Source organism: Pontibacter pamirensis, assembly GCF_010015475.1.
Taxonomy (GTDB): Bacteria; Bacteroidota; Bacteroidia; order Cytophagales; family Hymenobacteraceae; genus Pontibacter; species Pontibacter pamirensis.
The window spans coordinates 1-50,048 of sequence record NZ_SSNI01000043.1; the positions used below are offsets into that span (position 1 = coordinate 1).

The following is a 50,048-nucleotide window of genomic DNA, read 5'->3' on the forward strand; positions in this document are numbered from 1 at the left end:
TGCCGCTAGCGTTCATCCTGAGCCAGGATCAAACTCTCCATTGTAATGAATTACTTCAAACAGCCGAAGCTGTTCATGTGTTCGTCCGACCCCGGCTTCCCTAAAATTACCCCCTTCCCCGTGAGGGAAAGGAGCTGACGCAGCTGATTTCTCAATCACCCGCGCGGTTTACCTTAAATTTTCTGTCTCAATCAATCTCTCAAAGAACGTGTGAAAAGAACATCTTTCTTTTCCTTGTGGCACCATCCGATGCCGGTGTGTTTCTGTAAATTCCGCAGGGCCTGTTGCCCTTGTTTCCGGAAGCGGATGCAAAGGTAAGAACCTTTTCTCTCTTTGCAATGAAAAAGCTGTTTTTATTTTCCTGTCAATCTTTTCCTTCCCTTCCTTCTGAAGCGGGTTGCAAAGGTACGAAACGTTTTGCTGTTTGCAATGCCCGAAGAGAAGTTTTTCTTTTCTTTCTCTCCTTCTTCTTTAGTCCGTGGGGCCTGTGTTAACAACCCCTCTTCCTGACCGCCTCCTGCCGAAACGGGATGCAAAGGTAGGAAGCTTTTCCCGCTTTGCAAGCAGCTGGTGAAGTTTTATTTCTCTGCGCTGCCCTCTCACCCTCTCTCTTTCCCGTCCCTGCCGAACGGGGATGCAAAAGTAGTAATCTTTCCTTTATCCGCAAGCGGCTAGGCTGAAAAACCGCTTGTTTTTCCACGCCAGACTAGTTAAGTTCCTGAGGCTTTGAGGAAAAATTTTATAAATATTTTTGGCTCATTCAACCTGCTGCCTTTGCTTTCTCTAATTTAGGCACTGGAGGATAACACCCTCACAGGCTTTTGAAACATCACTTATCAAGAGATTTCTGTAGGTCTTACCTCTTACCCTACCTCCGCGCCGGAAGATTTCTATACGCCCTTCCGGCCTGTGATGTTACACTTTTTAAATAGAATAAGGCCTAGGCATTGCTGCCTAGGCCTTATTCTATTTTCTATATAAAGCTTTTTCTACGCCTTAAGCTATTACTGCGTCACGCTTTAAAGTGCTTTTTCTATCCGGACCTACGGATACAATAGTAATTGGCACCTGCAAATGTTCTTCCAGGAAAGCCAGGTAATTCTTGAATGGCTCTGGAAGTTCTTCCACAGCATCAATTTTATTCAGATCCACTTTCCACCCAGGAAGCTCCTCGTAAATCGGCTCCAACTTATCTGTATCCAGTGTATGCGGCACCTGATCTGTTACTTCCCCTGATGCCAGCCTATAATGCGTACACACTTTTATCGTCTCAAACTCTGTCAGTACATCTGCTTTCATCATGTTTAGCTGCGTAACGCCATTCAACATGATAGAATACTTCAGGCTTGGCAGGTCTACCCAACCACAACGGCGGGGACGGCCAGTGGTTGACCCAAACTCCCGTCCAGCTTGGCGAATCTCCTCTCCTACCTCATCTAACAGCTCTGTTGGGAAAGGACCACTGCCTACGCGGGTGCAATAGGCTTTGAAGATACCGTATACTTCGCCGATATGCCGTGGCGCTACGCCTAAACCAGTGCAGGCACCTGCCACCAGCGTAGTTGAGGAAGTCACAAAGGGGTAAGTGCCGAAATCAACATCCAGCAAAGCTCCCTGTGCTCCTTCCGCTAAAATTTTCATCCCTTCCCGGATGGCGTTGTTGATCATATACTCAGAATCCACCAGTTGCAGCGTACGCAGGTAATCTACAGCCTCAAAGAAAGCCTGCTCCTGTTCCGCAACTTCAAGCTTCTCCCCATAAAACTCCACAATGCTGCGGTGGCGCTCCACCAGTTTGTTGTAGCACTCCCGGAAATCATCTGAAAGAATATCTCCTACGCGTAAGCCAACACGGCCGATCTTATCCTGATAAGTTGGCCCTATACCTTTTAGGGTAGAACCAATTTTGCCGCTACCCAAAGCTTCTTCTGACACTCTGTCCAGCACTCTATGAGATGGCAGGATAAGGGATGCTTTTTTAGAGATGAACAGGTTTTTCGCTGCGTCTACACCTCTGTCGGTTAGTTTCTGCATTTCGGTGCGGAACACGATAGGATCCAGCACCACCCCATTACCGATGATATTTTGAATATGCGAATGGAAGATACCGGAAGGAATCTGGTGCAGCACGTGCTTTGTACCTTCAAACTCTAATGTATGCCCTGCATTAGGACCGCCCTGGAAACGGGCTACGATGTCATAGGTCGGAGCCAGTACGTCAACGATTTTTCCTTTTCCTTCGTCGCCCCACTGCAGACCTATTAATATATCAACTGCCATTTAAGTATTTAATAAATTGATTCTTTTAAGAATTGCGCCGCAAAGTTATCATTTTCTGCGATAGTGAAAATCGCATTTAGCTTTGTAACAATTAAAAGCTTGCGGATGTGGTCGGATGGCTTGATGAGCACCAACTCCCCGCCACGGTTCCTGAACTTGGTGAGCAGCGAAACCAATACACCCATACCACTACTGTCCATGAAGCGCACATTGGAAAGGTCGATGGCACAGAGCAGCGACACAAGCGGTTTCCCGCCATCTATGTCGTCGATCATCCGCTGCGTATCCGGGCTGGCTATCAGGTCTCCTTCCAGCCTAACAAATAAAATGTCATCTTTGAGCTCTGTCTGATACTTCATGTTGCTTTTCCTCTGTCGCTTTTTTGGCGCGGCAATCGCCGCAGATACCGTATAGGTTAAGGGAATGATGCAAGATATGAAAATTTAGCAGGTCCCCTACCATGGTCTGTATATTATGGATACGCGGATCGCAGAACTCCACCACCTTGTGGCAATCTGTGCAAATCACATGGTCGTGCTGCCGATAGCCGTACGATTTCTCGTACTGTGCCAGGTTACGGCCAAACTGATGCTTGCTCACCAGGTCGTTCTCCACCAGCAGATCCAGGGTATTGTATACGGTGGCGCGGCTAACGCGGTAATTCTTGTTTTTCATGCTGATGTAGAGCGACTCCACATCAAAATGCCCGTCGCGGGAGTAGATTTCTTCTAAGATAGCATAGCGCTCCGGTGTTTTACGCAGGCCTTTGCTTTCTAAATATGCCGTGAAGATTTTTTTTACCTCTTCGAACTTTACTGTATTTAATGCCATATGTATTTTAATAATAGCCTCACTTAATCGAAACGCTCAACGGTGAGCACTCCGTTCACTTTGCCCATGCGCTGCATCAGCATATCAAGGTGGCCGGTATCGTTTACGAAAACCATGATGTTCCCCTCAAAAATACCATCGTTGGAATCGATGGTGATGGAACGCATGTTTACTTTTAAGCTGGTGGAGATAACCTTCGTTAGGTCGTTTACCAGGCCCACCCGGTCTGTTCCCTTGATACGGATACCCGCCAGGAAAGCAAGTTCTTTCTGGTCTGTCCACTTGGCTTTTATAATGCGGTTACCATAGTTAGACATTAGTTCGATGCCCCGCGTACAGTTTGTGCGGTGAATCTCGATGCCCCCGTCTTCAGTCTGGAAGCCAAACACATCGTCGCCCGGTATCGGGTTGCAGCATTTGGCCGCCGTATAATTCTCCATGTTAGCGGTGTTCCCCCCTATCACTAACATGTCGGAGTTTATACCCCTTATTTTCTGCACTTCCTTATCAAAAGACTTCGGCTCCAGCATAGAGGGTCCCTTCTCGGCTGTAGCCGTAAAAATAACCTCCTTAATGCTCTTTATATCTATGAACCCGGTGGCAACTCTGTAATATAAGTCCTGCACCGAGGGCACGTTGAAGTAAGCCTGCAGCTTATTAATGTTACTTTGTGTGTCCGCTATCTCCAGTTGTTCCAGGCGACTCTCCAGCATCACCCTGCCCAGCTCTGACTTGCTTTTGCGCTCCTCACGCAAGGCATCCTTAATCCGGGAACGTGCTTTGGAAGTAACGGCGTACTGTAGCCACTCCTCGTTCGGTTTCTGCTTCTGCGATGTCAGGATCTCTACCTGGTCACCGTTCTTCAGCTTATAACTCAGCGGCACCAGTTTCTGGTTTACCTTAGCACCCAGGCACTGCAAGCCGATGTCCGTGTGAATTTCAAAAGCAAAGTCAAGCGCTGTTGCCTTATCCGGAAGTATAATCAGTTCTCCCTTTGGCGTAAAAACAAACACCTCCTCCACAAACAGGTTCTTGCGGAACTCATCCATGAACTCAAGCGCGTCGGAGTTATTGCCTTCCAGCATATCACGCACCTTGTTTATCCACATCTCAAGGCCAGACTCACCGGAGGAGACACCCTCTGTTTTATACTTCCAGTGGGCGGCATAGCCTCGCTCGGCAATTTCATCCATCCGCTTGGTACGGATCTGCACTTCTACCCATTGTCCCGATCGGCTCATCACCGTGGTATGCAAAGACTCGTAGCCATTTGCCTTCGGCGTATTCACCCAGTCGCGCAGGCGGTCAGGGTTTGGCTGGTAAAAGTCTGTAATGATAGAGTATACCTGCCAACAGGCAGCTTTCTCATTCTCTAAAGGCACATCCAGGATAATACGGATAGCAAAGAGGTCGTAAATCTCATCAAAGGTGATGTTCTGCTTCTTTATTTTCTTCAGGATAGAGTAAATAGACTTCGGCCTGCCCTTGATCATGAACTTGAACCCATACTTGCGCAACTCCTCTTCTATGGGGTGCAAAAAGTCTTTTATAAACTTGTTACGGGCACTGCGCGTCTGCCGGATTTTGTTGGAGATGTCCTTATAGGTATCCGTGTCGGTATACTTGAGGTACAGGTCCTCCAGCTCCATTTTAAAGGTATACAAGCCAAGTCGGTGCGCCAGCGGGGCGTACAGGTACATGCTTTCAGAAGCAATCTTGAGTTGCTTGTGGCGGGGCATGCTGTCGAGGGTGCGCATGTTGTGCAGGCGGTCAGCCAGTTTGATGAGGATTACCCGCACATCGTCGCTCAGGGTAAGCAGCATTTTACGGAAGTTCTCGGCCTGCTGTGAGGTACCATAGTCGAACACACCTGATATTTTGGTGAGCCCCTCTATGATTTTGGCCACACTGGGACCAAACTCCCGCTCCACATCCGAAATCTCCATCTCAGTATCCTCCACCACATCGTGCAGCAGCGCCGCCACAATAGAGGTAGTACCGAGACCGATTTCCTCTACCGCGATCTGTGCCACCGCCAGCGGGTGTAAAATATAAGGTTCCCCGGATTTGCGGCGCATGCCACCATGCGCTTCCAGCGAGGTATTAAATGCTTTCTTTATGATCTTGGCATCGTTGTCCTTCAGGAAAGGCTTGGCATACCGAAGTAATCTTCTATAATGTCTTAAGATCTCCTTGCGTTCTGCTTCTGGATCGTTCATGTTAAAAAGTATGGGAGCAAATAAATTAATACTCTAAAAGAGCACATTTACCTCCTGTATATTATTTATACAATACTATGGCTGCTTTATTTGTTCAAATATAGCTGAATATAAAATGCAATCAATAACCTGCCGCAGTGAAGGCAGGGGATACGTAAGTTAAAAATTTTTAAGAAAATTTTATGTCAGGTATTGCATTTAAAAATTCAGCTAGTAACTTTGCACCACTATTACAAACAAGCACAATCAAGCGGATGTGGCGAAATTGGTAGACGCACTAGACTTAGGATCTAGCGCTGCGAGGCATGGGGGTTCGAGTCCCTCCATCCGCACAAAACTCAAACCCTCAACAGCCATGTTGGGGGTTTGTTTTTAGTAGATATTTCAAAAATTAAAACTTATAAGCCTTGAATATTACATTAAACCAAACCGACAGCACCAACGCACAACTGAAGGTGGTACTGGAAGAGGCCGACTACGCTCCGAAGGTAGACCAGCAGGTAAAAGAATACAGCAAGAAAGCCCAAATTAAGGGCTTCAGACCTGGTAAAGTGCCTGCAGGGCTTGTAAAGAAAATGTATGGCAAGAGCATCCTGGTAGAGCAAATCAACAAGACTTTACAAGAAGAGATCTCTAAATACATCCGTGAAAACGATGTAAAGCTTCTGGGCGAGCCGCTTCCGGAGCCAAGCCAGGATCAGATTGACTGGGATACGCAGAAAGAGTTTGAGTTTACCTATGCAGTAGGCCTGCTTCCTGACTTCAACCTTCCGCTGGATAAGAGCGTAGAGGGTTACACCATTGAAGTGGACGAAAAGACACTTGACGAAGCATATACTAACTTGAAGCGCCAGTTCGGCAAAACAGTTAACCCTGAGACTTCTGAGCAAGGCGATTTTATCTCCGGTGAGTTAAAAGCTGTGGAAGGCGAGTTTCTGTCTAAAACACTTATCCCGACAAACCGTGTGGTAGAAGGACAGGAGCAGTTTGTAGGTGTAAAGGAAGGCGACATAATTCGCTTCGATATCCGCAAGGCTTTCGGCGACGACAACGCGGCACTGGCACACGTAACAGGCCTGAGCAAGGATGACGTGGCGAACCTGAACGGTGAGTTTGAGATTACAGTAGATAAAATCAACCGTACGGAGGAGGCTGAGCTGAACCAGGAACTTTTTGATAAGCTTTTCGGTAAAGACGAAGTAACAACAGAAGAAGAGTATCACGAAAAGATCCGCGAAACCATCAAGGAGAACTACGAGCGTGAGGCCGACAACCTGTTGTATCGCAACATCATCGATTCCCTGACAGATAACGTAGAAGTAGAACTTCCAACAGAGTTCTTCAAGCGTTGGCTATTGGTAACAAACGAAGGCAAACTAACGCAGGAGCAGATAGAAGAGAACTTCGACAAGTACCTGCGTGAGTTGAAGTGGTCGATGATCAAAAATAAGGTGGTAGAGGAGAATGAGTTGAAAGTAAGCAACGAAGAAGTAGTGAACGCTACAAAAGAAAAAATGCTTGCCCAGTTTAATATGCCAGAGATACCTGAAGAGTTGGTGGAGAGCATGAATAAATATGCTAACGAATACCTGCAGCAGGACAACGGCCGTAACTACATTCAGGAGTACGAGCAATTGCTGGCTGAGAAGGTGCTCGCTAAACTTAAAGAGCAGGTAACTGTTGTAGAGAAGACAATTACCGCAGAGGACTTCAAAAACAATTCGTTTGAATAACCGAACGAAAAAACTATATTAGCAAAAAGGTCCTTTTTTTAGAGGACCTTTTTCATTTTTGAATAAACCGTAAACCTAAACAAGATATGTTTAACAAAGACGAGTTCCGGAAATTTGCCGTAAAAGGCCAGGGCATGAGCGGCCTGGGCGTAGACCAATACATCAACCATGTGGAGGGCAGAGCCATGCATACTATCGAAAGCATGACACGCTCCGTGATTGAGGAACGCCCTACAAACTTCCGTGAGATTGACGTATTCTCCCGTCTGATCATGGACCGCATTATTTTCCTCGGCACACAGGTAGATGACTTTATTGCCAACATCATCACAGCGCAGCTGCTTTTCTTAGAGTCGGCAGACGCAAAGAAAGACATCCTGCTGTATATCAACAGCCCGGGTGGTTCGGTGTATGCCGGCTTGGGTATATATGACACCATGCAGTATGTGAACCCGGATGTGGCTACTATCTGCACAGGCCTGGCTGCCTCTATGGGAGCTGTGTTACTGGCAGGCGGTGCCGCCAACAAGCGTTCTGCCCTGCCGCATGCCCGTGTTATGATTCACCAGCCAATGGGTGGTGCCCAAGGCCAGGCTTCTGACATCGAGATTACAGCCCGCGAAATCATGAAGCTGAAGAAAGAGCTTTATGAGATTCTGGCATCCCACTCCGGTAAATCTTACCAGGAAGTGTATGACAACTCTGACCGCGACTACTGGATGAAAGCAGATGAAGCCAAGGAGTATGGATTGATTGACGAAGTATTGGTGCGCAAGAAAGCATAAGTACTATCCCAATTTAAAATTGAACAGAACCCACTTCGGATATCGGAGTGGGTTTTTCTTTTCCTCTCTTGCCCTGTTTTATGCAGACTTTCCTGCACCTTTTCTTATTAAAATCTCATAATATTAAAATATTTATCAACATAAAAATGTGGAAACATATTACACTTAATTAATTAATAAACAGTTATTTATGTAATAATATAAAAATATGCATCTTGAAATCTATGAAGGTATTTTAATGCTTTCGTAACATTTATGAAAAAAAAATTGTGCCCTTATAAATTTTCAATTTTGTACCTTTGCTACAGGCCCTGACATTCAAGGCTGGATTAAAGTGAATCAACTGGTTCTTATGGCAGAAATTACTTGCTCATTTTGCGGCAAAAACAAGAAAGATGTATCGGTGATGATATCTGGTATCAACGCGCACATTTGCGACCGTTGTATCGGACAGGCACAGCAGATCCTGAACGAGGAAAATAAAATACGCGCCAACAGCCGTACTCCAAAGTTCAACCTGATGAAGCCGAAAGAAATGAAGGGATATCTTGACCAGTTTGTTGTAGGGCAGGATGAGGCAAAGAAGGTGATGTCGGTGGCTGTGTACAACCATTACAAGCGCCTGATGCAACCTACCGAGAATCAGGATGTAGTCATTGAGAAATCGAACATCATTATGGTGGGCGAAACAGGCACAGGTAAAACCTACCTGGCGCGTATGATGGCCGGTATCCTGCAGGTGCCTTTCTGCATTGCCGATGCTACCGTACTAACAGAAGCCGGTTATGTGGGCGAAGACGTAGAAAGCATCCTGACGCGCCTGCTGCAGGCTGCTGACTATAATGTAGAGTCTGCCGAGCGTGGCATTGTATATATAGATGAAATTGATAAGATTGCCCGCAAAAGTGATAACCCTTCTATTACACGCGATGTGAGCGGCGAGGGAGTACAGCAGGCACTGCTGAAACTGCTGGAAGGAACCTCTGTCAACGTGCCGCCACAGGGAGGCCGTAAGCACCCGGAGCAGAAAATGATCACCGTCAACACAGAGAACATCCTGTTTATTTGCGGTGGCGCCTTTGTTGGCATCGACAGACTGATTAAAACTCGCCTTAACACCCGCCCTATCGGCTTCTCCAAATCGAAGCAAGATGATGAAGAGGAAAGCGAAAACTTCCTGAAATACCTCACAGCACAGGACCTGAAAAGCTTTGGCCTGATACCAGAGCTCATTGGCCGCCTGCCGGTGCTGACACACCTTGACCCATTAGACAAAGAAACCCTGCGCCTGATACTGATTGAGCCGAAGAACTCTATTGTGAAACAGTACAAGCGCCTGTTCGAGATGGAAGACATCGTGCTTTCTTTTGATGAAAGTGCCCTGGAGTATATCGTAGAAAAAGCGGCAGAGTATAAGCTCGGAGCCCGTGGCTTGCGCTCCATCTGCGAAGGCATCATGACAGATGCCATGTTCGAACTGCCATCAGAAGAAGGCACAAAAGAACTTATGATTACAGGAAAATACGCCCGAGAGAAATTTGAGAAATCGAGCCTGAAACAACTCAAAGTCGCATAAGCCGGAAAGCTAGCAATTGCCTTCAGCGATCGAACACAGTATATAAACGAGAAGAGGTAGCCTGTTATGACTACCTCTTCTCGTTTATATACTGTGTTCGCTACTGTAAAAGCTGGAAAGGCTTAAATACATCATCAAATCTTTGCTCAGAAAAGCGGTTCTGGTCTGTCTGAGCTACCATCCAAAAGGTTGTCATCAACGGAGGAAGCAGTGCCAATCAACAGGACAGCAATCACTATACCGGTAAGCCCTAAGGCAATCATGATAGATTTCATAGTTTTCGTATATGTGGTGGAACATTAGCAACCTATAAAGCTGCCTATATCCTATACGGTTCCCTACTGGTATCAAGTTGTATAAGCTCTTGCTGACTGGTATGTATGAAGTCGTAATTGGGGATGTCTGACATCGGCTTACTTACCCCGGCTGTTGCTCCGCCTGCAGGTACTTTACCATCAGTTGTGCTGCCCGTTCTGCTGTCCTGAAATTACCTATCTTCTGGCGCACCAGGATATACCCCTCTTCCTGTTTTCTGATGAAGTGTTTGTCGAAAAGCACGTTCTTGAGTTCGGCGATGATTTTCTTTGGTGTAAAATCATCCTGAATCAGTTCGGTGACAACAGGCTTGTCTGCAATTAGGTTAACCAGCGAGATGTAGGGCACTTTAATCACCATTTTAGCGATAGAATAAGAAATTGCGCTGGTGCGGTAGCAAACTACCTGCGGCACGCCAAAAAGCGCCGTTTCCAAGGTAGCCGTACCCGATGTTACCAGTGCCGCCTGTGCATGCGCAAGCAAATCATAGGTCTGGTCGTAAATAACCTTAATGTTAGGATCTTTATTGTATTGCTCGTAGTAAGCCTTGGAAAAGTTGGAAACGCCTGCCACTACAAACTGGTAATCCCGGAAAGACGGCAGCACGCTCAGCATGACATGCAACATACCTTCTATTTCCTGTTTGCGGCTACCTGGTAGTATGGCAATGATAGGTTTGTTGTTGTAAAGCCTGTTTCTGGTTCTGAAATCAGGTGTGCGCACATGATCTGTTACGGAGTCATTCACCGGGTTGCCTACATAATCTACTTTATAGTCGAACCGGGCGTAAAAGTCTTCTTCAAAGGGCATGATCACGAACATGCGGTCCACCACTTTTTTGATTTTATGCACGCGGCCCTGGTTCCATGCCCAGATTTTGGGGGATATATAATAATACACCTTCAGTCCCCTTGCCCTGGCAAACTTGGCAATGCGCATGTTAAAGCCCGCGTAGTCCACCAGTATCACCACATCAGGTTGGTAAGCTTTTATGTCAGCTTTGCACTCATTCAGAAAGCCCAGGATCTTAGGCAAACTCTTCAGCACCTCTGCAAAGCCCATAAAAGCCATTTCCTGATAGTGATGCACCAGGTCCATACCAGCCTGCTGCATCATATCGCCGCCCCAGCCTCTTATCTGCGCCTCCGGGTCTTGTTTCCGCAGTTGCTTGATGAGGTTGGATGCGTGTAAGTCACCGGAGCGCTCCCCGGCTATAATGTAATATTTCATGCAGTTTGTTTCTGTTTAGGCTACCGTACAGGTACGGAAGGATAGCAGGCAGGTATGTATCATACCGCCGGCTTCAAACTCTTTTACTCGCCGAAATACTCTACGTAATTGCGCGGGGTTTCGTAAAGCTTCAGGCTGTGTAGCTGTGCATTTTTATCTGAGATATCGAGAATGCGGGGCTCCAGGATTTTCCAGAACTCCACGATCAGGTTCTCTGTGCTGGCAAGCTTATCCTCCATAAAAGCCACATCGAGGTTCAGGTTCTTGTGATCCACCTTTTCGATGATGTGGGTACGGATGAGGGTGCTGAGTTTCTTAAGGTCAATTACAAAGCCTGTGTCCGGATCAGGTTTTCCTTTCACGGTCACGATTAACTCATAGTTATGCCCATGCCAGTTGGTATTTGCACATGGCCCGAAAACCTCCTTGTTCTTCGCCAGCGACCAGTTCGGGTTGTGCAGCTTGTGTGCTGCGTTGAAGTGCTCTAACCTGCTTACGTAAATCATCTAACCTTTAAAATTGTAATTCTTTCTGAGTAGCAAATATACAAAGAAAGGAACACCAAAGAACGAAGTAATGATTCCAATCGGCAAACCTGCAGGCGGATAGAGCAAACGCGACAGCAAATCGCATAGCAGCATGAAGAAGCCACCCACAAAAGCGCAGAAGAGCAGGTTTGAACGGCCGGTGGTTCCCATCAGCCCACGGGTAACATGCGGAATAATCAAACCTACAAAGCCGATAGGTCCGGAGGTAGCCACGGCAAAGCCTGTGACGACGGATACCGTAACTAAAATCACCCACCGCGTGCGCGCTACCTGCACCCCCAGCGCCTGCGCCCGCTCCTCCCCCAGCAACAGAATGTTCAGGTGCTTCTGGTAATTTATGAACAATAGCAAAGCCAGCAGCAGTGCCACGGCGGGATAAGGCAGCATCGCCCAACTGGCGCGCTCAAAACTCCCCATCGACCAGAAAATCACCGTTCTTAATTTACTTTCGGAATCAGACAGAAAAGTAAGCAAACCCACAATGGAAGTCCCCAAGGCACTAATAGCAATACCCGCCAGCAGCAACTGCGACGGAATGAGCTGCCGTTTCCGGTAGCCCAGCATCACCACCACCAGCGTCACCAGAAAAGCACCTGCCAGCGCAAAAATGGGTGGCATATAAATACCTGCCAATGTTATCGGCACAAAACCGAAAAACACGATGATAGCTCCTAAAGACGCTCCGGAGGCAGTCCCTAATAAATAAGGATCGGCCAGGCCGTTGTTCACCATCGCCTGCATCAGGTAACCTGCCAAAGCAAGCGAAGCCCCCACCACCAATGCCAGAAGCAGGCGCGGCAGGCGCAGATGGACCAGCACAAAATGCGTAGTGTCATTGGGATTGTAATGCAGCAAGGCCTCAGTTAAGATACCTAAATCAGACTCAAAGGAACCTACCTGCAGCCCCAGCACCAAAACTACCAGAATCAAAAAGAAGGCAATGAGAAAGTACAGCGCCCTGCTCATGGATATAGAAACCCCTCCAGTTCGCGTATCGATTCAACCACGCGCGGGGACGGCCGGGCCATCAAATTAGTTGTCGGGGCGTAAAGCCGCCTGTTCTGATAGGCATTTGTTTTGCGAAGTTCCGGGTATATGCCGAAGAAGCTCTCCTCCAATTCCTGCGGTGTTCCGCCCAGCACCACATCCGGGTTGCTTTTGAGAATATACTCTCTTGTCAGCGGCTCGTAGGTTTCCTCCACTACATTTTCAGCACCTAAAATGCGCAGTTTATCTGTGATAGCGGTGCTGTGGCCATACACGTAAATCGGGTCGTAACCTGCCAGGCCCAGCACACGCAGGGGCTGTGCCTGGTTCTGATGGCGTGCTCTTATCTGCGCCACTTCCTCCCGCAGCGAATCAGCGAGATGTTCTGCCTGCTCCTCTCTGCCCATCATCTGGCCTATGTCCTCCAGCGCAGTAAAAATATCCTCTACCGTTTCGTAGCGCTGATAATAAACCGGTATGCCCAGTTCCTCCAGCCGTGCCGCCACATCCGGGGGCGTAATGCCCTCCACAGTAAAAATGAGATCCGGCTTCAGGCGCAGCACCTGCTCATAATCCACCGGATAGTTGTTCACGACTGGCTTTGTAAGCGCGGCTGCAGGATAATCATCATTTTGGGTGCGGCCAACAATGGTACTGGTATCGAGCACAGCAAACAGCATCTCCGTCATAGACGTGGCCAGTGCCATGACGCGTTTTGGCTGTCCATTCAGCCTAACCTCACGCCCCAGGTCGTCTTCCAGCACCAGTTGCTTTTGCGTTTCTTGCTCTGGTTGGTTACAGGCTGGCAGCGCCAGTAGCAGGCAAAGGCACAGCAGCCATTCAAATTTATAATGCAAGCTTCCGTTTTGCTTCTGTTTCAAACTCCTGATTTTGATTATGCCGCCTGTATACATCAAGTTGGCTCCATTTATTTTCGTAAATTTAACCGAAATTTCGTTAGAGGTTTAAAAACTGAAATATGATCGTAGTAACCGGCGCCGCAGGCTTTATTGCCAGCTGCCTTGTCAGCAGGCTGAACCAGGCTAATTTTAACCATATCGTAGTGGTAGACAATTTTTCTGTCTCCAAAAAAGAGCGAAACCTCCAGGGCAAAAAGATAAAAGAGTTCGTAGACCGCGACGGCTTTTTTGAATGGCTGGACGAAAACTACGAAGAGGTAGAGTTCATTTTCCACCTGGGTGCCCGCACCGATACAACAGAGTTCAACAAAGATGTGTTTGACCTCCTGAACCTGGACTACTCCAAAAAAGTATGGAATGCCTGCTGCGAATACCAGATTCCGCTGGTGTATGCTTCTTCTGCAGCCACCTACGGAGCCGGCGCCTTGGGTTACGACGACGATGAGTCGATTATTCCTTTGCTGAAGCCACTGAACCCTTACGGCGAATCGAAGAACGACTTTGATATATGGGCCCTGGAGCAAACAGCGAAGCCTTTCTTCTGGGCTGGCCTCAAGTTCTTTAATGTGTATGGTCCGAACGAGTACCACAAAGAAAGAATGGCCTCTGTCATTTACCATGCTTATAATCAGATTAGGGAGAAAGAGAGACTTGCGCTGTTCCGCTCACACAACCCAAATTATGCTGACGGTGAGCAGATGCGGGACTTTATATATGTGAAGGATGTGGTGGATGTATGCCTGTTCCTGATGCACCACCGCAAGAACTCCGGCATCTACAACCTCGGTTCCGGCAAGGCTCGCACGTTTATGTCACTGGCCCTGAACACCTTCGACGCCATGGGCGCAGAGGTAAACATTGATTTCATGGACACGCCGGAAAACATCCGCGATAATTACCAGTACTTCACGGAGGCCAACATGAGCAAACTACGCTCTATTGGGTATGATAAGTCTTTTTATACCCTGGAAGAGGGCGTGAAGGATTACGTGCAGCACTACCTGATTCCTGGAAAGTTTTACTAGAATTAAGAATTATAAATGCTAAATTATAAATGTGCTTTATAATTTAGCTGCTTATACATAAAGCCCACTCGCATTGCGTAAGTGGGCTTAGTTTTTTACTGCGGGTATAGGCTGAACAGCAGAAGATGAAGCCCTTTGCCGCTGCTGATGTTCTCACAAACAGCACAGCACGATAACAGCGGCTAATAGATTATCGGTGAAAACACTAACAATGGCATGAAATGGCGGAATGGCATGATAGCGTAGACGCCGGGGGAAAGCTTGATTAATCTAAAACAGCACTGACACCTGCGTTCTTCCTGTATGTACCGCACCTATACCGTTTGCTTTGCGGCCGTCATAGTTGAGGGAGATGTTGAGGCCATTGCTCAGGCGCTGCTGCAGGTTCAGGGACCAGGTCATGTTGTTGCCGGGACGCAAAGCGTTCAGGATTTCATATCCAACGTAGGAGAATTCATCTCCTAAAAAATTAATGTTCACATACCTGAGGTTACCTGTAAAGGTGCGCTTGCTCACTTGGCTGAGTCTGGTTTCCACACCGAACTCGTGGAATAGCCCCTGCTGCTCTGCCTCCGCTGAGGCCAGCGCATCATCCCGTAGCGCGTACTGGTATTTGCCCGTAATACGCAGCCGCGTGTTAGGTTGGTAAGACAGCTCCGGAGAAGCCTCCCGGCTCTCGATCCTGAAGTTTTTAGAAACAAGAAAGTTCGACTTGTTTTCCCGTACATTTAGCCCCAGGATAAGCTGGGAGCTAAGCACCTCATTCAGGTTCAGGCGCCCGGTCAATAGCTGGCTACTCACATTGCGGGTTTCGGAGCCGTTCGTTAACAGCGATTTTTGCTGATTTTGCTGCACCGTGTATTCCATACCATACAACGGATTACTGCGGTTAAAATATACTGTATGCCGCATCGCCTTCACCAGCGAAATAAGAAACTGGTCGGCTATGTCATCCGCGAAGGGGTTGAAACGCTGCTTCAGGTCTTCGTCGGTTGTTTTCTTGTCGATGCTGACGAACGTGAGCATGGAGAAGCGAGACATTTGCCCTTTCAGGCCTTTCTCTGTTTTCCAACTGCGGGGGGTGGTACTGGTGAGGCGGTAGGTGAAGCGGTTGGTATAGGCGTTGATATACTCGTCGGTTGGCAGGAATATCTTGATGTAGCGCCGCTGGTCTAATGTCTGGGCCTCTAGGTAATCATTCAGGTTATTTGGATTTGCACCATCCCGCAGGTAGTGGGTTCCCTGACCCGGCAGCGTCTCCTGAAAAATATAGATGCGCCGCAGCTCACGGCCTGTACCCGTAGCGTAACTTAGCTCCGACCGAAAGCTTCCGTCTAAAAAACCCGCATTCCAATCTACCCGCGACTGTACTGTTTCCTCATCATCGCCTGTCACTACTTTTAGTTTGCGGTAGGTAGCTTGTAGGGCTAAGTCGTTTTCTGCGCCCAAACGTGTTTGCATGATGGCATTGTATGTCTGCCCCACTTCGGGTTGCCCCATGGTACCAGCTCCGGTGGGGCGCTTGTCGGTGCGGTGACTATAGTCCAGCCGGAACTTTGTGCTGGCAGAGTCGCCGCTCTCTACATACACCAGGTGCTCCTCAAAATACATGGCAGAGCCGACAACAGAATCTGTCTCCAGGGAAGTCAACCTGTTTTTATCGAAGCGGTAGACATAGCCAGGTGTTACTTTGCCCAGCCTATATTTCGCTCCCAAATCGCCACGATACCACTCGGATTGCCGCTGGCCCTGTGTGCTGTTCAGCATGAACAGGTGGTTGCGCAGCACCACTTTCCCCAGCGTTTTAAGTACATCCACGTAATGCTGCACCCCATCCAGCTGCGCCTCCCGGTAACGCCTGCTGATGCGGTAGTTGAACAGGTTCGCCACATCCTGGGTTGCCCCTACTGAAAAGTTGAGGATATGGTCTTCGGCCTTATCAGTAGTAAGTAAACTCCAGTCGCGGTCAAACTCAATAGGGCGATAGCGGTCTATGGGCGCGAAGTTCTGGTCGGTGTGTTCGTAGTTCAGGGTGCTGTTCAGCTTATACCTGCCCAGCATCGGCACTTCCTTGTCCTGCACAACGTATCCTACCCGCACCGCTTTTCCCTGGTCATCCTCCGAGTCTATAGCAGAGAAGCGGTTGCTGTCGTTTTCAGAGGCCGCGCCTTCCATAAAAACGCTTACACCCTTCTGCAACTCATAGCTACCGCCCAGCGTCATCAGCTGCTTCTTTTTAGGCGTAGGCAGCACCCGCAGCGGCGCATAGCTTCCCTGCGGCCTTCCATCTACAGGTGCCACCCAACGGTACATGCGCCCGTTAACGGCACTGTTCGCCAGCACATAGTCTCCGTTATTCAAGCCAACTTCTGTAAAGCTCACATTATAAAAGGCAGAATCAGGGGAATTAGAATAGACGAAAATGGAGGCTGCGGTTTCCCCATTATTGTAAATAGTATCGCGCTTTGCATACAGTACTGCTGTCGGGTCGAAGGCAACGCTGTCGGCGCCGGTGCTAACTGCTAAGTTCAAGCTATCGCCGATGCTGGACAGCAGGCGCTTCTCCTCGTTCTGCAGGTTCAGGTTGATGAGGTTGTTTGGGTTATCAGATTCGTTGTAGTAGTTGCCGTATACCTTTAGCTTGCCCAGGTTCTGGTAATGGTTGAGGTGGTAGATGCCCCGGCTATAGTTCTGGTCAAAATACTCAAAATCTACTTTCACGCGTGTATTCTTCGTGATAACGTGGCGGGTGGTGAAGGTGATTTCCGCCTGATTGTAGTCAATCACATAATCATAGTCATAGCCGCGCACCAGCAGCCTGCCATCCAGAAACACCCGCTCCGAGTTGGCCAGCACAATGATGAAGCGCTCGTTATTCGGGCCCCGCAGCCTGTAAGGTCCCAGCACCCCCTCCTGCGGCTGGAGGTTTTGGGAGGCAAACTTACCCTTCGCCATAGAGGCTGCTACTGTGGTCACGCCTTCCCGCCCTGGCCTGCTGCCAAACTTTGTCTCAAAAGCACCGCCCTGCACGTTCTTGTAGAACTGCAGAAAGTAAGAGGGCTTGTTTTGCAGCACCACATCTCCGGCAGTCAGCTGCCAGAGCCGGTGCTTCAGGGTGATGTATACTTTGTCAAACTCCTGCAGCTGCTGCGTATTCCCCTCCGGCTGAAAAGGAATGTTCTGGTCCGTGATGGCGGCTGTGATGCTAATATCTTCTGTGAGCTTGCCGTCCAGCTGCAGGTTCAGGGCGGAGTTCACAAACACATTCTGTGTGTTTCCAAAGGAAATTCCCCGCGAGATGCTTCCTGTCTTATTCAGCCCCGGTGTTTTGAAAATCTCTTCCTTGGTGGCAATCTCCTCCTGGTAAAAACGGTCCTGGAAAGAACTCATTTCCAGCTTAGAGATATCGCGCTTAAAGGCTGGCTTCGTGAGGTTCAGGGGCATTACCCGGAAACAGACCAGCACAGAATCGCGCAGGGCCTGCATGGTGCCGAGTGTATCTATTGCCACAGAGTCAGGAGCCGGGAAACGGGTGAGGGTAAACTCGTTCTGGCTGTAGTTGTAGTCAAAGGAAAACGCCTCCTTCTTAGGATGGGAAAAGGTAACGGAGGCGGGGTCCAGCGTAAGTGAGTCGAGTTGTTGCGGCATGTCGGTGAGGGGCATCCAGCGGCAGCGCTGGTTGTTCACAGGCGACTGTGCCAGCAGCGGCCAGCTCAGCCCGAACAAGAGCAACATGATATAAACCCCTCCCCTGCTCATGCTAGGCCAGCGGTAACGAGATAAAGAACGTGGTGCCTTTTCCCTCTTCTGATGCAAACCAAATACGGCCTCCTGCGTTTTCGATACCCCGTTTGGCTACGGCCAGCCCTATACCAGAACCTGTATACTTCGTGCTGAAGTTAGGTATAAACACTTTACTGCGGACATCCTCCGGTATGCCACTGCCATTGTCACGAATAGAAATCAGCACCTCCTTGTCATCCTGCTTCGCTAACTTCACCTCAATGTGTGGCTTACGGGTGGCCGGAACGGCCTGTATAGCATTTAGCAGTAAGTTGTTAAAGGTGCGCACCATCAGGCTTTCATCGGCCTTCACAATCACCTCCTCATCCGGTATACATTTCTTAAGCACTGCGGTAGCCGGATCACTGTGCAGGTCGGCGGCTTTGTGCAGAGCGGCGGCAACATCCATTGGCTCCGCCTTTGGCTCCGGCATGTTTGTAAAGCTGGAGAACGAAGTGGCAATATCGCTGAGAATGTTGATTTGCGTTATCAGCGTATGCGATATCTTTTCAATCATCTGCTCCGTGTTCGGGCGCTTTTCAGCTATTGCTTTCTGCAGATACTGCAGCGAAAGTTTCATTGGCGTGAGCGGGTTCTTTATTTCGTGAGCCACCTGCCGGGCCATTTCGCGCCAGGCCGCTTCTTTCTCCTGCACCGCCAGGTCCTGCTTGTTCTGCTCCAGGGTGAGCAGCATCCGGTTATACTCATTCACCAGCATGCCAATTTCATCCGCGCCTTCGTAGGCCAGCATTTGATTTTTACCAGTTAAGGATGTTCGCTTCAATTTATCGGCCAGCATGCGCAGGGGTACCGTCAGTGTTCGAGATGCAAAGAATGTCAACACCATAAACGTAATGAACATTACTGTAAAAATGTTCATTGTGGTCGTAATCAACTCAATAAGTTTCAGGTCGAGCTCATTTTCCGAGTCAAAAAACGGAATACCGATAAAGCCCGCTAGTTCCCCAGGGTCGTTTTCATCCTGCAGCGGCAGGTATACTACATTAAAGGAGAGGCTGGCAGTTTGCTCCTCCAGCAGCACCCGAAGGGCCTGTCGCTCTGAAATGGCGGCAAAAGCTTTTGGATTAACCAGCTTCGACAACAACCCGGCCTCAAAAATCAACGGCTGGCTTGTTACAAGCAGTTTGCCATTGCGGTTATAGAGGTTGATATCTGTTTTGGAAATAGCTGCAATCTCTGTTATTAAACCCTCTAATCTGCGCCTGTTCTGCAGCATCCTGTCGCTCAGCTGCCGCGATAATGCTTCCTGCACGGCTTCTCCCCGCTGTTCGTACGTTTCCATTAAATCCTTTTTGTAGGAGGCCGTAACCAGACCTGCCGTAGCGACACTTACCATCAGCAAAGGCAACAGAATACCGAAGTTGAGGAATATCTGAATTTTGGTGCTGAAATTGGGGCTGAACTCCTGCAAACTGTGGCGATGCAGCAAAAGGTAAACCAGCCCTCCCAGTACCAGCCCCGCCACAAATACCAGAAACAGGAAGGAGAAATTAGATAGAATCTCCTGCGCGCCATACTGCTCTGTGGAAATAACAAGCATCTGCCCGTTAGCACTACGCACCCCAAAGTGATGGAAGTCGTTCTGATTGGCACCCTGCCTGTAAAGCTCCTGCCGCCGCAGCAGGCGCCGATCGAAGTTGGTGGCGTAGTCGTAATCGCCCTCACTGTAGAGAAGTTTGCTGTCGCTGTAAAAGGCATAGCTCAGCATGTCGCGCCGGAACGGCTGCGTGTACCTCTGATCAACCAGTAGCTTTGGCACCAGGCTGTTCGGCTGTAGCTTTTTTAAGGTTAACTGCAGCGCAATGGTACCTACATGATAATTCTGAATAGGCACTTTTATCAGCTTGAGGTAGACACGGGCATCGGAGCGGGTAGGCTCTTTTAGCAGAAACAGGTCCTCATGCTCTGTCTGCGATTGAGGAGTATCAAAACGCGCCCGAAGATCCAGCAGGTTTGTGGCCGCTGTATCGGCACTCTCCAGCGCGTTCCCCTGGCTATCGAACAGCATCACCGAAACCTCATACTTATTAAAGTGGCTCGGCAGGTACTGCTTTGTAATTTTCCGCTTGATAAAAGGGGCATCCACATAAGGGCTGATCAGTTGCATCTGAATCATTTCATCAGAGGCGATCCTGCCCGACACCTCTTCGACCAGCAAATACTCCCCCAGCACATCATTGTCCTGCAGCATGTTATAAGCAAATTCCTGTTTGTACAGTTTCAGCTCGCTGTGATAGTGGGTATAGAGTGCCAGAGCACCTGTAAAGGCACTCACGATAAGCACTAAGAAAAAGAAGAGGTAGGTACGGTAGGCCAGGCTCACAGCATTGCGGTGTTGCGCGGCCAGAATTATAATCAACCAGAATAAGAAGCCTACCAGAATAACGATAGAGAGATTCTGGAAAAACAGGCTAGTGAGCAGCAGTAAAGTAGCGCCTACTCCTCCAAGCATTTTATATGCCCACAGCCCCCTATCCTTATGCAGCAGCACCGACACCACCGTGGCCAGCATATAGGTGAACAGGCATAAAGCAACTGTCTGCAGCAGCATGATGCCGAACAGCACCATTTTATACTTTGTCAGCTCCAGTGAGCGGCTGATGTCCAGCGTAAGTGGGGTATTGTGGTATATGTTAAAGTAAAACTGAAAAAGCAGCAGCAACAGCAGGTAAAAAATAACCATACAACAGACTTGCAGCACCCGTGCCTGCTTTCGGTGCATAACATGAAGCTGAGCTACTACGCTGTTGCGGACAAACAAGTATAAACCAGAACCGGCAACAGTGACCAGCAGCAGCATGTTCAGCGCCAGGTCGCCTATGGAGGGAGACCAGAAGGAGGCTGCATATAGCTTTGGGTCGAAAAGTTTTATCTCAGAAATGGCGTAAGGCAGGTCCAGCAGCAACAGCACCAGACGAAAAATCGCCAGCAGCAGAAGAAAAAGCAATATACCTTTGCTGTACTGTTGTCGCCTGATATAATGCTTTGCAGCCGTTACACTAAACAGGAGAAAAAAGATTCCACCAGCTGCCAGCAAAATAAGCTCGAGCGTGTCGAAGGGTGTTTTTTCAGTTTCCTGCCCGAAGTCCACGGCAAACAGGAAGTTGCCACTCCTGCTATATACTTTAGGAAGATCTGCCGCCGGGTCCCACACTAAATTTCCGCTTAACGTATTAAAAGCTCCTTTCTCCAGTTCAGGGCTTAAGTGGGCACTACCAAGCTGGTTACTTAACTGCAGCGGAATGTATACCTCAATATCGAAATCATAAGCCTGATGTGGTACGACAATAAAACTGCCATACTGATTTCTAACGGTCATGAGCCGGTTTGCAGGAGAAGGAAAATCAAGTTCGGGTGCTATCGCGTGGTTTGACCAGAAAACAAGTCTGTCTCCCCGGTACACAAAGACAGGATAATCTGCTGCGCGCAGCAAAGAAGTGAATGAAACGTTACTTTTGCCTAATTGATGGCCAATGGACTCAGCATTTTGATGTGCTTTGTCTATATCCTGCTGAACACGCGCTGCAATGGCAGCTATCTCGCTGCTGTGGTCTGTAGCAGGCGCGGCAAAAAGTATATTCAGATGTAATGCGACAGCTGCTAAGAAGCACAGCAGTGATATAGTAAAAAAAACTAAAGGGGTATAATTCCGATTCAAAACAGCGTAGTTTATCTACGAATTTAAGCAAAACGCAGGATAACGCCTATAGATTCAAAAACCGTGCTAGCGTTTGCTGTAATTGAGCCTGTGTTTGATTCCGGAAAAGACATAAAGCATCAGGATACGGACGTACCTGAAAAAAATCATGGTAAACAAAACAATGATAGCCGCTACTACAGTGAGGTGCACCCACATGAATGGGTTGTTTGCCAGGTAGAACAGCATCACGCCTAAAGCCAGCACAGTGCCTGCAGAAAACCATAGCTGATGTACACGGCTCCCCAAACAATCCCCATTCTACTTCATACTATAAACCACATACAAAGCAGGTGGTAAGCATCCGGTTAAACTTCCGAAAATTTGGAAACAATTGAGTAAAATCCTCTCCCTCCCTGCACCGGGAATACCGGCAGGCAAGAATGCTCCTGCCCTGGAGGGTTAGCTTACGCTTTTTTGCGGCTATTTTTATACCATAAGAAGCCAACCGTGCCAATCAGCAGGTAAGGTATCACCATCAGGTAAAGTATACCTGTGTTAAGCCCGGAACCAACTTCTGACTCTGGTTCATGGTTATGCCCTTTTCCGGTGCCCACATTAGACTCCACGGAGGCACGGCACATGGCACATTGGCTATAAGCATCAGTGCCAGCAAAAGCCAGCATCATGCTCATCACTACAGCAGCAACTATTTTATTTATCTTCAGTCTCATCTTATTGAAAACAGTTAAGGGTACTGAGAAGTTTAACTATAATACGGCGATATCAGCAGATAGACTAATACGCCTGTCACGGCAACGTACAGCCATATCGGGAATGTCCAGCGGGATATGCGGCGGTGACGGACCAGTTGGTTTGAGATACCGAAATAAACCGACAGCAGCACCAGCGGCACAATTACAACGGCCAGCACAATGTGCGTCAGGAGTATGAAATAATAGATATACTTTAAAGCCCCCTCTCCGCCATAGGTCGTGCGCTCCCCCAGAAAATGGTACGTCACATACGACACCAGAAAAATGGCCGATAAGCTGAAAGCCGCCAACATGGCCGCTCTATGGCCCTTCACATTCTGCCGCTTCACATTATAGTAGCCTATCACCAGTGCAATAGCCGTCAAGGAATTCAGGATTGCATGAAAAGCAGGCAGATAGGATACATCTACCGAGCTAGTACCTTCTTTTGGCATAAAGAACAGCGCGGCCACCACAATGGGTATCAGTACAGACAGTACTGTAATGAGGGTCAGAAACTTCTTGTCTGCACCGCTCGTCAACCTGTTATTACTTTCTTTTACTGTATTCATCCAGCAACACGTTTATTTCTGTCTTCAACCGGTCTATTTCCTTTAAGTCTGTACCTTCGTATACACCCCTTATTTTTCCTTCTTTATCCACCAGCGTCAAATGGTTGCTGCTATTTGTGAGTTTCTGCTGTTCAACAGCACCAGGAAGGAAAAACCCCTCTTTTGCCAATCTGAAAATCTCCTGTTTGTCACCTGTTAAGAAGTACCATTTATCAGCCTCTGCACCATAACTAGCAGCATAATTTTGAAGCACCTCAACAGAATCATCTTCAGGATTAACTGTAATGGATACAATCTTAACTTCAGGTTTGTTCTCAAAAGTTTCCTGTATTCGCACCAATTGAGAAGATATTTTTCTGCAGGCCGGCGGGCAGTCAGTGGTAAAGAAATGGGTCACATAAACAGCTCCTTCAAGTTCTGCTTCTGTAAATATATTGCCCTCTTTGGAAAGGAGTGAAAAATCAGGAATCTCGTGGAAAACAGTATCGCCTTGTGCTGTGTATTGCACCTGCCCTGTGGTATCCAGCTGAGGGTAGTAAGTTGGCAGAGTGAAATGATGCTCTCCGAAAATAGCTATAAAGCCTAAAATAAGAATAGGCACTAATAGTAGGATTCCTAATATTAGTGCCTTTAAGTTACTCATATTGATTTTTTACTTTTTAGAAGTAGTTTGTAATGGACTCAAAGTAGTAACTACCTTCAGCAAGCAACGCCACCATGAGCCATACTATGAGCGCTAACGGAATCATAATAGTCCATATCAGCGCTTTTGTCTCGTGCTTCAGGTGCATGAATTCCGCTACGATATAGAAAGCTTTAAAAAGTGTCAGAATGATGAAGATAACGTTACGGGCAGTACCTGCTTCCATAAAGAAAGCGAATACGAACTCAAGCGCCGTGATTGCTACTAGGATGAAAAACGTTTTCCAAATACCTCTGGTCTGTGGCTCAGGAATATCACCAGTATGGTGCATGTCGTTGTCAGAATGATGTGCCATATGATTCAAGTTTCTTTAGTTCTACATTTAATTGCTCTTATATAATTATACTAAAGCAACCGCTGTAAGTTTTTTCCTTTTTAATTAGATAAGGTAGAAGAATGTGAACACGAATACCCACACCAGGTCCACAAAGTGCCAGTAAAGGCCTACTTTTTCCACCATCTCATAGTGCCCGCGCTTATGATATACACCATTTACTGTGTTGATAAAAATCATAATCAGCAGCACAACCCCTGAAAACACGTGTGTACCATGAAAACCTGTAATAAAGAAGAACAGATCGGCAAACAAGGGAGGCCCGTATTGGTTTACCGTCAGGTTAGCACCAAAAATACGTGAACCATCAGCTAAAAGCATACCTTCTTCATCACCTGTAATAAAGTGCGCCCACTCCCACGCCTGGCAACCTAAGAAAGTAGCACCAAACAGGATGGTCCACAGCAACCACTTCTGAACATCGTTTTTGTCCATTCTATGTCCTGCCTCTACCGCTAATACCATGGTTACGGAACTTAAAATGAGTATCATGGTCATTAAGGCCACGAAGGCAAGCGGAAGATCCATGCCATGCAAACCAGGGAACGCATTGTACACTTTTTCTGGTATCGGCCACCACTGTTGAGAGAAGGCAAAAGCCTCAGGCTCTCCGTTGTAAGGCAAGTGCGTGTGGCGGGATAAACCGTAGACAATGAGAAAAGCTCCAAAGGTGAACGCATCAGAGAGCAGGAAAAACCACATCATGAGTTTACCATAGCTCGCCTTCAAGGGCTCGTTACCACCGTCCCATGTACCTGAATTTGGTTTTTCCAGCGTAGTTGAAGTAGAAGACATAGTTTATTATTGAAAAACGTGTTTAGTGATTTACTCTTAAGAATATATACAAATATAGCCAAAGTCCTCCTAAAAAGTGCCAGTAGGTGGTGCACAATTGTATGCGGAGCATATTTTTAGAGTGCACTTTGTACTTTAAACTGCTGAAGAACGTGATAGCCACGAATATTAGCCCTGTAATCAGGTGAAATCCATGTACGCCTGTTAGCACATACAGAAACGAACCGGCAGGGTTACTTCCTGTTCCTCCAAAGTATATATTATTCTGCACCAGGTCAGCCCATCCATTCCACTGCCCTATCAGGAAAGCAATTCCTAAAATCAGGGTACCCAGTAACATGAACTTAAGCTGCTTCAGGTTGTTTTTCTTAGCTGCATTAAGTGCCATTTGCATGGTAATGCTGCTAAGCACGATGATGATTGTGTTTATAAGAAGTATGTTGGGCAGGTCAAATTCCAGCCAGTTTCCTTCTTCCCGTCTTACGATGTATGCGCTTGTAAAAGCTGCAAACATCATGATAATACTAATAATAATCAACCACAGGGAGAATTTTAATGGGTGCACCCTTGTCGTGGTGTTAGTTTTTTTTATCTGCTCGTTAGCCATGGCTACCCCTCTTATAACTTATCTAATACAAACGCTATCTGCACAATAGGCAGATACAGAAAAGACCCAAACATGATGCTCATGGCTGCCTTTTTAGAGCAGGTCCGCATCAGGTAAAATGTTTGGGCCAGAAACAGCACGCCACACACCACCGCTATCATCGCTGATGTAACACCTGTCATACCGAACTGCAAAGGCAGCAGGCTTAACGGGATCAGCATCAGGGTATATATCATGATTTGTATGGCTGTTTTGAGGTTCTTGCCTCCTTCCATAGGAAGCATCTTGAACCCAGCCTTCTTGTAGTCGTCGTCCAGCACCCAGGCTATTGCCCAGAAATGCGGAAACTGCCAAATAAACTGAATACCGAAAAGTATCCATGCCTCGGCACTTAAAACACCTGTAGCCGCTACCCAACCAATAAGTGGTGGCATGCCTCCCGGTATAGCACCTACAAACACACATATAGGGCTGACACGCTTCAGGGGTGTATACACAAAACCGTAAAGGACAAGAGACAGTAGCGAAAGCGCTGCTGCCAGCCAGTTAAAATAGAAACCAAGGAGGGTTAAGCCCGCAACACCAAGCAACACACAGAAAATAATAGCCTCTGTTACCGACACCTCTCCTGTTGGCAAGGGTCTTTTGGCTGTTCGCTTCATGTGCTTATCCAGGTCCTTCTCAATTACCTGATTAATAATGTTGGCAGATCCTGTTACCAGCAAACCTCCTAACATAACCAGGGCGATACTAAGGTAATGCGCTCCTGGGTAACCTAATATAAAACCAATAGCACTGGAAAAAGCCACAGTAAAGCTTAATCTGAACTTCAAGAGTTTAAAATACGCTTTTGCTTTTTGTGCCATAGACGACGCAGGCAGTAACGACGAAGTTTGCTGAACTAACATTATCGATGAACTACTACTGACTTTTTTATAGCCTCACGAGAGGCATAATGATAAACTATCAATAACTGAAACTGCAGGCCAAACAGCAAGGCAGCAAAGGTTAAGTGCAGCGGTTGTAGCACCGGCGGTATAGCAAAATAAGTCAAACCTATCCCAAGCACTATTTCTAAAGCCACTATTGCCAGCATAAAGTGAGTCATTTTAGTAATGGCTCTGTCTTTTAGACCGTAAAGCAGGAATGCAACGTATAGGTGCAGGGCCAGCACCAGAATAGAAAAGGATCGGTGTATATAAAAATTAATTCCAAGCTCTTCAACCCATTGCTCCCTGTTTGCATCCCCTAACACAGACGCTACAATGTCTATTTCTTCCCGTACCTGTGTGCCCAGTAGTATCTGCCCGAAGGTAATCAAACCCAGCAACCACAAAAGCCCGTTTATCTTTGGAGAATAGACAAAGTGACTGTCAAAATCATCTTTTTGCGCCCGCGCAACAGCATATTGCAACATCGCTACCAACACCAGGGCCAGTGCCATGTGTACTGTTACTGTAATTGGCAATAGGTTAGTAGAGACAACAATAGAACCTAACCAACCCTGCACCCCCACCAGCACAAAACTTCCAAGCGCTAAATAAAAAACTGCTTTGTCACGCTTGAGGTAGGGTACAGCATACACAACTGTTAGAAAAATAAAAATACCTATCAGTACACCTACTAAGCGATTCACGTACTCGATCCAGGTCTTGGTTGCATTGAACTCTGTTTCGATGTACTGACTTGGGTGGGAGAAGATAGAGGCGGCCATTTGTTCGAAACCAAGTTGGTCTAAACTAGCAGCTAACTTCTCGTTTTTCTCTATTCGCTTCTGTTTGTATACCTCCAGGTAATCTTCTGGTAATTGGCTGACATCAGTCGGAGGAACCCAACTGCCGAAACACTTCGGCCAGTCTGGGCAACCCATTCCGGAACCTGTGCTTCGAACGATTCCTCCGACTAATATCAGGAAGTAGACAGCAAAGACTGTTACTAAGCCAATATTTCTAAATCTTGTACTGTAAAATGACTTTTTAGCCATTAATAAATTTATTCAAAATCTCGCTCCTGCGGCAGGTTTGATGACTGCGTTTGAGAGAAAGGTATGTTTTGAGGAATATAGTCTTCAACAGAACCCGGCTTGCTATAGTCGTAAGGCCATCTGTAAACAGCAGGAATCTCTCCTGGCCAGTTACCATGCCCTGGCAACACTGGTGTTGTCCACTCCAGCGTATTAGAGTGCCATGGGTTAGAAGTAGACTTACGTCCACGGAAAATGCTGTACACAAAGTTGAACAGGAAGATGAACTGTGCAGTAAATCCAAGTATGGCAGAGATACTGATAAACGTGTTCATATCCGAGAAGCCATTGAAAACTTCGAAACCTGTCCAGGCGTAATATCTTCTTGGGAAGCCGGCGATACCAATGTAGTGCATCGGCATGAACACCAGGTAAACAGATACAAATGTTAACCAGAAGTGAACGTAGCCAAGCTTCTCATCCATCAGGCGACCAAACATCTTAGGGAACCAATGGTAAACACCTGCAAACATACCAAAGAAGGCAGCTGCACCCATTACCAGGTGGAAGTGAGCCACTACGAAGTAAGTATCGTGCAACTGAATATCCAGAGCAGAGTTACCAAGAATAATACCTGTCAGACCTCCTGAAATAAACAGAGACACAAAGCCGATAGCAAACATCATGGCTGTTGTAAAGCGAATGTTACCTCGCCAGAGCGTTGCCAGCCAGTTAAACACTTTTACAGCTGAAGGTACTGCAATAATAAGCGTCAGGAACATGAAGACTGAACCCAGGAAAGGGTTCATACCCGTTACAAACATATGGTGCGCCCATACCACAAATGATAAGAGGGAGATACCAATTAGGGAGCCAATCATCGCTCTGTAACCGAAAATTGGCTTGCGTGCGTTTGTCGTAATAACTTCTGACACGATACCAAAAGCCGGCATAATTACAATGTATACCTCCGGGTGACCCAAGAACCAGAACAAGTGCTGGAAAAGAATTGGGCTACCACCTGTGTTCGAAAGTGCCTCACCTGCGATGTAGATATCAGACAGGAAAAAGCTTGTTCCGAAGCTTCTGTCAAATATTAAAAGAAGTGCAGCTGAGAAAAGAACTGGAAAGGCTAGCACCCCTAAAATAGCTGTAAGGAAGAAGGCCCAGATAGTAAGGGGAAGCTTAGTCATAGACATCCCTTTTGTCCTAAGGTTAATGACAGTTGTGATGTAGTTGATACCGCCTAACAACTGCGACACAATGAAAAGTGCCATGCTAATCAACCAGAAGGTCATCCCGCTCATAGAGCCTAACATGGCCTGTGGCAAAGCGCTCAATGGAGGATAAACCGTCCACCCACCGGAAGCTGGGCCTGTCTCCAGGAACAGCGAAATGAAAAGGATAACACTCGCAAGGAAAAATATCCAGTACGACAGCATGTTCATGAAACCAGATGCCATGTCGCGGGCGCCTACCTGCAGTGGAATCAGGAAGTTACTGAAGGTACCACTCAATCCTGCTGTTAATACAAAGAACACCATGATGGTACCATGCATGGTTACTAAAGCCAGGTAGAACTCCGGATTCAGCTTACCATTTTCAACCCAACCGCCCAGGATTGGCTCCAGGAAAGTGAAGGTAGCTTCCGGCCAGCCAAGCTGTAATCGAAAGAGAATCGATAGGAAACCACCTATAAAAGCCCAGAAAATACCTGAAAAAAGGTACTGCTTGGCAATTATTTTATGGTCCTGGCTAAAGATATACTTCTCAAAGAAGTTTTGGTCAAGATGGTGATCATGCTCCTCATGCGCATGATCGATATCGTGGTTGATTGAAATATCTGTACTCGACATAGTCAAAAGTATTTAAATGCTACAACTCTGTTTTTACTTCTTCTGCTTTCTCTTCAGTTTTGCTCCCGAGCACAATTTGTTTGGGCGACTCTGTCTGGAACTTAACCAACAGGTCTGGGTTCTGCTCAATGAAAGGTTTGTTTGCTGGCAGAGCTAACCACTCTTCATATTCCTCCTCCTCATCTACTACAAGTACAAAGCGCATGGCAAAGTGGCCACGTCCGCAAACTTCTGTACAGGCAAGTTCATAATTAAAATCAGGGTTACCCGTTTCATTCCGCATTTCTTGGGTGCTCTTGGTAGGCACAAACCAGAACTTAGTAGGCATACCAGGCACTGCATCCATCTTCACGCGGAAGTGAGGCAGGAACACACTGTGAATTACGTCTCTTGATCGGATTTTCAACAGCACTGGCTTGCCCTTCGGCACGTGAATTTCACGTGGAATAAAGTCGTCCAGTGCGTTTCTGTCTGAGAAATCAATACCAAATTCATTTGTCGCAGTAATCAGCGTAGTTTTTGCCACACCTAATTCGCCATCAGGGCCCGGGTAACGCACCATCCAGTTAAACTGTTTCCCCATCACTTCCACCACAACAGACTCTTCAGGGGCAGCACTGGTAATCTTGGTCCAGGTTTTCCAGCCTCCGAATACAAGCAGCGCCATCACGATAGCAGGAATCATGGTCCAGATAATCTCGATTTTGTTGTTATGCGGGTAGTAATAAGCACGTTTGTTATCCTGGTGCTGATACTTATAAGAGTAGATGAACAGCAGAATCTGCGTAAGGACAAACACGATACCGATGACAATCATGGTTGTCCAGAACAGGCTGTCCGTCCAGTCTCCATGCACAGAGGCAAGCGGTAGAATCATATCATCCCATGAATCGATGAAAGACCAGGCAAAAGCGGCTCCCCCACCAAAAAGGAAAAGCAGGAGCAACGCACCGTTCACACGGTTACTGGTTTTAGTAGTACCTGCAGCTCGTTCCGATGAACCTCTGAAAATAGAGGCCAGCGTCCCTATCCTGAAAAGGAGAAACAGGATGACTAATAAAAGAACTATGGATAAAACTATGGCGATTGTAATCATTATAGAACGCTTTTAGTATAATCTCTTCTAAACATGATGATGAACACTCTCCTCCACAAACGGATGGTTCAAAGGAACCAGAGAAGCCTTCGTTAACCCTTTTGTAAATGCCAGCAGGAAAACCCCCAGGAAAACCAGTGCTGTACCTATTTCAATGAAACCGATACCTGCTCCTTCACGCATTGTTCCTGGCATCATCATCAGGTAAAAATCAAGCCAATGACCAACAAGAATGGCGATAGTAACTAGTTTCAACATGATCATCTGGCGCTTCGCATCTCTCGTCATGAGAACAAGGAAGGGGAACACAAAGTTTATAATTAAGTTGGTAAAAAAGATCCATTTGTAGTGACCTCCGTTACCGCCTAATCTTTCAAGATAGTAGATAGATTCTTCCGGAATATTCGCATACCAAATCAGCATGAACTGCGAAAACCAGATGTATGTCCAGAAGATAGAGAAAGCGAATACAAACTTACCTAAATCGTGCAGGTGATTAGAATTAACCATTCTCAGGTATCCATTCTGTTTCAAAATAATGACAGTGAGCGTGATGGCTGCAAGACCGGACACCCACCAGCTGGCGAATACATACCAGCCGAACATGGTAGAGAACCAGTGTGTGTCGATTGACAATACCCAGTCCCAGGCTGATGTAGAAGAAGTGATACCAAATACCACCAGGAACATGGCCGAGATGCGGATGCTCTTGTGGTAATAAGAAGTGCCACCGTACAGGTCTTCATTAACTGATTCTCTTCTCAACCACATGAAAAAGAAAATCCAAAGGGCGAAGTAAACCACCATGCGAATCAGGAAAAACGCGGTATTCAGGTATCCTGACTTACCCGCAATGATTGGGTCATAACGCGGGTCATTTATATCGTATAGGTATTCGTGTGTCCAATGGAAAATATCATGGGAGCCGAAAAGATAAATAAGCAGCATCAACACCCCTCCGATAGGAAGGTAATAGCTGAGTGCTTCCGGAATACGCTTGATGAGTACAGACCATCCCGCATAGGCCACATATTGTACCGCAACGAAAAATGTTCCTATTAATGCGATGCCTGTGAAGTAAACATTGTTCATCCACAGGTTGATAAACAAACGCTTTGTCCAGGAAACTGCTTCATGCCCACCTGCAGCAGCGGCCTCATGACCTGCTTCTGCACCATGCTCAGCTCCTCCGCCTGCAGCACCAAAGATGATACCTGCTATAAGTAAAACTATACCTACAGCTATCATTATGAAAAACTTGTTATTTGTTTTCCTGCTAATGATGAGTCTTTCTTCTGTCATTATCTAAAATATTATGCCTAAGACTTAGTTTTGAGGAGTTTAATTAGCCGGGATATCTTCAGTTGTCCCGGTTACCGGATCATCTGTGATAGCCTCGCCACCAGCTTCATTTTCTGCTTCTTCGCCTGTGGTAACTGTAGCTCCTTCTCCTTGCTGTAACTGCTGCACATACATTACCACTTGCCAGCGCTCTGTCGGGTTCAGCTGTGATCCGTATGGCATCATACGTCCTCTACCCTCTGCTATAACGTGGTAGATATGTCCCTCAGGAAGCTCAGCTACTCTACCAGCTTGGAAAGAAGGAACACCTTTGTACTTCACCCCTACCAATCCCTGGCCATCGCCTTGCTCTCCATGACATGGGGAACAGAAACGAGAGTATAATACTTTCCCTCTTGCCAGGTGCTCTTCAGGAGCTATTAATCTATCCTGCTGCACAAGAAGCGGGTTTGTCAGTTCTACACCCGCTACCTCAGCAGTGTCTGCTGACAGGTATAAGTTGTAGCCCTGCTTACCACGTGGTACTGTTCCTTTCGCCGGCTCCCGCATGTTCATACCACCCGGGTTAAACTTATTTTCCTTGATTTGAGAATAAGGTTCCAGGGGAACTGAATGATACATATCCGGTGCATACTCCAAACCTGGATTCTGCTCATCGCTGCAGGCAAACAGTATTGCAGACGAGAAAAGTACAGCAGAGGCTTTGAGACCTATATTTGTAAATCTTTTCATTATTTTACTACCTCCTTCTCATTAACTTCCACTGCGCCATTTGTGCGAAGTAGCTTGTTTAAAGCTGAAAGATCAGTTTCACCATCCTTTACTTCGATAGCCATCACAAACTTATCGTCTGTAGAACGCTTGTCGAATACATTCACCCGCAAAGAGGGTTTCAGCCTGCTCACTATAAAGAAAGTTATCACCATCCCGAATGCAGCAAACAGTACTGTTAGCTCAAACGTTACTGGAATAAACGCCGGAAGTGCAATATGTGGCTTACCACCGATAATCATTGGCCAGTCAAATCCAAGCATCCAGATCTGCATCCAAAGTGCAAACGATGTTCCTGTTATACCGCAGAAAAAAGCTACAATAGGTAATCTTGAACGCTTTATGCCCAGTACATCATCAATGCCGTGGACAGGATAAGGAGAAAATACATCGTATATATTAGTACCCGCAGCCCTGATATTCTCGATGGCGTGCAGCAGCACATCCTCATCATCATATATACCTAGAACAAATTTCTTATTCATGTCTGTGATCTGTGTTAGTGTTCAAACCCTTATCAGTAGCATGCATGGTTTTTGCATGCGTATGTGTCACCTCTGAAGATGACTTCAAGATAGCCTTCACTTCTGCCATGTTCACCACTGGGAAAAACTTGCAGAACAGCAGGAACAGGGTGAAGAACAAACCGATGGTTCCTACATAGATTCCCACGTCAATAATAGTCGGAGAGAACATCGCCCATGAAGAAGGCAGGTAATCTCTGTGCAGCGAGGTTACAATAATCACGAATCGCTCGAACCACATACCGATGTTCACAAAAATGGAGATGATGAAAGTCAGGACAAGGCTTCTTCTGATTCTTCTGAACCAGAAAAGCTGCGGTGTGATTACGTTACACGTCATCATGGACCAGTATGCCCACCAGTAAGGACCTGTTGCACGGTTAATAAAGGCGTACTGCTCATACTCCACCCCTGAGTACCAGGCAATAAAGAACTCTGTTGTATAAGCGACACCCACAATAGAACCTGTCAGGATAATTACCTTGTTCATCGACTCCACGTGCTCCAGGGTAATGTAATCTTCTAAGTGGAACAGCTTGCGCGTGATAATCATCAGGGTCAGTACCATCGCGAATCCGGAGAAAATCGCACCAGCCACGAAGTATGGAGGGAAGATGGTAGTGTGCCAGCCCGGTATAACTGACGTTGCAAAGTCCATGGATACGATGGTGTGTACTGAAAGTACCAGTGGCGTTGCAAGACCTGCCAGAATCAGAGATACTGTCTCGTAACGTGACCAGGCTTTCGCGGAACCCGTCCATCCCATAGACAGCACAGCATAGGCTCTTCTCGCGATTGGCCCTGTAGCACGGTCACGGATGGTAGCAAAGTCCGGTATAAGACCGATGTACCAGAAAACCAGTGATACAGAGAAGTAAGTTGAAATCGCGAATACGTCCCAGAGAAGCGGTGAGTTAAAGTTTACCCAAAGCGAACCAAACGTATTTGGAAAAGGGAGCACCCAATACGCCAGCCAGGGACGGCCCATGTGCAGTACCGGGAACATGGCGGCACAGATTACGGCGAAAATCGTCATCGCCTCTGCTGCGCGGTTAATGGAGGTTCTCCATTTCTGACGGAACAGCAAAAGGATAGCGGAGATAAGCGTACCCGCGTGGCCGATACCTACCCACCATACGAAGTTGGTGATATCCCAGGCCCATCCTACAGTTCTATTCAGACCCCATTCACCAATACCGAACCAAAGCGTCCGGTAAACTGAATATATAAATATGGCTAAACCTACCAGAGAAAGAGCAAGGCCAGCGGCCCAACGAGGGTTGGGTCCCGCCTCCACTTGTCTGCAGACATCTTCAGTGATGTCGTGGTATGTTTTGCCCCCCGTTACTAGAGGCTCTCTTATCGGAGATACATGCTGCATAACGCTCTCGATTTATTTATTAAGCTAAGTTTCTAATTTTAGTCAGGTACGTTACGTTCGGCTGCGTATTCAGCTCTTCCAGCACGTGGAACGCACGCTCACCCTGCTCACGATAGAGTATCTGCGAGATACGGCTATCAGGATCCTTCATATCACCGAATACAATGGCCTCAGTCGGACAAGACTGTGCACAGGCACTTTGAGTTTCCCCATCACGTGGTCTTCTGTTTTCGCGCTTCGCTTCCAGTTTTGCAAGCTGCACACGCTGCACACAGAACGAACATTTCTCCATCACACCTCTGGATCTCACCGTAACATCCGGGTTCAACACCATTTTACCGAGGTCGTTGTTCATCATGTAGTTCTCAGCGGCGAACTTCTCATTGTTAGAGTAGGCGAACCAGTTGAAACGACGCACTTTATAAGGGCAGTTGTTTGCACAGTAACGGGTTCCTACGCAGCGGTTATATACCATCTGGTTGATACCTTCTGAGCTGTGCATGGTAGCGGCAACAGGGCAAACTGTTTCACACGGCGCGTGGTTACAGTGCTGGCACATCATTGGCTGGAAGATAACAGAAGGGTTTTCTGCCGGATCTTCCATCGTAGCGTAATCCTTCTCCTCGTGCTCTACTGCACTGTAGTACCTATCGATACGCATCCAGTGCATATCACGGCGGTTCAGCACTTCAGCCTTACCTACTACCGGTACGTTATTTTCAATATGGCAGCTTACGCTACAGGCACCGCAACCAATACAGGAGTTCAGGTCTACAACCATTCCCCAGTGGTGGTTCTTATACTCGTAGTCATCCCAAAGCGAGATAGTAGCTGGCTTGGCAGGTCCATCGTGCGTAGCAATCCGGATGTACTGTGTTACCTCTTTCGGGTTTTCCTTATATTGGGCAAGTGTACTTTCCTGCACTACCAGGCGGTCCATAATAGTATGGTGCGTCTGAAGCTGTGCGATTGGTGACGTTGATCCAGTTTTTTCTATTGTAACCGGCCCTGTATAAAGCACGGTGTTATCTACTACGGTTGCAACAGGATAAGCATTGGCACCCAGTCCATTCGCAACGGGCATCATGTCTGTTGTGCGTCCATAACCCATCGCGATAGCAACTGTACCTCTTGCCTGTCCTGGCTGCATCAAAGCCGGCAACTCGAACGTTGCTCCGTTGGCCAGTGTTACTAACAGGACATCGCCTTGTACAATGTCCATTTCCACGGCCATACTGCGTGGCATGGCAACATAGTTACCCCAGGTTGCTTTAGAAATCGGATCTCCCATTTCTTGCAGCCACGGGTTGTTAGCGTTTTCACCTACTCCGATACCTACTTGTTCATACACCACTGCCTCAATGGCAGCAGGGCTTACCGGCTTCGCAACCGGGTCTGCAGCTACGAAATTGTTGTTCACAGTCAGCATGGTGGTACCATTCTCCAGTACGCCGTCATGCACCGTCTGCTCCCAAAACTTATCGAAAGCAACCTCTGTTGAGATGCTGTTCCGCCAGTTGAGGCGAAGGTACTCGTAGAAATTGACATTACTTCCAAGCCAGTTCAGCAAGCTGTCCTGCATTTGCCGGGTTGTGAAAATAGGGCTGATAGCAGGCTGCGTAATGCTCAGGAATCCTCTTCTTGGCTCATTGTCGTTCCAGGACTCGAGGTAATGATGGTCTGGCGTAACAAAATCTGCATACCGCGATGTTTCCTCCACTCTGTCAGCAAACGAAACTTTCAGTGGCACTTTCGCCAGGCCACTTACTACTCTTTCTGACAGCGGATGGTCGTACACCGGATTTGCGTTGTGGAAGAACACAGCACCAACAGTACCGGCATTCATCTCATTAATCAGGCGTATCATGTTCGCATCATTACCCTGCTTCGTGTAGAATGGAGCATCGGCATTGATGGTGGTACCTATAGCACCAAGGGCTCTGTTTATCGCAGCTACCATGGCCTGTGTTCCCGGGTCGTTAGAACCGGACACTACAAGTGCTCTGCCCTGGTGTGCTTTAAGTTCTAACACAACAGCTTTCAATGCCTCTGCAGCGGCGGCAGGAACCTCAGCTCTGCCACCCTGGCCAGTAATAGCACTGTATAAGGCAGTCACCAGCGCGGCTTCCTCAGAAGGTCTGATAGGCACCCGAATGTCTGCATTGGCACCAGTCAGCGAGTAATGCGTCTCGAACTGGTAGTGCTTGGACATGTTCGGGTTTTCAGCCGTTACCTTCCTGTTTTGTATATATTGCTTTGCAAAAGGAACCGGTGCAATCCATGTTCCAAGAAAGTCAGCATTAATGCCTACTACAACCTGTGCCTGGCTAAAATCATAGCCTGGCACAACGCCACCATTTGCACTTAGCAAACCATAGGCTGAGTTAGCATCATAGGTTACGTGTTCAAAATTATTGAAACGTGCCCCGAACTCATCGATCAGCTTCTTTGTGGATGGGCTAATGATTGTTGCAGAGACAAAAGCCACTTTGCCTGTTACATTGTTAAGGGCAGTTCTAATCTCTCTATCAACCTGCTCCCACTCTGCCTCCTCGTTTTTAATAAGGGGATATCTTAACCTGTTATGATCATACACCCCAAGTACAGATGCCTGGGCAGCCGGGCTTGTACCTAACGGAGTAAGCGTTGACATAGGGTTTGGCTCAATTTTTATTGGCCTGCCTTCGCGGGTTTTTACCAGTATGCTGTTATAGTTACCACTCTGGTAAAAGGTAGAAGCATACCAGTTAGCTACACCTGGCTCTACATCTACAGGCTTGTTCAGGTAAGGGATTGCTTTTCTTACGGGTGCTTCACAGGAAGCAAGCGATACAGCAGCTACACTGAAACCCATCAGCTTCAGGAAGTCTCTTCTCTTTGTCTTGCCGTTCAAAGAGCCTTCAGCACTGGTTTCCTTAACAGGCAGGAATTCTGGAAACTCGTTATGAGCATGCTTAGCGAATTCCGGAGTATTATCTAACTCCTCAATTCCTCTCCAGTATTTTTTTCTGTCTTGCATATTATATTTAGAAAACTCGAATCTGTATTGAAATAGGATATATTAATAGTGACACTTTGAGCACTCTGTACCACCATTGGATGATACCGTGAAAGCACCTTTAGACGTGGCTTCGTGCAGTTCTACCAGTCTATCGTAGTAGCCGTTACCTTCTGTGTTAAGCGGGGTTTCGCGGTGGCAATTAATACACCAGCCCATGGTTAGTGGAGAATACTGGTAAACTACATCCATCTCCTGGATTGGGCCGTGACATGTCTGGCATTCTACACCGCCAACCTGCGTGTGCTGCGAGTGGTTAAAGTAAGACAGGTCAGGCAGGTTATGGATACGCACCCACTCAATTGGCCTATTGCGTTCTAATGCGGTGTATATCTTCTGAATCTCCGGAGACTCTGTTTTGATTTGGCTGTGGCAGTTCATACAGATATTGGCAGAAGGAATACTGGCACTTTTGCTTTTATAAACAGTTGTGTGGCAGTAGTTACAGTCAATCTGGTGCTCGCCGGCATGCAGCTTGTGTGAGAAAGCAATCGGCTGACGCGGCTGGTACCCTTGCTGTATACCAACACCCATTGCTGTATCCAGCGTCAGGTCAAGAAGCACTACTACAAAAATGAGCACCACCAGGGTGCGAACAGCCTTGGATTTATAAATCTTGGAAAAGTCAAAACGCTGGTTAACTACCTCATTGTCGTACTCGTTCAATTTACGGTTAGCGTTCAGGTAGTTCTTAAGGAGTGAGGTAATCAACAGTAATGTTACCACCAACACAATCAGCACAACAATCAGCACCACCAGGATAATATCCAGGTAACCGCCTACCGCACCAATAGCATCAGTGCCTATGTTTTCACCTGGCGCAGCTGCATCCCCGTCGACTGTAGTCGGCACCGCGGCAACCTCTGCCTCGGCAGAAGCGATATAAGTAAGGATAGCCGTAACTTCTTCGTCTGTGAAATTGAACGAAGGCATTGCCTGCTTGTTGTACGCATTGTACACCTCAATTGCCTCAGGGTCACCTGCCTGTATTAGCGCCTGCGAATTCTTAATCCAGCGAATCAACCAGTCATGGCTTCTTCGCTCGTTTATACCTGCTAGGCCTGGACCAACGATCACATCAGATCCGGCAGAGTGACAAACGGCACAATTGTTTTTAAACAAGGCATCTCCTGCTGTTACAATGGCTGGATCGTCAATAGGCAGTCCGCTTGTATTTGCGGCCGCTACAGCTCCTTCTGTCGCTCCCGGCACTACTCCTTTTTGTGAAACTTCTGCCTGCTCGCTTTCACCTTGGGCATAGGCACCAAAGGAAACAACCAAAGCGATCAGGAAGGCGAGGAAAACTTTGATTTTTGTTTTAACTATACAGCTAATCATAGCCAAGATCTCTTGAGTGAGTGTTTAGTTGTGGTAAAAATGCTTAACGGCCACAAATCTACTATGCGAATTCCATTAATCAAACAGAATAAGTTTATTATTTGGCCTTAGGAGAACTGATGCTTCTGCTCATACCTTGTGTTCAATATAATGCCCTTGCTGATGTTATTACAGGCTTTTTATTTAGAACTATTATAAATAGAGCGATACAATAAACTCCTCCCTTTGTATAATTTTTTTCATATTTTTTATACTCATTATCTTAACAAGCTGATGCTGCACTTGTTTTGGATAATTGCGAAATATCAGTACAATTCCATACTATATATAAGTTATTGAACACACGTGCCTTAGACTTCCCACACCACCTGTCTGCATTCTTGATGACACCTTATATATAGGAGGCAACAGAACTGCTTCTCATTCCCTCAATTTACTTCCTGTTCAGGTAGTTATGCCTGGGTTGTTAGCATAAATTACAGGCAATAACTTGCTTTGAAGAGATTTAACTCCTACCTTTGCAGGCTAAAATCAAAAATCATAATCGAACCGATGGAATTGAAAAATTACGAAACGGTCTTCATCCTGACGCCTCTATTGAACGATGCGCAGATGCAAGAAACGGTCGAGAAGTTCAGACAGGTGCTTAAGGAAAATGGCGCCGACATTATTCACGAAGAGAACTGGGGTCTTCGTAAGCTTGCTTACCCAATCCAGAAGAAATCTACAGGTTTCTACCACCTCGTTGAATTTAAGGCACCCGGCACTGTGGTGGATGTCCTTGAGCTGGCTTATCGCCGTGATGAAAAAGTTGTTCGTTTCTTAACTACTGCCCTTGATAAGCACGCTGTGACTTACAATGAGCGCAGAAGAAACGGTGAATTCAAAACTCAGGCTAAAAAAGAGGAGGTTAAAGCATAATGAGCTTAGTTAACGAAAGAGTAAACAAACCAGAGAATCGTCAGAAATACTGCCGTTTCAAGAAAAGCGGTATCAAGTATATCGACTACAAGGATGGCAACTTCCTGCTGAAGTTTGTGAACGAGCAGGGTAAGATTCTTCCTAGAAGACTTACAGGTACAAGCCTGAAGTTCCAGCGCAAAGTATCTCAGGCTGTTGCCAGAGCAAGACACCTTGCGATTTTGCCTTATGTTGGAGATTCTTTAAAATAAGGAGGGAACAAGATGGAAGTAATACTTAAAGACGACGTAAAAAACCTAGGTTACAAGAACGACACCGTAACTGTAAAGCCAGGTTATGGCCGTAACTACCTTATCCCGCAAGGACTGGCAGTTATCGCTGATAAATCAAACAAGAAAGTTGTAGCGGAAAACATCCGTCAGGCTGCCCACAAAGCTGATAAAATCAAGAATGATGCACAGGAAATTGCGAACAGCATCGGTGACACCACGCTTGAGATTCCAGCTAAAGTAGGTGAGACTGGCAGAATCTTTGGTTCAGTTACAACACTTCAGATCTCTGATGCTTTAAAAGCAAAAGGAATAGAGGTAGACCGTAAGCGTATTTCTTTCGACCAGGATGTGAAAACAGCCGGCGAATTTACTGCTACTATCAACCTGCACAAAGAAGTGAAGCACCAGGTTAAATTTAACGTGGTTGCTGAATAAGCGTCACAACCTGATCATTTAAAAGCGTCCTGCCACACAAAGGCAGGACGCTTTTTTTTATGCCCTATACTGAGAACTTAATGCTGCTTTCCCGGGTCCAACCACCCCTACCCCTCCTTGTTTAAGGCGGGGAGTCTGCTATCGCTGCTTTATAGTATACTATTGTATCGGTGCGTTCACTGGTTGGAGTAGCTAAATTACTAATTGAGCTATTCCTTTTGTTAATAAATTAAGGAACTGCAGTAGCAATTAAGCTATGGCTAAGGAAGCAGTAACACAGAACTTCCCTCCTTGGACAAGGGTGGTTTGAATCTGTAAAACAGAAAGCACTTCATACCTTCGTATAAAAAAAGACTCTACTTCACCTACAAAGCAAATAAAACGATGTTCCGGACAGAAATAAAGGTAGCTCCTACCGATCTACAGCTTACCCTTCAGGACAAGGTACTGACGATTGGCTCCTGCTTTGCAGAAGTAATTGGTAGTAAGCTAAAGCAAAACAAAGTGGACGTGCTGGTAAATCCGTTTGGGACGATCTTCAATCCGCTGTCGGTTTGCCTGCTGTTACAGACTGCCTCCGGTCAGCATTATGAGTTTGAGCAGCACCTGGTAGAGCAGAACGGCATCTGGCACGCATACGACCTCCACTCCTCCCTTTCCTCCCCTGACAAAGACAAATTACTGCAACAGATTGAGGAAAGCCTGCAGCGCACCAGGCAACAACTGCAGGAGGCGACGCTCCTCATTATTACCTTAGGCACTGCAGTGGCTTATAGGCTGCACGATGGAGGGAAAGTAGTTGCAAATTGCCATAAACTGCCAGCAAAGAATTTTGAGCGTGTGCTGCTTACAACTGAAGAAATGCTGCAGGAATTTGAGCAGACACTACCATTGCTCAGTCAAATAAACCCAAATCTGAAGGTCTTGCTAACAGTGAGCCCGGTAAGGCACATCAAGGAAACACTCACTATAAATAGCGTGAGCAAGTCTGCGCTGCGGGTGTTGTGCCACCAGCTGGAGGTGGCACATGCTAACGTGCAGTATTTCCCGGCCTTCGAAATGATGATGGACGACCTGCGGGATTACCGTTTCTATAAGCCGGATATGCTGCACCCCTCCGAAGTAGCCGAGGACTATATTTGGCAGAAATTTGTAGCGGCTTATTATGACAACAGCTTCCAAGATTTTCTGGATGCGTGGCAGAAAATACAGCGGGCGGTAGCGCACAGGCCATTCCATCCGCAGTCGGAGGCGCACCAGGCTTTCCTGCGCAACTCCTTGCAGAAGCTGTCAGAACTGACCGGCAAGTATGGTATTGAGACATCGGCAGAAGAGAAGGCACTCCGTAGCCAGTTGCTCTAGTATACCCAGCGTCATATGCGCAAAACTAAGGCTTATTACAGGCAGTATACAGGATAATGACCTAATCCTAAAGCCAATGAAAACGCTGTATCTTGTCATCTTCTTTTTGCTTTCAACATTCATTCATGCAAACGCGCAGACGCCAGAAAACGACCTAAGCATTTTTTTAGGAAAGCTGCAAACATATGTAGCGACGCATCCGAGACATATAAAACCCAACATGCCGATAGCAAAGCCTGAACCTGAGAATCCTCCTGCTGACATGCCCGCTCTTGATGTATCAGGTTACATGGAAGACCCTGAAACGGGGTTGCGCTATTATGCAGCATACGATAAAGTGGTGGATCCTGTAACGCGCTATTCTTTCCACGTAGCTACCGGGAAGATAACATTAGAGCCAATCAAAGAAAAAGACACAGCCTACAACGGGCAGTAATGGGAATTGCCACAGCAAATGGGCTATAAAACCGGCACACTATCTAAAATCCTGAACCTTATAAAACCTGCTTAAGCGCTCCTGAACAGCGCTGCAGGAAATACCCTATAACTATGGCAGAAGACAAAAAAGCAAACCGACTCTTAAACGAAAGCAGCCCTTACCTGCTGCAGCACGCCCATAACCCCGTAGACTGGTATCCCTGGGGCGAAGAAGCGCTGCAGAAAGCGAAGCAGGAGGACAAACCCATTATAGTGAGCATAGGCTACGCCGCCTGCCACTGGTGCCATGTTATGGAGCATCAGTCGTTTGAGAAGGAGGATACTGCGAAGGTAATGAACGAACACTTCGTGTGCATTAAGGTAGACCGTGAAGAGCGCCCAGACGTGGATGCGGTATACATGGACGCGGTACATGCCATGGGCCTGCAAGGGGGTTGGCCGCTCAACGTGTTCCTGAATCCGGATGCCAAGCCTTTTTACGGGGGCACCTATTTCCCGCCACAGCAATGGGTGGGCCTGCTGCAAAACATTGCGGAGGCCTATCAGAAGAACCGCCAGGAACTGGACAAATCGGCTGAGCAGTTTGTGGAGCACCTCAACCGGAGCGAACTGGACAAGTATGGGTTGCGCGAAAGTAACTTCCATGTGCGGGAAGAAGATTTTAAGCTGATGGGTTACAACTTCAGCACACGTTTCGACAAACAGCTGGGCGGTTTGGGCCAGGCTCCTAAATTCCCGATGCCCACCAATTACCTGTTTCTGCTGCGCTACCACCACCACACCTCCGACCAGTCTGCGCTGAACCAGCTACACCTGACGCTCCGCGAAATGGCCTATGGTGGTATATATGACCAAGTTGGCGGTGGCTTTGCCCGCTACTCTGTGGATGCCGAGTGGCTGGTGCCGCACTTCGAGAAGATGCTGTACGACAACGGGCAATTAGTGACACTCTACGCCGAGGCGTACCAGGCGACACGTGAAACATTGTACCACGAGGTGGTATATGAGACCATCGCTTTTGTGGAACGGGAGTTGATGAGCCCCGAAGGCGGTTTTTATTCCTCCCTGGACGCCGACAGCGAGGGCGAAGAAGGAAAGTTCTATACCTTCACCAAAGCTGAGTTGCAGGAGATATTAGGAGATGAAGAGCCACTTTTTTCTAAATACTACAAGGCCACGGCAGCAGGAAACTTTGAGCATGGCCGTAACATCCTGCACCGCCGCAAGAGCGATGAGGCGTTTGCCCAAAAGCTTGAACTGGAATTAGAGGTGCTGCAGGAGATGGTACAGAACTGGAAACGTAAAATAATGGAGGTACGGGCCACACGTGTCCGGCCGGGGCTGGATGATAAAATCCTGACCTCCTGGAATGCGCTGATGCTGAAAGGACTGGCCGATGCCTACTATGTTTTCGGCAACGAGCACTTCCTCGAACTAGCCTTGCGCAACGCTAACTTCCTGCTCCGGAACCTGAAGAAAGGCGATAAGCTTTTCCACAACTATAAAGAGGGCAAGGCCACCATCGATGGTTTCCTGGAGGATTATTCCTACCTCATCCGTGCCTTCACCAGGTTATACGAGGTAACTTTTGATGAGCAATGGCTTCAGGAAGCCAAACGATTAACGGATTATACGCTGGAGCATTTCTTTGATGAAGAAGAAGGCATGTTCTTCTTTACTGACCAGAGCTCAGAAAAGCTCATCGCGCGAAAGAAAGAAATAATCGACAACGTAACGCCTGCCTCAAATTCTGTGATGGCCACTAACCTGCACTTCCTGGGTTTATACTTTGATGAAGAGCGTTACACTTCCCTATCAAATGACATGCTGGCTAGGGTGAAAGATTTGCTGATAAAAGAACCCTCGCACCTGAGCAACTGGGCAGCACTATACTACCACAAACTCACCCCGACAGCTGAAGTAGCCCTGGTAGGAGAAAAACCTGGTAAAATGCGTGCCGAGCTCAGCGCTTTTTACCTGCCTAACATGCTACTGCTAGGCAGCAATAACGGGCAAAGCAGCCTTGCCTTATTAGAAGATAAAATAGCTATCGATAACAAAACCACCATCTACGTCTGCTATAACAAAACCTGCCAATTACCTGTGTACGATGCCGCCTCCGCGTTGGAACAGCTACAAAGCATACAGCAGAACACCAAGTTTCCGCCGCTGTAGGTGATCCTTGTCATTCCGACCATCGGGAGAAATCTGAAGTATCAAATAACCCAGATTTCTCCCGATGGTCGGAATGACAATAAATTTTGCAGTTTCTTCTGACTAGCAAGTCGTTGTTGGTGAAACCGCACAACAACGGCAACTGTCTGAAACGTTAACCTCAAAATTTGTTATCAAGAATTTACAAAAGCCTCACCAGCCTTACCAGCTGTGAGGCTATTTCATTATGCCCTGAACTTGTACCACATATCAAATGTCCTATACCCATCCGGCACAGGTAGAACGCTATTTTTTCTGCGGCCAAACCGCTAAATTTGATAAACTTAATCTAACATTCAACCTACACATGAATAAGCGTACTTATCTGAGTATGTTACTGGCAGCAGCGCTGGCGCTCCCAATCGGCGCGGCACATGCCCAGGACAAAAAGGAAGAAGCCAAGTGGAAAGTGGAAGAAAACCACGGCCCGCAGAAAGAAGTCACCGTCACCACCAACGAAGGCACCTGGATGAGTGTGGACGTGAGTCCGGATGGCAAGGAGATTATCTTCGACATGCTCGGCGACATCTACAGCATGCCTGCAACAGGTGGCAAAGCAAAGCTGATAAGAAGCGGCCGCGCCTACGAAGTCCAGCCACGTTTCAGCCCGAATGGCCAGTACATCTCCTTCACCTCCGATGCAGGCGGTGGCGATAACATCTGGATTATGAAGCGCGATGGCTCTGACGCAAAGCAAATCACGAACGAAAGTTTCCGGTTGCTCAACAACGCTGTCTGGACACCGGATGGAGAATACATCGTGGCGCGCAAGCACTTCACCAACACCCGCTCACTAGGTGCCGGCGAAATGTGGATGTACCACAGAACAGGCGGTGCCGGTATACAGCTGACGAAACGCAAAAACGACCAGCAGGATGCCGGAGAGCCTTTTGTATCTCCTGACGGCAAGCACGTGTACTTCTCCGAAGACATGAGCGGTGGCTCTAACTTCGAGTACAACAAAGACCCCAACGGCCAGATTTACGTGATTCGCCGCGTAGACCGTAACACAGGAGAAATTGAAAACGTAGTGACCGGTAACGGTGGTTCTGTGCGCCCTGTTATCTCCCGCGATGGCAAGCAAATTGCTTTTGTGCGTCGCGTACGTACTAAATCAGTTCTCTTTGTACACGACCTGAAGACAGGTGAGGAATGGCCGGTTTATGATAAACTAAGCCACGACCAGCAGGAAGCCTGGGCTATCTTCGGTGCTTACCCTTACTTCTCCTGGACACCAGACAACAAAAACATCGTGTTCTGGGCTGATGGTAAAATCAATAAAGTAGATGTGGCCACCAAGCAGGTAAGCAACATTCCGTTCGAGGCGACCGCTACCCACCAGATTACGGATGCTGTACGCTACGACCACAGCAAAACCGGCGTTTCGCCAAAGCAGTTTGAAGCTAAGGCCATCCGTCACGCCGAGACCTCTCCTGATGGAAAAACGCTCGTGTTTAACGCCGCAGGTTATATTTATAAGAAAGAGCTGCCAAACGGCAAGCCCGAGCGCATTACCAAAGGGCAGGATTTCGAGTTCTACCCTTCCTTCTCGCCCGACGGCAAATCAATTGTATATGCCACCTGGAACGATGACAACTTCAGCGGCTTATATAAGCTGGACATCCGTAAGAAGAACGCGAAGCCAACGAAACTGACGACAGAGAAAGGCTTTTATACGGAGCCTAAGTTCTCTCCAAACGGCAAGTTTATCGTATACACCCGCGAAGGCGGAAATCACCACCAGGGTTATGTGCACAGCAAAGAGAAGGGCATCTATTATATGCCTGCCGATGGAGGCAAAGCGACATTGGTACAGGAAAAGGGCTCCTCTCCTCTGTTTAACGCCACTTCCGACCGTATTTTCTTTACAGCGCGTGAAGGGGATAAAAATGCCTTCAAGAGCGTGGACCTGAATGGCAAAGAAGAGCAGACGCATTATACTTCTAAGTATACCGACCAGTTCTACCCAAGTCCGGACAACAAATGGATTGGCTTCTTGGAGTTATTTAACGGCTATGTGGCTCCTTTCTCCACGAACGGTAACGGCCTTGACCTGAGTGCTGATACCAAAGCTGTGCCTGTTGCCCGCTTTACCCGCGACGCCGGTACCAGCATCCACTGGTCTGCTGATAGCAAGAAAATAAACTGGGTGCTGGGTGATGAGTACTTCTCCAACGACCTGAAAGACCGCTTCAGCTTTGTACCTGGAGCGCCGGAAAATCTTCCTGCCATCGACACGACCGGTATGAAGATAGGTTTAGTACTGAACACGGATATTCCGGAAGGCAAATTAGCCTTCACCAACGCCCGCATCATTACCATGAAAGGCGATGAAGTAATTGAAGGCGGTACCGTGGTAGTAGATGGCAACCGTATTGTAGCGGTTGGTAAGAATGTAAGTGTACCGAAGGACGCCAAAGTCATTGATGCAGCTGGTAAAACCATCATGCCGGGCATCGTGGACGTACACGCGCACCTGGGCACTTTCAGGTTAGGTATGAGTCCGCAGAAGCAGTGGTCTTACTATGCCAACCTGGCCTACGGTGTTACCACCACCCATGACCCTTCTTCTACTACTGAGATGGTATTCAGCCAGTCAGAAGCCGTGAAGGCTGGAGCCATGATTGGCCCGCGCATCTACTCTACTGGTACCATTCTGTATGGCGCCGATGGTAACTTTAAAGCTGTTATCAACAGTCTCGATGATGCCCGTTCGCACCTGCGCCGCCTGAAAGCGGTGGGAGGCTTCTCGGTGAAGAGCTATAACCAGCCACGCCGTGAGCAGCGCCAGCAGGTGATTCAGGCTGCCCGCGAGCTGGACATGAGCGTGTACCCGGAAGGTGGCTCTACCTTCTTCCACAACATGACCATGATCCTGGACGGCCACTCCGGTGTAGAGCATAACATCCCGGTGGCACCACTTTACAAGGATGTGATTGAGGTATGGAAAGCTTCTAAGTCTGGTTACACTCCTACCCTTATCGTGAACTATGGTGCTGTAAATGGTGAATACTACTGGTACCAGAACACCAACGTATGGGAGAAAGACCGCCTGCTAAAATTTACACCACGCTCCGTTATCGATGGCCGCGCCCGTTTCGTGACGCAGGTGCCGGATGAGGAGTACAAGAACGGTTACTTCAAAACTTCTGAAGCCTGCAAAGTACTAACAGACAACGGTGTGAAGGTAAACCTGGGAGCACACGGACAGCTGCAAGGTCTGGGCGCACACTGGGAACTTTGGATGCTACAGCAGGGCGGTATGACGAACCATGAAGCGCTTCGTGCTGCTACCCTGAACGGGGCAGAGTACATTGGCATGAGCAAGGAAATAGGCTCATTGGAAGAAGGCAAACTAGCCGACCTGATTGTGCTGGATGCCAACCCACTGGAAAACATCCAGAACTCCGAGCACGTGAAGTACACGATGGTAAACGGTCGCCTGTATGATGCCGCCACCATGGCTGAAACCGGCAACTACGACAAAAAGCCAGGCAAGTTCTGGTGGGAAAACGACCGCTATGCTACCGCTTTTGATTGGCATGAAGGCACCGACACCCGCTTCGAAGGCATCGCAGGAGAGCATTGTACCTGCCGCCACTAAGAAGCAGAAAGTTTGAATAACGTGAACTCGAGAATTAATCTTTGAAATTTACGCTTGCAGAGCTCTTAATATGAATATTGGTTGATGTATTCTTCTATTTTGGGAAATACAGCCTACAAATGCCATGACACTCACGATTACTTAGTGATTAAATAACTGTACAAATAATTGTAAATCAATTATTTATATATGGTTTAATTCCCGAGTTCACGTTGAATAATAAAACAGCCACCTCATTTGGGGTGGCTGTTTTTGTTTTATAGCTGATGTATAAACCTCGCAGCGTGCGCAGCTCCTGCGAGCGTTTGATGCACTTCGCTTTGTAGCAGGCAAGACACTCACAGGTCTGGAAGACACTGTGAAGTCATTGCTCCACGCTTACGCGATTGACTTAGACTTGGTAGCAACCAAGGCAACAGCCAACCCCATCACCGCAATAACAGTAAAGGAAATCCGCAGGCTGGTGGCTCCTGCTATAAACCCAATGAGCGGTGGCCCAATCAGGAAGCCGAAGAAGCCGATGGTAGATACCGCCGCCAGGGCCACACCCGGCGACATTACTTTCGATTTCCCGGCGGCACTATAAATTAACGGCACCACCGCCGAAACACCCGCTCCCACAAAAAGAAAACCGACAATGGCAGTATACAGGTGAGGTAATAGCACAGCAATCAACAGTCCAGAAGCGGTCAGCAAACCGCTTACCTGCAGGATGCGCTGCATTCCAAAGCGCCTTGTAAAGAAGTCGGCTACAAACCGTGTACCGGCCATGGTACACATAAAGGCAGTATAACCCGCTCCTATCCAGGCTCCTTCAGCTCCTATTACCTTTTTAAAATATACGCCACTCCAGTCGAACATCGCCCCTTCGCATATCATCGCAAAAAAGCAGATGATGCCGAGGTCAATCAGCGACTTATCCGGCATAACAAAGATAGGCTTGTCGGTATCCGTATTCACATCCGTGCGCAACACAAACCGTGACGCTACTGCAATGGCTACATAAGACAGGAACATAATCAGGAGGAAGTGGTGAAATGGTCGCACACCTTCCCCAATCATCAGGGTGCCGATAGCTGCGCCAGTAAACCCGGCAAGGCTCCACATCCCATGGAAAGAAGCCATGATAGACTTCTGGTACAAGTCCTCTACGCCCACTCCCTGCGTATTAACGGATATGTTCATCAGGTTTCCGGCAAAGCCAAATACAAACAAAGCCATCACCAGTTGCACTACGCTCTCTGAATAGCCTATGGCTACCAGTGTCGTGCTGTAAAGTATTCCTGAAAAGATAAGAACGCTGCGGCTCCCGACTTTCGCAATTGCCCAACCTGCCACAGGCAACGAAAGCAGCAGCCCCACCGGCAGCGCCAGCAAAACGCCACCCAGTTCCGCTTCCGATAATCCCATCTGCTGTTGAATGGTGGGAATGCGGGAGCCCCAACTGGCAAAGGAAATTCCCTGCAGAAAATAGAAGCAGCCCACCGCAACACGGTATGTAAGTTTTGAGTGGCTTTTAGTAGTGGAGGTAATCATTTGAGAATAAAAAACTTATAAAATTGCGTTACGCAAGAAGTACAAATAGTGAAAGTCCCCCTTCGAAGGGGGTTAAGGGATGAAAGGCAGTCGGAATAACCGCACCTGCCTCTACTTCTTCATCAGCAGCTATAGAACATTTCTTATGATAACTGTCCGCAGGTGTAATATCATCCCCCTACCCCCTTCAAAGGGGTAGGGCCGTTAAGTTCTACTTAACGTAAACTAAATGGTTTGGCAAAAGGAGGTAAAGATGGAAACGAGCGGAGTTAGTTTACTGTCATGTTTGCGGGAAGTACCAGATTTTCGTCGTGCACAAGG

Annotated in this window: 40 protein-coding genes and 1 tRNA gene; 13 read left to right on the forward strand and 28 right to left on the reverse strand. The window is 47.5% G+C overall.

Going from position 1 to position 50,048, the window contains the following annotated elements:
* Nucleotides 1-996: 996 nt before the first annotated feature.
* The 4 genes from E1919_RS22780 to E1919_RS22795 are packed head-to-tail and all read right to left on the reverse strand — an operon-like array spanning nt 997 to nt 5,330.
* Nucleotides 997-2,280 (reverse strand): adenylosuccinate synthase, encoded by a 1,284-nt coding sequence (locus tag E1919_RS22780; RefSeq protein ID WP_162055717.1) that lies wholly within the window; start codon nt 2,278-2,280, stop codon nt 997-999.
* 8 nt (nt 2,281-2,288) lie between these two features.
* On the reverse strand, nt 2,289-2,639 hold the full coding sequence (locus E1919_RS22785) for an STAS domain-containing protein (RefSeq protein WP_162055718.1): 351 nt from the start codon (nt 2,637-2,639) through the stop codon (nt 2,289-2,291).
* Nucleotides 2,611-3,111, reverse strand: a complete 501-nt coding sequence (locus E1919_RS22790) for a Fur family transcriptional regulator (RefSeq protein WP_162055719.1) — start codon at nt 3,109-3,111, stop codon at nt 2,611-2,613. The genes E1919_RS22785 and E1919_RS22790 overlap by 29 nt, the downstream gene beginning before the upstream one ends.
* Nucleotides 3,112-3,134: 23 nt before the next feature.
* Nucleotides 3,135-5,330, reverse strand: coding sequence for a RelA/SpoT family protein (locus E1919_RS22795; RefSeq protein WP_162055720.1), 2,196 nt, complete (start codon nt 5,328-5,330; stop codon nt 3,135-3,137).
* A 250-nt stretch (nt 5,331-5,580) separates the two neighbouring features.
* Here E1919_RS22795 and E1919_RS22800 point away from each other — a divergent pair.
* The 4 genes from E1919_RS22800 to clpX all read left to right on the forward strand — a co-directional run bounded on the left by E1919_RS22800 (nt 5,581) and on the right by clpX (nt 9,424).
* A tRNA-Leu gene (locus tag E1919_RS22800) sits at nt 5,581-5,662 on the forward strand.
* A gap of 75 nt (nt 5,663-5,737) precedes the next feature.
* The gene (gene tig, locus E1919_RS22805) at nt 5,738-7,063 is read left to right on the forward strand and encodes a trigger factor (RefSeq protein WP_162055721.1); all 1,326 of its coding nucleotides are present in this window, start codon (nt 5,738-5,740) and stop codon (nt 7,061-7,063) included.
* An 86-nt stretch (nt 7,064-7,149) separates the two neighbouring features.
* Nucleotides 7,150-7,848, forward strand: coding sequence for a ClpP family protease (locus E1919_RS22810; RefSeq protein ID WP_162055722.1), 699 nt, complete (start codon nt 7,150-7,152; stop codon nt 7,846-7,848).
* 352 nt (nt 7,849-8,200) lie between these two features.
* Entirely contained in the window at nt 8,201-9,424 is a 1,224-nt protein-coding gene (gene clpX, locus E1919_RS22815; protein WP_162055723.1) for an ATP-dependent Clp protease ATP-binding subunit ClpX, read from the forward strand.
* Nucleotides 9,425-9,570: 146 nt separating this feature from the next.
* Here clpX and E1919_RS27960 read toward each other — a convergent pair whose 3' ends face one another.
* The 5 genes from E1919_RS27960 to E1919_RS22835 form a co-directional block, all read right to left on the reverse strand.
* Nucleotides 9,571-9,699, reverse strand: coding sequence for a hypothetical protein (locus E1919_RS27960; protein WP_262888755.1), 129 nt, complete (start codon nt 9,697-9,699; stop codon nt 9,571-9,573).
* Between the two features lie 142 nt (nt 9,700-9,841).
* Nucleotides 9,842-10,969 (reverse strand): lipid-A-disaccharide synthase, encoded by a 1,128-nt coding sequence (gene lpxB / locus E1919_RS22820; protein WP_162055724.1) that lies wholly within the window; start codon nt 10,967-10,969, stop codon nt 9,842-9,844.
* Between the two features lie 83 nt (nt 10,970-11,052).
* Nucleotides 11,053-11,475 carry a 6-pyruvoyl trahydropterin synthase family protein gene (locus E1919_RS22825; protein WP_162055725.1) on the reverse strand — a complete coding sequence of 141 codons (423 nt, stop codon included), beginning with the start codon at nt 11,473-11,475 and terminating at the stop codon, nt 11,053-11,055.
* Nucleotides 11,476-12,483, reverse strand: a complete 1,008-nt coding sequence (locus tag E1919_RS22830) for a FecCD family ABC transporter permease (RefSeq protein ID WP_162055726.1) — start codon at nt 12,481-12,483, stop codon at nt 11,476-11,478.
* On the reverse strand, nt 12,480-13,385 hold the full coding sequence (locus tag E1919_RS22835) for an ABC transporter substrate-binding protein (RefSeq protein WP_237144803.1): 906 nt from the start codon (nt 13,383-13,385) through the stop codon (nt 12,480-12,482). Before E1919_RS22835 ends, E1919_RS22830 begins: the two co-directional genes overlap by 4 nt.
* Before the next feature lie 98 nt (nt 13,386-13,483).
* On the opposite strand from E1919_RS22835, the gene rfaD reads away from it, so the two are divergent.
* Nucleotides 13,484-14,449: an ADP-glyceromanno-heptose 6-epimerase gene (rfaD, locus tag E1919_RS22840; protein ID WP_162055728.1), complete on the forward strand. Its 966-nt coding sequence runs from the start codon at nt 13,484-13,486 to the stop codon at nt 14,447-14,449.
* 270 nt (nt 14,450-14,719) lie between these two features.
* Here rfaD and E1919_RS22845 read toward each other — a convergent pair whose 3' ends face one another.
* The gene (locus tag E1919_RS22845; RefSeq protein ID WP_162055729.1) at nt 14,720-18,208 is read right to left on the reverse strand and encodes a hypothetical protein; all 3,489 of its coding nucleotides are present in this window, start codon (nt 18,206-18,208) and stop codon (nt 14,720-14,722) included.
* A 1-nt stretch (nt 18,209) separates the two neighbouring features.
* The gene (locus E1919_RS22850; protein ID WP_237144805.1) at nt 18,210-21,911 is read right to left on the reverse strand and encodes a sensor histidine kinase; all 3,702 of its coding nucleotides are present in this window, start codon (nt 21,909-21,911) and stop codon (nt 18,210-18,212) included.
* 63 nt (nt 21,912-21,974) lie between these two features.
* On the opposite strand from E1919_RS22850, the gene E1919_RS22855 reads away from it, so the two are divergent.
* On the forward strand, nt 21,975-22,148 hold the full coding sequence (locus E1919_RS22855) for a hypothetical protein (protein ID WP_162055730.1): 174 nt from the start codon (nt 21,975-21,977) through the stop codon (nt 22,146-22,148).
* A 209-nt stretch (nt 22,149-22,357) separates the two neighbouring features.
* Here E1919_RS22855 and E1919_RS22860 read toward each other — a convergent pair whose 3' ends face one another.
* The 16 genes from E1919_RS22860 to E1919_RS22935 form a co-directional block, all read right to left on the reverse strand.
* Nucleotides 22,358-22,624, reverse strand: a complete 267-nt coding sequence (locus E1919_RS22860; RefSeq protein WP_162055731.1) for a hypothetical protein — start codon at nt 22,622-22,624, stop codon at nt 22,358-22,360.
* Nucleotides 22,625-22,656: 32 nt separating this feature from the next.
* Complete coding sequence (locus E1919_RS22865; RefSeq protein WP_162055732.1) at nt 22,657-23,217, reverse strand: DUF420 domain-containing protein; 561 nt, start codon at nt 23,215-23,217, stop codon at nt 22,657-22,659.
* A complete protein-coding gene (locus tag E1919_RS22870; protein ID WP_162055733.1) occupies nt 23,195-23,860 on the reverse strand; it encodes an SCO family protein in 666 nt (221 codons plus the stop codon). The genes E1919_RS22865 and E1919_RS22870 overlap by 23 nt, the downstream gene beginning before the upstream one ends.
* A 16-nt stretch (nt 23,861-23,876) precedes the next feature.
* Nucleotides 23,877-24,215 carry a cytochrome C oxidase subunit IV family protein gene (locus E1919_RS22875; protein WP_162055734.1) on the reverse strand — a complete coding sequence of 113 codons (339 nt, stop codon included), beginning with the start codon at nt 24,213-24,215 and terminating at the stop codon, nt 23,877-23,879.
* An 84-nt stretch (nt 24,216-24,299) separates the two neighbouring features.
* The gene (locus tag E1919_RS22880) at nt 24,300-25,049 is read right to left on the reverse strand and encodes a cytochrome c oxidase subunit 3 (protein ID WP_162055735.1); all 750 of its coding nucleotides are present in this window, start codon (nt 25,047-25,049) and stop codon (nt 24,300-24,302) included.
* Between the two features lie 22 nt (nt 25,050-25,071).
* Nucleotides 25,072-25,656 (reverse strand): cytochrome c oxidase subunit 3, encoded by a 585-nt coding sequence (locus E1919_RS22885; protein WP_162055736.1) that lies wholly within the window; start codon nt 25,654-25,656, stop codon nt 25,072-25,074.
* 11 nt (nt 25,657-25,667) lie between these two features.
* Nucleotides 25,668-26,564 carry a heme o synthase gene (cyoE, locus tag E1919_RS22890; RefSeq protein ID WP_162055737.1) on the reverse strand — a complete coding sequence of 299 codons (897 nt, stop codon included), beginning with the start codon at nt 26,562-26,564 and terminating at the stop codon, nt 25,668-25,670.
* Nucleotides 26,564-27,640, reverse strand: coding sequence for a COX15/CtaA family protein (locus E1919_RS22895; protein ID WP_162055738.1), 1,077 nt, complete (start codon nt 27,638-27,640; stop codon nt 26,564-26,566). The genes cyoE and E1919_RS22895 overlap by 1 nt, the downstream gene beginning before the upstream one ends.
* An 8-nt stretch (nt 27,641-27,648) precedes the next feature.
* Nucleotides 27,649-29,475, reverse strand: coding sequence for a cytochrome c oxidase subunit I (locus E1919_RS22900; protein ID WP_162055739.1), 1,827 nt, complete (start codon nt 29,473-29,475; stop codon nt 27,649-27,651).
* A gap of 19 nt (nt 29,476-29,494) precedes the next feature.
* Nucleotides 29,495-30,571, reverse strand: a complete 1,077-nt coding sequence (locus E1919_RS22905) for a cytochrome c oxidase subunit II (RefSeq protein ID WP_162055740.1) — start codon at nt 30,569-30,571, stop codon at nt 29,495-29,497.
* Between the two features lie 27 nt (nt 30,572-30,598).
* Entirely contained in the window at nt 30,599-31,873 is a 1,275-nt protein-coding gene (locus E1919_RS22910) for a quinol:cytochrome C oxidoreductase (RefSeq protein WP_162055741.1), read from the reverse strand.
* Between the two features lie 39 nt (nt 31,874-31,912).
* Nucleotides 31,913-32,605, reverse strand: coding sequence for a c-type cytochrome (locus E1919_RS22915; RefSeq protein ID WP_162055742.1), 693 nt, complete (start codon nt 32,603-32,605; stop codon nt 31,913-31,915).
* A complete protein-coding gene (locus E1919_RS22920) occupies nt 32,605-33,129 on the reverse strand; it encodes a DUF3341 domain-containing protein (protein ID WP_162055743.1) in 525 nt (174 codons plus the stop codon). The genes E1919_RS22915 and E1919_RS22920 overlap by 1 nt, the downstream gene beginning before the upstream one ends.
* A complete protein-coding gene (gene nrfD, locus E1919_RS22925) occupies nt 33,122-34,549 on the reverse strand; it encodes an NrfD/PsrC family molybdoenzyme membrane anchor subunit (protein ID WP_162055744.1) in 1,428 nt (475 codons plus the stop codon). The genes E1919_RS22920 and nrfD overlap by 8 nt, the downstream gene beginning before the upstream one ends.
* A 19-nt stretch (nt 34,550-34,568) precedes the next feature.
* Nucleotides 34,569-37,568 carry a TAT-variant-translocated molybdopterin oxidoreductase gene (locus E1919_RS22930; RefSeq protein WP_162055745.1) on the reverse strand — a complete coding sequence of 1,000 codons (3,000 nt, stop codon included), beginning with the start codon at nt 37,566-37,568 and terminating at the stop codon, nt 34,569-34,571.
* Between the two features lie 42 nt (nt 37,569-37,610).
* The gene (locus E1919_RS22935; RefSeq protein WP_162055746.1) at nt 37,611-38,945 is read right to left on the reverse strand and encodes a c-type cytochrome; all 1,335 of its coding nucleotides are present in this window, start codon (nt 38,943-38,945) and stop codon (nt 37,611-37,613) included.
* Between the two features lie 552 nt (nt 38,946-39,497).
* On the opposite strand from E1919_RS22935, the gene rpsF reads away from it, so the two are divergent.
* From rpsF to E1919_RS22970, 7 genes are all read left to right on the forward strand, one after another.
* The gene (rpsF, locus tag E1919_RS22940; RefSeq protein ID WP_162055747.1) at nt 39,498-39,866 is read left to right on the forward strand and encodes a 30S ribosomal protein S6; all 369 of its coding nucleotides are present in this window, start codon (nt 39,498-39,500) and stop codon (nt 39,864-39,866) included.
* Nucleotides 39,866-40,117: a 30S ribosomal protein S18 gene (gene rpsR, locus E1919_RS22945; protein ID WP_162055748.1), complete on the forward strand. Its 252-nt coding sequence runs from the start codon at nt 39,866-39,868 to the stop codon at nt 40,115-40,117. The genes rpsF and rpsR overlap by 1 nt, the downstream gene beginning before the upstream one ends.
* Nucleotides 40,118-40,129: 12 nt before the next feature.
* The gene (rplI, locus tag E1919_RS22950) at nt 40,130-40,573 is read left to right on the forward strand and encodes a 50S ribosomal protein L9 (protein WP_162055749.1); all 444 of its coding nucleotides are present in this window, start codon (nt 40,130-40,132) and stop codon (nt 40,571-40,573) included.
* A gap of 384 nt (nt 40,574-40,957) precedes the next feature.
* Nucleotides 40,958-41,935, forward strand: coding sequence for a GSCFA domain-containing protein (locus E1919_RS22955; protein WP_162055750.1), 978 nt, complete (start codon nt 40,958-40,960; stop codon nt 41,933-41,935).
* 76 nt (nt 41,936-42,011) lie between these two features.
* Nucleotides 42,012-42,371, forward strand: coding sequence for a hypothetical protein (locus E1919_RS22960; protein WP_162055751.1), 360 nt, complete (start codon nt 42,012-42,014; stop codon nt 42,369-42,371).
* A gap of 113 nt (nt 42,372-42,484) precedes the next feature.
* Nucleotides 42,485-44,548 carry a thioredoxin domain-containing protein gene (locus tag E1919_RS22965; protein ID WP_162055752.1) on the forward strand — a complete coding sequence of 688 codons (2,064 nt, stop codon included), beginning with the start codon at nt 42,485-42,487 and terminating at the stop codon, nt 44,546-44,548.
* A gap of 346 nt (nt 44,549-44,894) precedes the next feature.
* Nucleotides 44,895-48,191, forward strand: coding sequence for an amidohydrolase family protein (locus E1919_RS22970; RefSeq protein ID WP_237144807.1), 3,297 nt, complete (start codon nt 44,895-44,897; stop codon nt 48,189-48,191).
* A 378-nt stretch (nt 48,192-48,569) separates the two neighbouring features.
* Here the strand turns inward: E1919_RS22970 and E1919_RS22975 are convergent, their stop codons facing one another.
* A complete protein-coding gene (locus E1919_RS22975; protein ID WP_162055753.1) occupies nt 48,570-49,727 on the reverse strand; it encodes an MFS transporter in 1,158 nt (385 codons plus the stop codon).
* Between the last annotated feature and the right edge of the window lie 321 nt (nt 49,728-50,048).

Coding starts and splice junctions, on each gene's coding strand:
- E1919_RS22780 (WP_162055717.1), bottom strand. CDS start 2,280: ATGGCAGTTGATATATTAATAGGTCTGCAGTGGGGCGACGAAGGAAAA.
- E1919_RS22785 (WP_162055718.1), bottom strand. CDS start 2,639: ATGAAGTATCAGACAGAGCTCAAAGATGACATTTTATTTGTTAGGCTG.
- E1919_RS22790 (WP_162055719.1), bottom strand. CDS start 3,111: ATGGCATTAAATACAGTAAAGTTCGAAGAGGTAAAAAAAATCTTCACG.
- E1919_RS22795 (WP_162055720.1), bottom strand. CDS start 5,330: ATGAACGATCCAGAAGCAGAACGCAAGGAGATCTTAAGACATTATAGA.
- E1919_RS22810 (WP_162055722.1), top strand. CDS start 7,150: ATGTTTAACAAAGACGAGTTCCGGAAATTTGCCGTAAAAGGCCAGGGC.
- clpX (WP_162055723.1), top strand. CDS start 8,201: ATGGCAGAAATTACTTGCTCATTTTGCGGCAAAAACAAGAAAGATGTA.
- E1919_RS27960 (WP_262888755.1), bottom strand. CDS start 9,699: ATGAAATCTATCATGATTGCCTTAGGGCTTACCGGTATAGTGATTGCT.
- lpxB (WP_162055724.1), bottom strand. CDS start 10,969: ATGAAATATTACATTATAGCCGGGGAGCGCTCCGGTGACTTACACGCA.
- E1919_RS22825 (WP_162055725.1), bottom strand. CDS start 11,475: ATGATTTACGTAAGCAGGTTAGAGCACTTCAACGCAGCACACAAGCTG.
- E1919_RS22830 (WP_162055726.1), bottom strand. CDS start 12,483: ATGAGCAGGGCGCTGTACTTTCTCATTGCCTTCTTTTTGATTCTGGTA.
- rfaD (WP_162055728.1), top strand. CDS start 13,484: ATGATCGTAGTAACCGGCGCCGCAGGCTTTATTGCCAGCTGCCTTGTC.
- E1919_RS22845 (WP_162055729.1), bottom strand. CDS start 18,208: ATGAGCAGGGGAGGGGTTTATATCATGTTGCTCTTGTTCGGGCTGAGC.
- E1919_RS22860 (WP_162055731.1), bottom strand. CDS start 22,624: ATGAGACTGAAGATAAATAAAATAGTTGCTGCTGTAGTGATGAGCATG.
- E1919_RS22865 (WP_162055732.1), bottom strand. CDS start 23,217: ATGAATACAGTAAAAGAAAGTAATAACAGGTTGACGAGCGGTGCAGAC.
- E1919_RS22870 (WP_162055733.1), bottom strand. CDS start 23,860: ATGAGTAACTTAAAGGCACTAATATTAGGAATCCTACTATTAGTGCCT.
- E1919_RS22875 (WP_162055734.1), bottom strand. CDS start 24,215: ATGGCACATCATTCTGACAACGACATGCACCATACTGGTGATATTCCT.
- E1919_RS22880 (WP_162055735.1), bottom strand. CDS start 25,049: ATGTCTTCTACTTCAACTACGCTGGAAAAACCAAATTCAGGTACATGG.
- E1919_RS22885 (WP_162055736.1), bottom strand. CDS start 25,656: ATGGCTAACGAGCAGATAAAAAAAACTAACACCACGACAAGGGTGCAC.
- cyoE (WP_162055737.1), bottom strand. CDS start 26,564: ATGTTAGTTCAGCAAACTTCGTCGTTACTGCCTGCGTCGTCTATGGCA.
- E1919_RS22895 (WP_162055738.1), bottom strand. CDS start 27,640: ATGGCTAAAAAGTCATTTTACAGTACAAGATTTAGAAATATTGGCTTA.
- E1919_RS22900 (WP_162055739.1), bottom strand. CDS start 29,475: ATGTCGAGTACAGATATTTCAATCAACCACGATATCGATCATGCGCAT.
- E1919_RS22905 (WP_162055740.1), bottom strand. CDS start 30,571: ATGATTACAATCGCCATAGTTTTATCCATAGTTCTTTTATTAGTCATC.
- E1919_RS22910 (WP_162055741.1), bottom strand. CDS start 31,873: ATGACAGAAGAAAGACTCATCATTAGCAGGAAAACAAATAACAAGTTT.
- E1919_RS22915 (WP_162055742.1), bottom strand. CDS start 32,605: ATGAAAAGATTTACAAATATAGGTCTCAAAGCCTCTGCTGTACTTTTC.
- E1919_RS22920 (WP_162055743.1), bottom strand. CDS start 33,129: ATGAATAAGAAATTTGTTCTAGGTATATATGATGATGAGGATGTGCTG.
- nrfD (WP_162055744.1), bottom strand. CDS start 34,549: ATGCAGCATGTATCTCCGATAAGAGAGCCTCTAGTAACGGGGGGCAAA.
- E1919_RS22930 (WP_162055745.1), bottom strand. CDS start 37,568: ATGCAAGACAGAAAAAAATACTGGAGAGGAATTGAGGAGTTAGATAAT.
- E1919_RS22935 (WP_162055746.1), bottom strand. CDS start 38,945: ATGATTAGCTGTATAGTTAAAACAAAAATCAAAGTTTTCCTCGCCTTC.
- rpsF (WP_162055747.1), top strand. CDS start 39,498: ATGGAATTGAAAAATTACGAAACGGTCTTCATCCTGACGCCTCTATTG.
- rpsR (WP_162055748.1), top strand. CDS start 39,866: ATGAGCTTAGTTAACGAAAGAGTAAACAAACCAGAGAATCGTCAGAAA.
- rplI (WP_162055749.1), top strand. CDS start 40,130: ATGGAAGTAATACTTAAAGACGACGTAAAAAACCTAGGTTACAAGAAC.
- E1919_RS22955 (WP_162055750.1), top strand. CDS start 40,958: ATGTTCCGGACAGAAATAAAGGTAGCTCCTACCGATCTACAGCTTACC.
- E1919_RS22960 (WP_162055751.1), top strand. CDS start 42,012: ATGAAAACGCTGTATCTTGTCATCTTCTTTTTGCTTTCAACATTCATT.
- E1919_RS22965 (WP_162055752.1), top strand. CDS start 42,485: ATGGCAGAAGACAAAAAAGCAAACCGACTCTTAAACGAAAGCAGCCCT.
- E1919_RS22970 (WP_237144807.1), top strand. CDS start 44,895: ATGAATAAGCGTACTTATCTGAGTATGTTACTGGCAGCAGCGCTGGCG.
- E1919_RS22975 (WP_162055753.1), bottom strand. CDS start 49,727: ATGATTACCTCCACTACTAAAAGCCACTCAAAACTTACATACCGTGTT.